31 protein-coding genes are annotated in these 40,567 nt (G+C 69.8%); 14 read left to right on the top strand and 17 right to left on the bottom strand.

What is annotated here, in order from left to right; genetic code table 11:
* The 4 genes from D7V77_RS12590 to D7V77_RS44260 form a co-directional block, all read right to left on the bottom strand.
* Positions 1-280: hypothetical protein (locus tag D7V77_RS12590; protein ID WP_199733773.1), on the bottom strand; the 280-nt coding region annotated here is incomplete at its 3' end.
* A gap of 7 nt (positions 281-287) precedes the next feature.
* Entirely contained in the window at positions 288-1,295 is a 1,008-nt protein-coding gene (gene cydB, locus D7V77_RS12585) for a cytochrome d ubiquinol oxidase subunit II (protein ID WP_120576519.1), read from the bottom strand.
* A gap of 36 nt (positions 1,296-1,331) precedes the next feature.
* Entirely contained in the window at positions 1,332-2,783 is a 1,452-nt protein-coding gene (locus D7V77_RS12580; RefSeq protein ID WP_120576518.1) for a cytochrome ubiquinol oxidase subunit I, read from the bottom strand.
* A 262-nt stretch (positions 2,784-3,045) separates the two neighbouring features.
* Complete coding sequence (locus D7V77_RS44260) at positions 3,046-4,560, bottom strand: Cof-type HAD-IIB family hydrolase (RefSeq protein WP_233596913.1); 1,515 nt, start codon at positions 4,558-4,560, stop codon at positions 3,046-3,048.
* A gap of 203 nt (positions 4,561-4,763) precedes the next feature.
* Between D7V77_RS44260 and D7V77_RS12565 the strand changes: the two genes are divergently transcribed.
* A complete protein-coding gene (locus D7V77_RS12565; protein WP_120576516.1) occupies positions 4,764-5,828 on the top strand; it encodes a class I fructose-bisphosphate aldolase in 1,065 nt (354 codons plus the stop codon).
* Between the two features lie 13 nt (positions 5,829-5,841).
* A complete protein-coding gene (locus D7V77_RS12560) occupies positions 5,842-8,310 on the top strand; it encodes a phosphoketolase (protein WP_172814491.1) in 2,469 nt (822 codons plus the stop codon).
* Positions 8,311-8,361: 51 nt separating this feature from the next.
* On the opposite strand, the gene D7V77_RS12555 is transcribed toward D7V77_RS12560, so the two are convergent.
* From D7V77_RS12555 to D7V77_RS12545, 3 genes are all read right to left on the bottom strand, one after another.
* Positions 8,362-10,200 carry a glycoside hydrolase family 15 protein gene (locus D7V77_RS12555; RefSeq protein WP_120576515.1) on the bottom strand — a complete coding sequence of 613 codons (1,839 nt, stop codon included), beginning with the start codon at positions 10,198-10,200 and terminating at the stop codon, positions 8,362-8,364.
* Positions 10,201-10,367: 167 nt separating this feature from the next.
* The gene (locus tag D7V77_RS12550; RefSeq protein WP_120576514.1) at positions 10,368-11,765 is read right to left on the bottom strand and encodes a hypothetical protein; all 1,398 of its coding nucleotides are present in this window, start codon (positions 11,763-11,765) and stop codon (positions 10,368-10,370) included.
* Between the two features lie 149 nt (positions 11,766-11,914).
* A complete protein-coding gene (locus D7V77_RS12545) occupies positions 11,915-12,247 on the bottom strand; it encodes a hypothetical protein (protein ID WP_147452057.1) in 333 nt (110 codons plus the stop codon).
* A gap of 9 nt (positions 12,248-12,256) precedes the next feature.
* On the opposite strand from D7V77_RS12545, the gene D7V77_RS12540 reads away from it, so the two are divergent.
* The 3 genes from D7V77_RS12540 to D7V77_RS12530 all read left to right on the top strand — a co-directional run bounded on the left by D7V77_RS12540 (position 12,257) and on the right by D7V77_RS12530 (position 15,380).
* Positions 12,257-13,093: a hypothetical protein gene (locus D7V77_RS12540; RefSeq protein ID WP_147452056.1), complete on the top strand. Its 837-nt coding sequence runs from the start codon at positions 12,257-12,259 to the stop codon at positions 13,091-13,093.
* Positions 13,094-13,195: 102 nt separating this feature from the next.
* The gene (locus tag D7V77_RS12535; RefSeq protein WP_120576511.1) at positions 13,196-14,437 is read left to right on the top strand and encodes a hypothetical protein; all 1,242 of its coding nucleotides are present in this window, start codon (positions 13,196-13,198) and stop codon (positions 14,435-14,437) included.
* 109 nt (positions 14,438-14,546) lie between these two features.
* Positions 14,547-15,380 carry a hypothetical protein gene (locus tag D7V77_RS12530; protein ID WP_126936248.1) on the top strand — a complete coding sequence of 278 codons (834 nt, stop codon included), beginning with the start codon at positions 14,547-14,549 and terminating at the stop codon, positions 15,378-15,380.
* Here the strand turns inward: D7V77_RS12530 and D7V77_RS12525 are convergent.
* From D7V77_RS12525 to D7V77_RS12505, 5 genes are read right to left on the bottom strand one after another with little or no spacing between them, the layout of a single operon-like run.
* Positions 15,352-16,332, bottom strand: a complete 981-nt coding sequence (locus D7V77_RS12525; protein WP_147452055.1) for an ABC transporter substrate-binding protein — start codon at positions 16,330-16,332, stop codon at positions 15,352-15,354. The two genes, D7V77_RS12530 and D7V77_RS12525, sit on opposite strands and share 29 nt — an antisense overlap.
* Positions 16,329-17,381, bottom strand: a complete 1,053-nt coding sequence (locus tag D7V77_RS12520; RefSeq protein ID WP_120576508.1) for a hypothetical protein — start codon at positions 17,379-17,381, stop codon at positions 16,329-16,331. The genes D7V77_RS12525 and D7V77_RS12520 overlap by 4 nt, the downstream gene beginning before the upstream one ends.
* Positions 17,378-19,441, bottom strand: coding sequence for an MFS transporter (locus D7V77_RS12515; protein ID WP_120576507.1), 2,064 nt, complete (start codon positions 19,439-19,441; stop codon positions 17,378-17,380). The genes D7V77_RS12520 and D7V77_RS12515 overlap by 4 nt, the downstream gene beginning before the upstream one ends.
* Positions 19,438-20,196 carry a cache domain-containing protein gene (locus D7V77_RS12510; RefSeq protein WP_120576506.1) on the bottom strand — a complete coding sequence of 253 codons (759 nt, stop codon included), beginning with the start codon at positions 20,194-20,196 and terminating at the stop codon, positions 19,438-19,440. The genes D7V77_RS12515 and D7V77_RS12510 overlap by 4 nt, the downstream gene beginning before the upstream one ends.
* 15 nt (positions 20,197-20,211) lie before the next feature.
* Complete coding sequence (locus tag D7V77_RS12505; protein ID WP_233596920.1) at positions 20,212-21,432, bottom strand: OprO/OprP family phosphate-selective porin; 1,221 nt, start codon at positions 21,430-21,432, stop codon at positions 20,212-20,214.
* 142 nt (positions 21,433-21,574) lie between these two features.
* On the opposite strand from D7V77_RS12505, the gene D7V77_RS12500 reads away from it, so the two are divergent.
* From D7V77_RS12500 to D7V77_RS12485, 4 genes are all read left to right on the top strand, one after another.
* Positions 21,575-23,890: an MFS transporter gene (locus D7V77_RS12500; RefSeq protein WP_158624390.1), complete on the top strand. Its 2,316-nt coding sequence runs from the start codon at positions 21,575-21,577 to the stop codon at positions 23,888-23,890.
* Positions 23,883-25,067 (top strand): ABC transporter substrate-binding protein, encoded by a 1,185-nt coding sequence (locus tag D7V77_RS12495; RefSeq protein ID WP_120576503.1) that lies wholly within the window; start codon positions 23,883-23,885, stop codon positions 25,065-25,067. Before D7V77_RS12500 ends, D7V77_RS12495 begins: the two co-directional genes overlap by 8 nt.
* Positions 25,064-29,800 (top strand): CHAT domain-containing protein, encoded by a 4,737-nt coding sequence (locus D7V77_RS12490; RefSeq protein ID WP_120576502.1) that lies wholly within the window; start codon positions 25,064-25,066, stop codon positions 29,798-29,800. Before D7V77_RS12495 ends, D7V77_RS12490 begins: the two co-directional genes overlap by 4 nt.
* 97 nt (positions 29,801-29,897) lie before the next feature.
* Positions 29,898-30,509 (top strand): glycoside hydrolase family 19 protein, encoded by a 612-nt coding sequence (locus D7V77_RS12485; RefSeq protein ID WP_120576501.1) that lies wholly within the window; start codon positions 29,898-29,900, stop codon positions 30,507-30,509.
* Between the two features lie 61 nt (positions 30,510-30,570).
* On the opposite strand, the gene D7V77_RS12480 is transcribed toward D7V77_RS12485, so the two are convergent.
* Positions 30,571-30,993, bottom strand: coding sequence for a hypothetical protein (locus tag D7V77_RS12480; protein ID WP_120576500.1), 423 nt, complete (start codon positions 30,991-30,993; stop codon positions 30,571-30,573).
* A 122-nt stretch (positions 30,994-31,115) separates the two neighbouring features.
* Positions 31,116-31,421 (bottom strand): hypothetical protein, encoded by a 306-nt coding sequence (locus D7V77_RS12475; RefSeq protein WP_120565777.1) that lies wholly within the window; start codon positions 31,419-31,421, stop codon positions 31,116-31,118.
* Positions 31,422-31,604: 183 nt separating this feature from the next.
* Here D7V77_RS12475 and D7V77_RS12470 point away from each other — a divergent pair, with 183 nt between their 5' ends.
* Entirely contained in the window at positions 31,605-33,056 is a 1,452-nt protein-coding gene (locus D7V77_RS12470; protein WP_120576499.1) for a hypothetical protein, read from the top strand.
* A gap of 73 nt (positions 33,057-33,129) precedes the next feature.
* Here the strand turns inward: D7V77_RS12470 and D7V77_RS12465 are convergent, their stop codons facing one another.
* Together D7V77_RS12465 and D7V77_RS12460 are read right to left on the bottom strand one after the other, a co-directional pair.
* On the bottom strand, positions 33,130-33,456 hold the full coding sequence (locus D7V77_RS12465) for a hypothetical protein (RefSeq protein WP_120576498.1): 327 nt from the start codon (positions 33,454-33,456) through the stop codon (positions 33,130-33,132).
* A gap of 36 nt (positions 33,457-33,492) precedes the next feature.
* Positions 33,493-34,635 carry a patatin-like phospholipase family protein gene (locus D7V77_RS12460; protein ID WP_158624389.1) on the bottom strand — a complete coding sequence of 381 codons (1,143 nt, stop codon included), beginning with the start codon at positions 34,633-34,635 and terminating at the stop codon, positions 33,493-33,495.
* Positions 34,636-34,856: 221 nt separating this feature from the next.
* Here D7V77_RS12460 and phbB point away from each other — a divergent pair, with 221 nt between their 5' ends.
* The gene (gene phbB, locus D7V77_RS12455) at positions 34,857-35,582 is read left to right on the top strand and encodes an acetoacetyl-CoA reductase (protein WP_120576496.1); all 726 of its coding nucleotides are present in this window, start codon (positions 34,857-34,859) and stop codon (positions 35,580-35,582) included.
* Positions 35,583-35,594: 12 nt separating this feature from the next.
* The gene (locus D7V77_RS12450) at positions 35,595-37,412 is read left to right on the top strand and encodes an alpha/beta hydrolase (protein ID WP_120576495.1); all 1,818 of its coding nucleotides are present in this window, start codon (positions 35,595-35,597) and stop codon (positions 37,410-37,412) included.
* Positions 37,413-37,464: 52 nt separating this feature from the next.
* Here the strand turns inward: D7V77_RS12450 and D7V77_RS12445 are convergent, their stop codons facing one another.
* On the bottom strand, positions 37,465-37,998 hold the full coding sequence (locus tag D7V77_RS12445; protein ID WP_158620752.1) for an RNA polymerase sigma factor: 534 nt from the start codon (positions 37,996-37,998) through the stop codon (positions 37,465-37,467).
* A 164-nt stretch (positions 37,999-38,162) separates the two neighbouring features.
* On the opposite strand from D7V77_RS12445, the gene D7V77_RS12440 reads away from it, so the two are divergent.
* Positions 38,163-39,449, top strand: a complete 1,287-nt coding sequence (locus tag D7V77_RS12440; protein ID WP_158624388.1) for an SET domain-containing histone-lysine N-methyltransferase — start codon at positions 38,163-38,165, stop codon at positions 39,447-39,449.
* Between the two features lie 35 nt (positions 39,450-39,484).
* The gene (locus D7V77_RS12435) at positions 39,485-40,444 is read left to right on the top strand and encodes an NmrA/HSCARG family protein (protein ID WP_199733771.1); all 960 of its coding nucleotides are present in this window, start codon (positions 39,485-39,487) and stop codon (positions 40,442-40,444) included.
* The last annotated feature ends 123 nt before the right edge of the window (positions 40,445-40,567 follow it).

Here is a 40,567-nt window from a genome sequence, read left to right as displayed (position 1 = left end):
GTCCTTCCCGCAGCTGCGCGATGACCCGGTGCGCGCTCCGCTTCCCCGTCCATTCCTGGAGCCCCGCCAGGGCCGCGCGCAGCAGCCACACGCCGCCGAGCCAGAGCAGGAGCCTTCCATGGCCCCCGGCCACCTCGCGTGCATGCCCCAGCAGCCGGGCCAGCCCCCGCGCTTGCAGGACCGTGAGCGCGACCATCCCGAGCCCCAGGCCCGCGGTGAGCAGCACGTAGCGCCGCGCGGCGCCCGCGTGCCGCAGGAGCTTCGGGTCGAGCGGCTTCATCGGTCGGTCAGCCCTCTCCCAGCGCCGGGTTGAGCTCGTCGACGGTGACGCGCTGGCGGAAGACCCAGTAGGTCCAGCCCTGGTAGGCCAGTACGAACGGCACCAGCGCGACGGCGACGTAGGTCATGATCCGCAGCGTGTAGGGCGTGCTCGAGGCGTTCTGGACGGTGAGCGAGTGCGCCGGCTCGAGCGCTGGCATCACGTCCGGAAAGAGCGAGCCGAAGAGCAGCACGACCACGCCCGCGATGGCCAGACAGCTGAAGGTGAAGGACCAGCCCTCCCGCTCCCGCCAGACGCTCAGCGCCGCCGCCCCCAGCGCCAGGGCCACGAACCCCAGCACCGGCCACGTCCAGGCCACCGAGTAACGCACCTGCGTCCACAGGCCGAAGGCACCGCTGACGCCGAGCGTGGGCAACGCCATCCGCCGGGCCCAGCCAAGCGCCCGCGTCCGCAGCGTGCCCTGGGTCTTCAGCGCGACGAAGACCGCGCCGTGGCTGAGAAAGAGCAAGGTGGTGGCCAGGCCGCCGAGCAGCGCGAACGGAGACAGGAGGCCGAGGAACGTCCCGGTGAACTGATGATTCGCGTCGAGTGGCACCCCGCGCACGATGTTCGCGAAGGCGACACCCCAGAGCAGCGCGGGGACCCACGACCCCACCTGGATCGCCTGCTCCCAGCGGCGCTGCCACCGGGGGCTCTCCAGCTTGGAGCGGAACTCCAGCCCGACGCCGCGGACGATCAACGCGACGAGAATCAGGAAGAGCGGCAGGTAGAAGCCGGAGAAGAGCGTCGCGTACCACTCCGGGAAGGCCGCGAACGTCGCGCCCCCGGCGGTGAGCAGCCACACCTCATTGCCATCCCAGACCGGGCCAATCGTGCGCAGCACCGCGCGGCGCTCCGCCGGGGTCTTGCCCAGGACGGAGAGCCACATCCCCACGCCGAAATCGAAACCTTCGAGCACGAGGTAGCCCGTCCAGAGGACCGCGATGAGACAGAACCAGAGTGTATTCAGTTCCATGATTGTTTATCGATGCCAGGAAAGAGGGCCGGGAGTTCAGTAGCCAAACGACAGCGGCGCGGTTTCAGGATGGCTGTCCTCGCTCGCGAGGGTCGCCGGATGTTTCAGACCCGCCCGGACGAAATGCCGCATCAGGTAGAACCAGACCGCCGCCAGCGCGCCGTAGACGCAGGTGAAGCCAATCAGCGTCGTCCAGACCATGGCGGGGGAAACGGCGGTGGACACGCCGCTGGCCGTCAGCAGGCGAAGCGCGTCCACCCCGGTGGGGTTGGGCGCCACCAGCCAGGGTTGCCGTCCCATCTCGGTGAAGATCCAGCCGAAGGAACACGCGAGGAACGGGGTGGGCAGCGCCGCGAGGCTGAGCCGGGCAAACCGCTCCGAGTTGCTCGCCACGCCTCCGCGCGTGAGCCAGAACCCGAACAGAGCCAGCGCCGCGCTTCCCACGCCCAGGCCAATCATCAAGCGGAAGGACCAGTAGGTGACGGCGAGGTTGGGCGCATAGTCCGGACCCGCCCCGTAGCGCTCCTCGTAGCGTTTCTGGACGTCATTGACGCCCTCGAGCGGTGCCTGGAAATCCGCGCGCGCGAGGTAGGACGTGAGGCCGGGAATCTCCAGCAGGTGGCGCACGCCCCGGCAGTCGTTGTTCAGGTCTCCCACCGCGAACAGGGAGAAGGGCGCCCCGGCGCGTCCGTCGCAGAGCGCTTCAGCCGCGGCCATCTTCATGGGCTGCTGCTCGAACATCAGCTTCGCCTGGGCATCCCCGCTCACCGCCACGCCGATACCGGACACGATGACGGTGACCAGGCCGAGCCTGAGCCCGCCGCGAAAGGTCTGGGCCGCCGCCGCTTCACCTGACTGGCTCGAGCGCACCATCAGCCAGCCGCAGACGCCCGCCACGAAGGTGCCCGCGACCAGGAAGGCGGAGGTCACCGTGTGGGGGAAGGCCACGAGCACCGTGTTGTTGGTCAACACCGCCAGGATGTCCGTCATCTCCGCGCGCCCGGTGGCGGGATTGAAACGCGCCCCGACGGGGTGCTGCATGAAGGAGTTGGCCGCGAGGATGAAATAGGCTGAGAGGTTCACGGCGAGCGCCACCAGCCAGATGGAGGCGAGGTGCAGCGCGCGCGGCAGCTGCTTCCAGCCGAAGATCCAGAGCCCCAGGAACGTGGATTCGATGAAGAAGGCCGCCAGCGCTTCCATCGCGAGCGGAGCGCCGAACACGTCCCCCACGAAGCGCGCGTACTCGCTCCAGTTCATTCCAAACTGGAACTCCTGGACGATGCCCGTCACCACGCCGAGCGCGAAGTTGATCAGGAAGAGCTTGCCGAAGAGCCGCGTCAGCCGGAGCCACCCCGGCTTCCGGGTCACGACCCAGAGCGTCTGGAGCAGCGCGACGAGCGGGGCGAGCCCGATGGTGAGGGGGACGAAGATGAAGTGATAGACCGTGGTGATTCCGAACTGCCACCGCGCGAGCTCTAGGCTGGTCATGACGGAAAAGGCGTCATTGCAATCCCCCAGCCGTTCACGCTGCCTCGGATGCCCTCTTCCACCCGCGCAACCCCTGCGCGGCGCCATGGGGCCCGCGCAGATTCTGCGTTCCAGCGCGGCGGTTCGAGGACCAACCGGCTCTCCCTGCGGCGCCGCGAACTTCACACCGTCCGGGAAAACAGGGCTTCGCGGCCCTGGCGAGATAGGCGTCGAACACCATCGCCACGTTGCGCACGAAGAGGCGGCCGAGCGAGGCGCGCCTTCAGGAGGCCTCGTCCTGCCCCAGAAGGACAGCGGGGTCCGCCACCACGAGGTCCGCGCCGTGGCGGCGCAGCTCGGCGGGCCGGCCCACCCTGTCGACGCCAATGACATAGGCGAAGTGGGCTGCCCGCGCGGCCGCGACGCCTTCGGGCGTGTCCTCGAAGATGACCGCTTCCTCGACGTCGGCCCCCAGGGCCCGGACGGCCGCGAGGTAGAGCGCGGGGGGCTGCGTGGCGTCCAGCCGCGCGTCGAAGAGGTCCGGGATGCCGGCTGACTGGAGCAGCTCCGCGCCGTGCCTGCTCGAGGAGACGGCCGCGGTCCGGAGTCCCGCGGCGCGCGCCGCCTGGACGTAGCGGACCGTCCCCTCATACGTCTCCACCCGCTCCTGTCGGAGCAGCTCCACCAGGAGCTCTCCCTTGCGGTCGTTCAGCGCGTGGACCGTGCTCTCCGGCAGTTCGATGCCGCGGGCGTCGAGAAACGCGTGGAGGCCTTCCAGGGGCGGCCTGGCGTCGAAGTAGCGGCTGTAGTCGCGCACCAGGTCGAAGGGGATGAAGGGCTGCCGCGAGGACCTCGCCCGCTGCCGCAGGTAGTAGTCGCACAGCTGCTTCCAGGCCCGGGCGTGGAGGCTGGCGGTCTGGGTGAGGACCCCGTCGAGGCCGAAGAGACAGACGCGCGCGCGCGGCGGAAGCCCCAGCTTCGTCCGTGCGAGGGGCGGCTGGCCCAGGATGAAGGTGTCCACCGCGTGGGCGAATCCCTCCTCGTCGTTGGTGCGCGTGACGTGGCGCGCGGGCCCTTGGACCTCCGGGCTGGCGTTGCCCATGGCGATGCCCATGCCGGCGATGCTCAACATGGGCAGGTCGTTGGCCATGTCCCCGATGGCCGCTATCTGCTCCAGGGGAAGCCCGAGCAGACGCGCGGCCTCTCGGACGACCATCCCCTTGTTCGCTTCAGGGTGCGTGACGTCGACGTAGTACGGCGTCGAACGTGCCGCCGACGCATCGGTGCCCAGCCGCAAGGCGAGCTCCGCCTCGCAGCGCGCGACCCGCGCCGTGTCCTCGCTCACCCCGACGAGCTTGATGACTGCATCGAGCACGCCGTACAGGTCAGCGATGACGACCGGGTCGAACCCGACGTTGCTCCGCTCGCGCGCCACGCGGAAGGCCTCGGGGGCGCGGAGGAACCACTCCACCCCCTGGTAGACCCAGACATCCAGGCCCGCCTGGAGCATGAAGTCGACGGCCTGTCTGGCAATGGCGGGCGACAGGGTCCGCTGCGCCAGCACTGTCGTGAGATCGGGTTTGACGTACACGCCGCCGTTGAAGGCCGCCAGGGGAGCGGTGAGCTTCAGTGGGGCCACCAGCCCTGCCATCCCACGCGGCGGCCGCCCGCTCGTCAGGGTGAACTGGATGCCGCTGGCGCGCAGCCGGGCGACGGCCTCGCAGGTTCGCGGGGTGAGGATCTTGTCCCGCGTCACCATGGTCCCGTCGACGTCCGCGATGAGCAACTTGATGGTCATGGCTGTCTCCGCCCGCCCGCTCGCCGCCTCCGCACACCAGGCGTCATCCGTGACAGTGGGGGCCTGCATCAAGATGGCATCGCGACGTGGGCCGCACCATCCAGCCCGGTGCTCAAAGGCAGACCCGTTGCCAAGCGCCCCACCGCCAGTTGTTGGCGCACCGGGACGCCCTCACGTTTCCCTCCGGGGGATGGGAGGAACACATGCCGACGAGGCCAGGGCTCGGTGAAACCGCGCGAGCCATCATTGCAGACGGAATGGGCATCCTGGCGGCGGATGAGACGGTCTCCACGATCACGAAGCGCCTGACCGCGCGCGCCATCGAGTCGACCGCGGACAGCCGCCGCGCCTACCGGGAGCTGCTCTTCAGTACGCCCGCCATCACCGGATTCATCGGCGGTGTCATCATGCAGGACGAGACGATTCGTCAGCGCAGCGCGGCTGGCATTCCGCTGGTCAAACTGCTGTCGGACCGCGGCATCATCCCCGGCATCAAGGTCGACGCCGGCGTCCACCCCCTGGCCGGCGCGCCCGGAGAGTCCGTCACGGAAGGGCTCGACGGGCTCCGCGAGCGGCTCGAGGAGTACCGCGAGCTGGGCGCGCGCTTCGCCAAGTGGCGCGCGGTCTTCGTCATCCGCGCCGGGATGCCCTCCGCGGCGTGCATCCACGCGAATGCGCACGCGCTCGCGCGCTACGCCGTCCTCTGCCAGGAGCAGGGCCTGGTGCCCATCGTGGAGCCCGAGGTCCTGATGGAGGGCGCGCACGCGCTCGAGCAATGCGAGGACGTGACGGGGCGCGTGCTGCAGGCGGTCTTCCATGAGCTCTTCGCCGCGGGGGCGTCCCTGGAAGGGATGCTGCTCAAGCCGAACATGGTCACCGCGGGCCACGGCTTCGCGAGGCACGTCCCGGTGGCGGAGGTGGCGGAGGCGACGTTGCGCGTCCTGACGCGCCACGTGCCGCCCGCGGTCCCCGGAATCGTCTTCCTGTCCGGCGGACAGGACGCGGTCCTGGCCACGGAGCACCTCAACGCCATCAACGCGCTGGAAGGCCCGAAGCCCTGGACGCTGAGCTTCTCCTACGGACGCGCGCTGCAGGACGAGGCGCTCGAAGCCTGGCGGGGCCAGAGCGCGCAGGTGCCCGCCGCCCAGCAGGCGTTCCGCCACCGCGCCTGGTGTGACAGCGCGGCTGCCCTTGGCGCGTACAGCGCGGACATGGAGGGCGAAGCGGGTTTCGCCCCCTCCGACTCCACACTCCACACCCACCACTGATGGAAGGCATGCCATGGCACACCCCGAAGGAACGGAAGCGTCGGAGTATGGGTCGCCGTTGTCCGCCAGGGAGCACGGCCAGGGGCCCTCCGCTCCAGGCCGCGAGCAGACCCGAGGCGGGGGACCGCTCACCGCCCGGGAAGTGGAGTTGATGAACGCGTACTGGCGGGCGTGCAACTACCTGGCGGTGGGGATGATCTACCTCCAGGACAACCCGCTGCTGCACCGGCCCCTGGTGCCGAAGGACGTGAAGCACCGGCTGCTCGGCCACTGGGGCGCGAGCCCGGCGCTCTCGTTCACCTGGGTCCACCTGAACCGGCTCATCGTCGAGCAGAACCTCGACGTCATCTTCGTGGCCGGGCCGGGCCACGGCGCCCCGGGCGTGCTCGGGCCGGCGTACCTGGAGGGCACCTACTCGGAGGTCTATCCAGACAAGAGCATGGACGCGGAGGGGATGCGGAAGTTCTTCAAGCAGTTCTCCTTCCCCGGGCACATTGGCAGCCACGTCACCCCGGAGACGCCAGGCTCCATCCACGAAGGCGGCGAGCTGGGCTACAGCCTCTCCCACGCGTACGGCATGGCCTTCGACAACCCGGACCTCATCGTCGCCTGCGTCGTGGGTGACGGCGAGGCCGAGACAGGGCCGCTCGCGACGGCCTGGCACTCGAACAAGTTCCTCAACCCCGTGCGGGACGGCGCCGTGCTGCCCATCCTGAACCTCAACGGGTACAAGATCGCCAACCCGACCATCCTCGCCCGCATCAGCCCGGAGGAGTTGGAGGCGCTGTTCGTCGGCTACGGCTACAAGCCCTACTTCGTCGAGGGCAGCGACCCGGCCCAGATGCACCAGAAGATGGCGCAGACCCTGGAGCAGGCCGTCGAGGAGATCCGCGCCCTGCAGAAGACGGCACGGCTGACGGACACCCCGACGCGTCCGCGCTGGCCCATGATCATCCTGCGCTCGCCCAAGGGCTGGACCGGTCCGAAGGAACTGGACGGCCACAAGCTGGAGGGAACCTGGCGCTCACACCAGGTGCCCTTCGGCGACGTGCGAGGCAACCCGGCGCACCTGAAGGCGCTCGAGGACTGGATGCGCAGCTACCGGCCCGAGGAGCTGTTCGACGCGGAGGGACGGCTGATGCCAGAGCTCCGGTCGCTCGCGCCCAAGGGGGCCCGGCGGATGAGCGCGAACCCCCACGCCAACGGCGGCCTGCTCCGCAAGGCGCTCAGGCTGCCTGACTTCCGCGACTACGCGGTCAAGGTCGGCTCGCGCGGCACCTCGCTGCATGAGAACACGAAGCCGCTCGGCGAGTTCCTGCGCGACATCATGCGCGACAACCCGACGAGCTTCCGCGTCTTCGGTCCGGACGAGACCGCCTCCAACCGGCTCCAGGCCCTCTACGAGGTGAGCGGGAAGACGTGGATGGCCAACCTGGTGCCGGAGGATGCCGACGGGGGCTACCTCGCCCGGGACGGCCGCGTCATGGAGATGCTGTCGGAGCACACGCTGCTGGGCTGGCTGGAGGGGTACCTGCTCACGGGGCGCCACGGCCTCTTCCACACCTACGAGGCGTTCGCCCACGTCGTGGACTCCATGTTCAACCAGCACGCCAAGTGGTTGGACATCAGCAAGAACCATGTGAGCTGGCGGGCACCCGTTGCCTCGGAGAACATCCTGCTGTCCTCGACCGTGTGGCGTCAGGACCACAACGGGTTCTCACATCAAGACCCGGGCTTCATCGACCTGGTGACGAACAAGTCCGGCTCGGTCACGCGCATCTACCTGCCGCCGGATGCCAACACGCTGCTGGTGGTGGCGGACCAGTGCCTGCGCAGCACCGACTGCGTCAACGTCATCGTCGCGGACAAGCAGAAGCACCTGCAGTTCACCAGCATCGACGAGGCCGTCGCCCACTGCGCCAAGGGGTTCGGCATCTGGAAGCGGGCCAGCACGGACGAGGACGCGGAGCCGGATGTCATCATGGCCTGCTGCGGTGACGTCGCGACGCAGGAGGCCCTGGCCGCCGCCTCCATCCTGCGCGCGCGCGCACCGAACCTGAAGCTGCGCTTCGTCAACATCGTCGACCTGTTCAAGCTCCAGTCGTCGGCGGATCACCCGCACGGGTCCACGCAACGCGAGCTCCAGAGCCTGTTCCCGCCGGGCAAGCCCATCATCTTCAGCTTCCACGGCTATGCGTCACTCATCCACAAGCTGGCCTATCGCTTCATCGACCACGAAGACCTGCACGTGCATGGCTACCGGGAGAAGGGCAACATCAACACGCCCTTCGAGCTGGCAATCCTCAACGAGACGTCCCGCTACCACCTGGTCATCGACGTCATCGACCGCGTGCCGGAGCTGCACGCGAAGGCGGGGCACCTGAAGGAGGAGATGAAGAACGCCATCCTCGACAACCTGGCCTACGCGCACGAGCACGGCCGGGACCGGCCTGAGATCGCGGACTGGACCTGGCCGGACTGAGGTTCGCGCCCTGGAGCTCCCGGGCCTTCCGAAGAAGGCCCGGGAGCCGCGTCAGGCGCGGGGCTCGGTGAGGGTGTAGGCCGCGTTGACGAGCGAGAAGTGGCTGAACGCCTGCGGGAAGTTGCCCAGCTGCGCGTGCAGCTTCGGCATGTACTCCTCGGCGAGCAGGCCCAGGTCGTTGCTCAAGGACAGCAGGTGTTCGAACAGCCGCCGGGCATCCTCGAAGCGCCCCATCATCTGGTACGTGTCGGCGAGCCAGAACGAGCACGCGAGGAAGGTGCCCTCCTCTCCACTGAGCCCGTCCACGGAGCCGGTAGCGTCCGGCTTGAAGCGGAGCACCAGCCCGTCCTGGAGCAGTTCGCGCTCGATGCTCTCCACCGTGCCCACCACCCGTGGGTCCGTTGCCGGAAGGAAGCCGGTCAGCGGGATGTAGAGCAGGCTCGCGTCCATGTCCTTGCCGCCGTAGTACTGCGTGAAGCTGTTCAGCTCGCGATTGAACCCCTGCGCGCAGACCTCCTCGAAGATGGTCTCCCGGGCTTCCAGCAGCCGCTCCATCGGGGCCGCCATCTTCGTCTCATCCGAGGCCTTGATGGCCCGGTCGAGCGCCGCCCACGCGGCCACCTTGGAGGCGGTGAAGTGGCGATTGGGTCCGCGCATCTCCCAGATGCCCTTGTCGGGACTCTGCCAGACCTTCATCGCGTGCTCGGCGACGTTGAGCAGCGCGCGCTGCGCGACGGGGCCGACCTCGCCGAAGTATTTCGCGCCCGCGTAGAGCACCGCGGCCACCTCGCCGAGCACGTCGAGCTGGAACTGGTTGTAGGCCCCGTTGCCGATGCGCACGGGCTTCGCGCCACCGTAACCATCGAGCCAGTCCAGCGTGGACTCCGTGAGGCGGCGCTCGCCTCGGATTCCGTACATGATCTGCATCTGGGCGGGGTCTCCCGCGATGGCGCGCATCACCCACTTCCAGAACGAGGATGCCTCGTCGCGCAAGCCCGCGCGCGACAGGGCGTTGTGCGCGAGCGCGGCGTCGCGCAGCCACGTGAAGCGGTAGTCCCAGTTGCGTTCGCCTCCCGGCGTCTCCGGGAGCGACGTGGTGGGCGCGGCCACGATTCCGCCCGTGCTCTCGTAGCTGCAGGCCTTGATGGTGATGAGGGAGCGGACGACCTCGTCGCGGTACCTCGGCGGCGGGACGATTTTCGACGCCCACTGGGTCCAGTAGCGGTCGGTCTCCTGTTCGGACTGGTCCGCATCCAGGTTCGGCGGGACCTGATCCAACCACGAGTAGTTCCAGCTCATCACCCAGGAGAACCGCTGGCCCTCGGTCACCTCGAAGTTCGAGACCAGTGGGGACGCCGTATCCCTGTCCGTGCGCCGGAGGAAGATGGCGTCCGGGCCGGCGAACGCACGGAGCGAGCCGCCCACGCTTTCTACCTTGGGGATGGAGCGGCCAAAGGCGAAGCGTGGCGTCAGCTTCGAGTGCATCGCCACCGTCCCCTTCACCCCCACGACGGTCCGGACGATCCTGGGGAACTCCTGGCCGACAGGCATGAAGTCGATCAACCGGACGGAGCCCGAGGCGCAGGTGAACTCCGTCTCGAGGATCAGGGTGTCCTTCCGATAGCGGCGGGTGATCTTCTGGATGGACTCCCTCGGTGCGAGCGCCCACTCACCGTTCTCCTCCGTCCCGAGCAGGCTCGCGAAGCAGGCGTCCGAGTCGAAGTCTGGCAGGCACAACCAGTCGATGGTCCCGTCCCGGGCGACCAATGCCGCCGAGCGCATGTTTCCGATGAGCGCGTGGTCCTCGATCTTGCGGTTCGTCTGGACCCCCAGCTGAGCTGGGATGACAGGCTCCTGGGCCTTCTGTTTCTGCGTGATTTGTTCCGCCATTGCGTTGGCTCCCGTATGCCTCATGATCAAGCCTTGACGCTGGCGCCCGGGGCGCGGAGGCGCAACCGCCGCGGCGGAGGGAGAGCGACCGCTTGGTGCTCCGGGGGCGAGCAGCTCCCCGAAGCTCATGGCCCCCGTGATGGCGGCTGGGAGAAGATCGAATCAACCTACTTCCAGGTGAGCATCGGCAAGGTCGGGATCTTCAGGAAGTCTTCGGGAAGGGGATTGTCCCGCGTCTTGCTGACCGTGACGAAAATCCACGGATGATCGCTGTAGTAACCGCTTTCGAGCGACTGGTCGCCGATCACGGGGCGCGCGATACCGGAGAAGCGGGTGGGCTCGATCTGGGTCGAGTCGTTGGTCACCACCGCGTTCATGAACCGCTGTGGCGCGTCCTGGCTGGTATTCGACGCGCGCGTCGACACCACCTGCTCGATCCGGTCTCCGACGGAGATGTATTGCGGACCCGACGCATACTCGGGCATGAACTGCGGATTGAAGGAGCAATCGAAGTTGAAGTCGCCGATCAGCAGGTCGGCGCCGCTGAGCTTGCTCCACGCGATCTTCTCCTCAAGCACCGCGCGCGCTTTCTCATCGTTGTTCTTGCACGCACTGACGTACTTGGACGAGAAGTGCACGCCACACGCGACCAGCTTGATACCCGCCAGCTCCTTGGTGACCAACAAGACATTCTCATTGTTGTTGGTGACGGCTCTCTTGGCTGAAAACCGGGCTTGCTTCTCCTCACTGTCGCGGTGGGCGGAGCGGACGTAGCCAGCGATCTGCTGCTTCCAGTCCTTGACCCCGCCTTGGTCGTTGTAGGGGAGCGCCGACTCGTCCATTCGCAGGTACTTGACGTCATGAACGGTCAATTCGTCGGGGAACTTGTTGTAGTTCAGTTCCTCCGACAGAAAAATCAACTCTGGAAACACCTTCGGAACCAGCGAGGGGGGCGTCAAGTGCTGGGTGCAGCCACATTTGACACGGGATTGACGAGACCCAACCGCCACGTGAGTGAAGAGCAACTTCTCCCAGTCGCGATCGTGCTCCGAACCGAGCTTGTCGACGGCCGCGCACGCGATGACGTCGTAGTTGATGTCCCATCTGACCTTGTTCTCCACGGTCTTCGACAGCAACGGATTGGCTCCTTCCGGTCGAAACGCCAAGGTCACATTGGAGTTGGTCGACATGCTCACCAGCTCCTTCGGTGTCATCGGAGGCATGAGGTCGAGATTGCGCTTCTCCAAGAATGCCTGGTCGAATGGCATGCGCCGGAACGAGTCCTTTTCCGACAAGAAGATCTCGCCGCGCGTGCCGGAGTCCGAGAGGCCCTTTTGCGTCCGGGAGGTGCCGCCCGCGTCGAACGGAATGAACAGCACGGACAGCGCGCTGTGCTGGCGCTTGCGCTTCTTGAGAATCGCGGAATCGTTCGAGCCCGAGGGCTGATTCGTCGCTTCGTACTCCGCCCGGCTGCGCTTCTTGGAGCTCGTGCCCGGTTGTTTGGAACAGTCGCAGCGTCCGAACGAGAAGGGCGGGAGCGGGGCACCACAGTTCGTGCAGTTCATGGCGAGAACTCCAATCGACCTCGAGGAATGGGCAGCTCGTACCCGGTGTCCCCCAACGGCCCCCAGCGCGTCTGGGAATGCGCCGAGGTCCGCCAGGGGATGTCCCCAGCAGGCGCGTCGCGGAGACGGACCGCGACGTGCCCCGGAGCTCAGTCGATGATGGGCCCCGGCGACCCGCCGCCGCAGCCCCGGCTCATCTCGCAGAAATTGAGGGGGGCATACCCGATGCAACACTCGTCGGCGCTGGTTCCACACGCGACGCCACACTTCGGGCGGCAGTCCGCGTTGCGGCTGCTCGCCGAAGGATAAACGCAGACACCGTTGCCCCCATTGCAGAGGGAATAGGGCGCGGCCCCCACGTTGCAGACGTTGATGGCGTCCTCCCGGGAGGCGAGCTCGGCCGGCGAATCCACATCCGCCTCCGTGCCACCACAGCCCACCAGCAGGACCGCCGCCAACAATCCCTTCAGCATCTTTGACATGATTCCTCCATGAATCGCCGCCACCGACGAGGCTTCCATCCTACGGGGCGTCCGCCCCAGCTCAAATCCGGAGTTCCAGGCCCAGGAGCGCCTCCGCGCCCCAAGCCCCTTCCCCACCGTGCCGCCCTCCTCTCCTGCCTGCTGCTCGCGGCGGCGTGTGGCCGGCGCCTGGAGTCCGACCGCACCGAAGCCGTGGGCTCCGCCACCGTCCGCCACGTGAGGACCTGCAAGTGGCTGGACTGGGAGAACAACTCCTGCCGGGTGGACTCCGTGATGACGGCGGGCTCCCGGCGCATCGAGGGCGTCTATTTCACTTCGGCGAGCCCTCACGGGGAGCTGGCCCTCGTGAACCTGATGCAGGGGGACAGCCTGCTCGTCGACACGCGCTCCGGAGCGATCCGCGCGACGCTGCCCGCCCAGACCAGCGTCAAGGAGTGGTGCGGCGACGCGGAGCTCGTCGTCTCCCCGCTCGTGAAGGACACGGACGCCACCGGGGAGTTCGGGGGCTCCCACCTGGTGCACGTGTGGATTGAGCACGACACGGAGGTCCATCGCTCCACCATCTACCAGGGCCCGCGCCACGTGCCCCGGGTCCTCTGTGGCCCCGAGCACACGGTGGCGCTCGCGCTCTCCACCATCCGCGAAGGACCGCCCATCGATCTGTTCCGCTGGAGCGCGGACCAGGGCCTCCAACTCGTGGAGACATGGCCCGGGGAGATCCAGGGAGGAAGTGCCTCCGACCTCGTCCTCTCGTGGACCGGCGCGGGCCGGCCGGACTGGTGCGCGCGCAGCCGCCCCTACTCGCTCGACACCTGCGTGCCACCTCCCCGGCCCTCTGTCCCCTGAGCCCCCGAGGTCCCCTCTCCTTCACAACGGGCTCCTGCTTCGCGTCCTGGCTCCAACGCCTATCGGAGCGGGCGCTCAAAGCTCCAGAGGGAGAGGTCTTCGATGAGCCTGGTGAAACAGCAGGGCATCCTGAGCCCGGGTACGCAATACGCCAAGGACGCGGATGTCATCATGACGGCGGCGGTCCTCGGGTGGGCCTGGAGCCGTCTCACGAACGCGGACGTGAACAAGCGGCACGCGCGGGTCGACTTCGAGGTGGAGGACGGCCACAAGCTGTCCGAGCAGGAGCTGCGGGAGAAGCCGCTGGACCCCACCCACCTCTCCGCCATCCAGAAGCTCAACCAGCTGCTGCAGGCGTCAGGACTCAAGCCCGACCAGAAGGTGGTGCTGGGCAAGACGCCCATCTGGACCACCGGCGGCCGCATCACCGGCGGCTCCGGCGACAAGAACCCCGCCGACGCCTACCGCTACGACCCGCCGCTGCCGGACGGCACCGCCGCCAGGCTGTTCCTGCTGGCCACCCAGGCGGACACCGCGGACAAGCTGGGCTACCAGGGCCGCGGCGCCTACACGGGGTTCATCGATGGCCGGACGGATGGGCAGACCGGCTTGATGAGCACCTTCCGGCACAACGTGCCGTTCGACATCACCTACGGGCGGCGGTGGCATCCCCCGGAGGCGCTCCCGGACAAGCCCTGGGGGATGATCGGCGCCGCCAATGAGCAGGACAACAATGACCCGGCGAAGCCCGGGCTCAAGCAGCAGGGCATGCACTTCGAGGGCCCGGCGCCCCAGCGCAACCGCGACATCTGCGCGTACACGCACGGGATGATCCAGGCCATCTACGACGTGCGCGTCAACAAGCTGGCCAACGACCTCAGCCCGAACAAGAAGACGCCCTACAACCCCGGCACGCCGTATGAAATCGCCGTGGGCAAGAAGACGACGAAGCTGGCCTCGTGCTTCCCCTGCAGCATCTTCATGGAGGCCACCGGCCACCCGGCCTCCTCCACGCACCTGGGCCGTGGCGAGTCCTGGAGCCCGATGTATCCGCCCCCCAACTCCACCACCACGCAGCACAAGGCCTGGCAGGCGTGCAACACGCAGTGGCAGGACTACTGCAAGACCATCATCGACGCCGGGCTCCAGTGCCTGAAGAAGGCCCCGGCCCAACTGAAGGACGAGTGGAAGCTCAGCGTGGGCGCGCTCGACCTCTACCTCAATGGTCCGAACGGGGTGAACAAGACGCCGGCCACCGCGGCCCAGGCCTACGCCAACCTCATCCTCGATGCCGTGACGGTCCACGACTCCGAGGTGAGTCGCATCAACCGGACCCTCAAGTAATCACACGCATGCGGTGACTTCAGACAGGCCTCACGGGGTAAGCGCCCCGTGGGGCTTCTTTTATTTCCGCTGGGAATCACAGCCTCGCCGCCGGTGCCGTCCTGGCGGCATGATCCGAACGCACATCGCAGAGGCTTGTGAAACAAGGGACCTGGCGCTGTTGGACGCGGTGGTCTTCGTCATCCGGACGCAGGGCCCCCTCACCCGGGCGAATCACCTGGAGGCCTGGCGCGGCGTGCTGGGCGACCCGGAGGTCATCGATCCACGGCGCGAGTTGCTCGCGGATCGCCTGGCGCGCCGGACCGCCGCCCCGCTGGAGGGCGACGCCTTCTTCGCGTCGCTGCGCGTGCGACTGCCGGACGGCCCCAACCGCCTGCTGGCCTACGGACTGGCGCTGCGGGCCGCGACCGCGCACGGCGGCCACCCGGGTCCGGCGCAGCTGCCGCTGGCCCAGCTGTGCCGCGAACTGGGACTGACACAGGCCCAGGCCCGCGACATGCGCCTGGGCATCATGGATGGCATGTCCCCCGTCGCGCTGGCGGCGGAGCCCGCCCACCCGCGGCACGCTCGCGTGCTGGAGGCGGTGCTGCTGGCGGCGGGGATGGAGGCCCACCTGACGGAGGCGGAGACGTTGGCGCTGGAGGCGTCACGGGAGGATGCGTCCTTCCTCCAGGAGCTCACCGGCCAGCTGCTGCATCGCATCGCCTTCGGTTCCCAGGTGGCTTCGCCGTTGGAGGCGCTGTGCCAGCGGCTGACGGACATCGCGCTCGCACCCGCGACCCTCGCGCAGCGCTGGGGCACCCTGCGGCTGGCGTACTGCTTCTCTCACGCGGTGGGCCACGACCTGGGCCAGCAGCTCATGCTCGACCTGCTGCAGGAGCTGCTGCACCTGGGGACCGTGGAGGCGGCCCGCGCTACCGCTCGCGAATCCGCGCGTACCTGAGGATGTGCATGGGCGGGTACAGCCCCAGCGCGTGCGCGGCCGGCATGTTCACCTCGAAGGAGAAGCGGGACAGCGTCTCCACGGGCAGCTCCGCCGGTGAGCGGTGCTCACGCAGTATCTGCGTGGCCTTGAAGCCCGCCAGGCCCCCGACGTTGTAGAAGGGCGCCACCAGGCCCATCATGCCGCCCGCCTCCAGCTGCACCTCGATGGCGCAGAAGGTGGGCAGGCCCAGGCGGATCGCTTCGTCCATCAGCAGCTGGCTGTGCGGCGCGAAGAAGTTCACCGGAGGCAGGTACACCAGGTCCGGCCTCCGGGCCGCCAACGCCTGCATCATCGCCGGCAGGCGCGCCGCGTCCGGCTTCCCGTCCTTGCCGAGCGGATGCACCGCCACCAGTTCGATGCCCGCCTGCGCGGTGAGCTGCGTGAGCTTGTCGAACATGTTGCGCTGGGACGGCTCGGACGGGTTGTAGGCGACGCCCAGCCGCTTGAGCGGCATGAACGACTGCATCGCCTTGAGTTGCACCGGCAATGAGGCCACGTGGATGGCGCCGGTGAGGTTGCGCCCGGAGCCCTCCAGTCGCGTCACCAGCCCCGAGGCGATGGGGTCCGACACCATGGCGAAGACCACCGGGACGTCGGTGATGTGCCGCGCGGGATCCACCTCGCCCAACCGGCCCACGAGCCCCTCCGTCACCAGCGTGCTCTGGGCGTAGATGAGGTCCGGACGCCGCGCGCGAATCTCCTGGATGACCGCCGGCAGCCGGTTCGCGTCGCCTTCGATGTTGCGGACGGTGAACTCCACCTCCAGCCCCGCGCTGAGCAGGTAGTCCCGGAAGCCCTGGTCCGCCTCCGCACCGGTGCGGTGGATGACCATGAAGACGCGGTACGGCGCGGCGGAGGCGGAGGCCGCCGACAGCAGGACGAGCGCGGAGAGGAAGGCGCGGGCCGTCATCGCCCCGCCTCCGTCCGGGCGGACGCGCTCCGCCACATCCGGCCCTGGCGGTCCAGGCTGTGCCGCAGGATGTGCTCGATGACATCCGCCTGCCGGAACCCCGCGTTGCGCGCGGTGAACATCACCGCCGCGTGGCTGCCCAGGTTGCAGCCGATGTTGAACTCCAGGAGGAACAGCTCGCCGGTGTCGCGGTGCTGGCGGAAGTCGACGCGCAGGTAGTCGAAGTCCCGCACCGCGGCGCACAGCCGGAGCGCGTACGTCCGCAGGGTCTCCGCCAGCGGCCCCTCAGGCGCCATGCGGCGTTCACGCCCGCCGTCCAGCATCCGCTTCTGCCGGTGGGTGACGATGCCGTGCGGCAGCGAGGAGGTCTCCTCCGCGACGCCCAGCACGATGGGCTCCTCACCGCCCAGCACCGGCACCGTCAGGTCCAGGCCGGGCACCAGCTGCTCCACGAGGCAGGCCTGGCCCAGGTCCTGGAACAGGCGCAGGCGCTCGTGCAGCCCGGCCTCCGTCTCCTGGATGCTGTCCTCGGAGATGCCCACGGACGCGGCGCCAAAACGCGGCTTGATGATCCACGGCCCCCGGAAGTCCGGCGCGGGCGGCAGCTTCCCCTCCGCCGGGCACGTCACCCAGGGCGCCGTCGGGATGCCCAGCGAGCGCGCCATCAGCTTGGTGAGGTGCTTGTCCTCCGCCAGCGCGCGGATGTTGGGCGGCGCGCCCAGGTAGGGGACCTGCAACCATTCACAGAACGCCGACGTGAAGACCTCCGAGTTGCGGACCGGCGCGCGGTTGAGGAGCGTGAAGACGTAGTTGGGTTCGCTGCGGATGTGGACCAGGTCCTCCAGCGAACGGCACGGCGAGCACCGCAGGCCCAGTCCGGTCAGCGTGTGGAACAGCTCGTGGTTGTAGCGCGGGAGCACGCCGTGCTCCGGGTGCAGTTCCGGCCACGGGGCTCCGGGGTCCGGCGCGTACTGCGCGAGGAACAACACGTCCAGGTGCTCGCGCTGCGTGGGCGTCAGCTTCAACAGGTTCTGGGTGATGGCGGTCATGGAGCTTTCGGAGTGGGAGTGGTGGGTGGAAGGGAACGCAGGAAGAGGTAGGCGGCGAGGCCCGCGGTGAGCGCGAGCATCCCGACGCCGATGACGTGGGTGCTGCGCACGAAGCCGCTGGCGCCCAGCAGCGCGGCGGCGAGCAGCGGGCCGACGAGGCTGCCCACCCGCTCGATCATCCGGAAGACAGACAGGAGCGAGTCCAGGCCGAACCCGGCGCACTCCTCGGCGAAGAGCGGCGGGATGCTGGCGAGCAGCGGCGTGGCCGCCAACGCCTGTCCCAGGCCCACCAGCAGCACCGCGGCCAACAACTGCCACGAGCCACCGGCCGACGCGAACAGCAGCACGCCCAGCCCGGAGAGCCCGCCGCCCACGAGCATCATCCCCCGGTGCCAGCCATGGCGGTCCGCCAGCAGCGACACCACCGGCGTGGCGAACACCGTGACGATGAAGTAGCCCATCATCAACCGGCCGATGGCGGCTTCCGTGAAGCCCATCGCATGCAGGCGCAGGGGCGTCAGGTAGAAGAGGAAGCCCGTCAGCACCAGGCGCGCCGGCATGGCCGCCAGCAGGATGAAGAGCAGCACGCGCCCGCGCTTGATGATGCCCAGGTAGGCCGCCATCGCGCGGGGCTCTCCCTCCTCCCTCGCCCGGACAGGCCCCAGGTCCGGAGCCAGCAGCAGCACCAGCGCCATGGCCAGGCCCACCAGCGCCGAGGCCACCCCGAACGTCGCCGCGTAGCCGATGCGGTCCGCGAGGATGCCGCCGATGGCGGTGCCACAGACGCTGGCCGCCGTGGACGCGCCCACGAAGACGCCCATGCTCCGCGCGCCGTGGCTCTGCTTCGACGTGCGCGCCACGTGCAAGAGCGCCGTGGTCGTCACGATGCCGTAGCCGCCCGCGGTGACGACACGCCAGAAGAAGAGCTCCGTGAGGCTCGACGCGAGGCCTGTCATGAACAGGCCCAGGCCGGCGGGCACCATGCCCACCAGCATCGCCACGCGGCTGCTCCGGGTGTTGAGCAGGCGCCCCGCCAGCGGCGTGCACACCACCATCGCGGTGACCCACAGCGACATGGGCAGCGCCACCATGAAGCTCTCGGAGAAGTACGGGCTGGGGTGGTACAGCCGCTTGACGAAGAGCGGCCAGAACGAGCGCGACAGCTCCGAGCCGAAGAGGAAGACGAACAGCGGCAGCCGCAGGTCGCTCGTCCCGGGCTCCTCCAGCGCGGCGGGGGCCTTCGGGTCTCCGAAGCGGAAGCGCTCGCGCAGCGTCGCCAGCTCCGGCGCCGCGCGTTCGTCCAGCGCCGCGTGGCGGCGGTTGAGGCCGCGCACCAGCCTGCCCGCGGAGGCCAGCGCCCGGGTGGCCTCGTCGTGCAGCCGCACCCGGGCCTGCCGCGTGAAGTCCCCCGCGCCGCCCAGCTCCAGCAGGCGCCGCAACAGCCGCAGCGGCCGGATGACCAGCAGGCCCATCAGCGCCATGAGCACCTCCACGGTGACCAGCGCCGTCACGAACAGGGTGATGAGGACGTCGGTGTGGATCTCCTGGAGCCGCTGCTCGGCGTACGTCGCGTCGATGCCCAGGTGCAGCTGGCCGATGACGCGCCCCCGCGACACCACGGGGTGGACCAGGTCCAGGTCTCCGTCCAGGCGCGCCAGACCGCGCGCCTCCTCGATCGCGTGGGCCTTGAGCACCTTGTCGAAGAAGGACGCGGGCTTCGCCTTCAGGTCCCTGGACGCGTACAGCAGGTGGCCGTCCGGCGAGGCGAAGCCGATGTAGCGGATCTCCTCGTGGCCCAGGGCCGCGTCATCCAGGTAGGCATCCGCCGCGCCCAGCCGGTTCACCGGGATGCCCAGGTCCGCGGCGCGGTGGAACTGGAGCGCCACGGTCTGGGCCAGCGTCTCCGCCTTGGCGCGCAGGTCCGGCCGCAATGACTGCTCGAACAGGCGCGAGGCCTGGATGGACGCCGCCACCAGCGTCGCCACGATGAGCAGCGTGGGCAGCAGGCTCACCTTCCAGATGCGGCTCCGGGACAGACTTCCGTCGTTCGTGGAGCTCATGCCGGGCCCTCCAGCGAGCGCTCCGCGCGGGCCAGGGCCAGCGAGGCCTCCTGGTAGCGCGCGTCGAAGGCACGCAGCGCCTCGTCGGCCGGGGGCGTGTGCGCCGGACCGTCCATGTTCCGGAAGGCCTGCTCCATCGCCTGGAAGCGCTGGCCCAGCGGACGCAGCAACATCCACATCAGGGCGCAGACGAGCGAGAAGCCGATGGCCAGGGGCCACAGCGCCTGGCGGGCGAAGGTGTGGAGAAAGGCGCTCGCGCGCGCATCCAGCGCCTTGCGGTCATAGGCGATGAGCACCAGCCCCACGGGCTGGCTGAAGGGGTTGAGGATGGGCGCGCCCACCAGCAGGGCCTCGCGGTCCGAATGGCTCCAGGTGCCGCCGTGCGCGGCGGCGGCGGCCTCGAACCAGGCGGCCCGCTCCCGGGCTGAGCCAGGCAGGTGGGTGGTGGCGTGCAGCCCGCTCTGGAACAGCACCGTGCCCCGGCGGTCGAGGATGGCCACGCCCCGGATGTCCGGGTCCATGCCGGACACGCGGGTGAGGATCTGCTGCGCGTCGCGGACGGCGGGCAGGGCCAGCCCCAGGTCGATGGCCGCCTCGGTGGAGGCCTTCGCGTCCAGCGCCAGCACGCGCAGCCGTGACTGCTGGAGTTCCCCGAGCGTCGTCTCGAACTTGGCGAAGTTGAGCAGGACGACCAGCGCGATGGAGAAGCACAGGATGGCCGCCGTCGCGGCCCCCAGCTTGAAGAACAGACTCATGGCCCCGGCTCCCCTCTAGAAGAACCACTGGATGCGCATGAGGAACTCGTCGTAGGGCGCGCGCCCTCCGTCGAAGACGTACCGGCTGGCGTTGAACATCCAGCGGGTGTTGGTGTTGAGGTACCAGTTGAGGCCGGCGGTCACCTCCTGGAGGCGCTCCTCGGAGGGCCCGTCGTGGCCAGGCAGTCCCTCGAAGCGCAGCCGCGCGAAGCCGTAGCGCAGCCCCAGCTCCCAGGCGCCCGCGCCGTACTTGTCCGCGCCCGGATCAAACGGCCGCTCCGGATCCACGCCCCGCTCCTGTTTCTTCTCGCCCGTCAGCACCCACGTGCTGGACACGTAGAAGGCCTGCGAGCGCAGCCCCGCCAGGTGCACGCGCCGGTCCTCCTTGCCCAGATCCGCGGCGGTGAGCCAGCCCTCGCGCGAAGGAGAGAAGAGGCGGGCGTACTCCACCTTCAGCGACGTGGGCCCCTGGAAGGAGACGAAGTCCGCGCCCAGGCGCCATTCGGGTGGAACGACGAACAGGCCCGTGGCGCCCGTGGCGTACGTCAGCTTGTACTGGGGCGCCGTCAGGAAGGAGAAGCCCGTGGGCAGCTTGCCGCGCGCCTCCTCCGGCAGGTTGTCGCCCAGCGCGCGGGTGGCGCTCACCGCGACGGAGACGCCCTCCGCCGGCACCACGGCGATCCGGCCCGCCAGCATCTTCCCGCGATCCTCGTCACGCGCCTTGCTGCTCGCCTCGTTGAAGAGGCCCAGCCAGTACTCCACGCGGTTGCCGGCCAGCTCTCCGTGGAGCGCCATGCCCTGGTCGTACCGGGGCAGCACCAGGGAGAAGAGGAGGGATTGTTCGACGAAGTCCAGGAAGGTGGAGGAGGTCTCCAGCCACTCGTAGCCGAAGGGGACCTTGAGCCGGCCCGCGCGCAGCCGCAGCCAGGGCGTGGCGCGCAATTCCAACCATGCGTCCTGGTAGAGGGGCGTGTCACGCAGGCCCACGTCGGTGATGAGCCGCACGTCCGCGAAGGGCGCCAGCGTGCCGGACAGGTTGATGCGCGCGCGGCGGACGTAGAAGGTGCTCGCGAGCCCATCGTCGGTGGGCGTCAGCCGCAGGTCCGTCTGCAGACCCATGCCCACGCGCAGCGCGGACCGGCCGTCGCGGCTCTGGAGGACGGTGGCCCCCGTCGGCGGCGGGGCTTCCGCGCGGGACTGGGTGGCCAGCAGGAATATTGATACAAAAACAGACATCAAGATAAAGGCACGCATTGGGGGTGTGGGCATGCCCGTGGGACGGCACATGAATGCCTTTGTGAACCGTTCACACCGGCAGGGGCCAGGCCGTCCTTGGAGACAGGGCGCGGCACACGAAGCCGCCTTTCGCGAGTGAACCATGTCTGTCCATTCCCTCCGGCACGGGCGCGGGTTGCGCCGGGCCCGGCTTGGCGCCCTCCTCCTGGTGCTGGCCGCCTCGCTCGGAGGGGTCGTCGCCCTGGGACTGGGCGAGGCGTGGCGCGGGGATGCCCGCCTCCAGTTCGAGCGGCTCGCGGCGCAGGGCGCGATCCTCCAGGGGCCGGTGGAGATGTTCCTGCGCGTGGGCATGGCGCTGGAGCAGTTCACCGGCTTCACCCAGCTGGCGCGCACGCTGCGCCAGGCGGACCCCACGCTGGAGGCGGTCCGCGTCCTGGACGACCAGGGCCGGCTGCTCTTCTCCGAGCCCCCTGGCCCGGAGGTTCCTGCCACCGCGGCCCACCGCGTGCCTCCCCTGCCCCACCAGCGCTTCGCGGTGACGGAGGACGCGCACTCCTTCCGCGTGTCACTGCCGCTGTCGGACCGCTTCGGGGAGGTGGGCCGCCTGGAGCTGGTGATGTCCCGGGAGGCGGTGTCCCAACGGGTGCTGCGACGCTTCCAGCCCCTCTTCACGCTGCTGGGGGGATGTCTGCTGTTCCTGGGGGCCTTCGTGTCGGGCGCGCAGCGACTGTGGATGCGGCATCCCCGGCGCTGGCTGGGCGCGGCGTTCTCCTTGTGCTTCCTGGCCCTGACGCTGGCCACGTCCCTGGCGCTGGCGGACCTCTATTCGGACGGGCTGCACCAGCGCACCAGCAGCCTGGCGCATTCGCTGGCGCGGCGGTTGAACGAGGCGGCGCGGCTGGGCCTGACGCTCTCCCATCTGCGGGGCCTGGACACCCTTCTGGAGGAGTACCAGCGCACCAACGCGGACCTGGGCTCACTGGCGCTCATCGCGGATGAGCGGGTGCTCGTGCAGGTGGACGCAGGCGCTGGGCGCACGGGAGACGAGCGCTTCGAGTACACCATCGACCTGGAGCTCACGGAGGGCCCGTGGAACCTCCCCGTGCGTCTGGAGGTGGACGCCGCGAAGGGCGCGCTCCAGGCGCGGCTGTGGCGCACCGTCCCCGGCTTCCTCTTCCTCTTCGCCGCCTCGAGCCTGTTGGGCCTGCTGGTGCTCGGAGCACTGTCGCCCCTGCCCCGGCGTGGCTCTGGCTCGCGCGTCTTCGAGCAGCGGACGGTGGGCCGGCTCCAGCCCCTCGCCTTCCTCGGGGGCTTCCTGGAGGGGCTCACGTTCGCATTCCTCCCCGTCGCCGCGGATGCCATCCTCCCGGGCGGCGGCGCTGCGCTGCTCGCCGTCGTATTCCAGGGGGCCTGCGCGCTCGCGCTCGTCCCCTCCGAGCGTTACGCGCGACAGGGTCACCTCGGGCGCTGGCTCGTGGTGGCCCTGGGAGTGTCCACCGCGGCCTTCGCGTTGATGGCGTTCACCTCGGACCTGCGCGCGTGGCTGGTGTTGCGCGGGCTCTGCGGGTTCGGCTTGGGGGCGCTGGCCGCCGGGACGCGGGCGTATCTGCTCGCCGCGCTTCCTCCGGGACAGCCGCCCCGGCGCATGGCGCGGCTCACCCTGGCCCGAGGTGGCGGCCTGCTCGCCGGCACGGTGCTGGGCGCGCTCGTGGCGGCCCACCAGGGACCGTCCCCGGTGTTCCTGTTCGCGGCCCTCTGTGGCCTGGGCGCGCTCGCGTATTCGCGGCACTGGCTGCCCCCCGTGGAAGCTCGGGACCGGTCCGCCGGGCCGCGTGCCTTCCGCGCATCCCTCACGCATCCGCCCCTGCCTCCGGGGGCGTGGAGTCCGCGCGATCACCGCTGGGCGCTGCTGTTCGTCGGGCTGCCGTCGTGGCTTTCGCGCGGGGGAGTGCTCGGACTCGTGTTGCCCCTATGGCTCGTGGGCGAGGGTCAGGACACGGACCGCATCGGGCAGCTGCTCGCCCTCGTCGCGCTGGGCGCGTTGCTTCCCCATGCCGTACCGGCGCGCCTCGACGGGAGCAGGAGGCTGCTTCAGGGGGGCGTGCTGGGCACCGGGCTGTCACTGCTCGCGCTCGCGGCCTTCGGCTCGTTGGAGCCCGTCCGCGCGCTGGCGCTCTGCCTTCTGGGAATGTCCCTCGGGCTCGTTCACGTCCCGCTCGACCACCACGTCGAAAGCCAGCCGGCGGAGAGCACGCGCAGGCGCTCCTGGGCCTCCATCACGCCGCTGCTCGGCGCGCTCGCGCAATGCGTGGGGCCGCTCCTCGTCAGCGCCTTCTGGAGGCCCTCGGAGGATCCGCTCCCCGTGCTCGGAGGGCTGGGCGTCGGGGTGCTGCTGCTGGGGGCCGCCCATTCCTGGATGACCCGGGCCTCGCCCGGTCGCGAGGTGCGCCATGCGTGACTGGCTGCTGGGCCTGCTGTTGCTGCTGTGCGTGCCCTGTCCGGTCCAGGCACAGCCGGACGACATCTCCACCTGGGTGGCCCTGCCTCCGGAGACGCTTCGCGGCTGGCGGGTGGAGGCGACCGCGCAGCGGATCCTCATCACCCCTGAACAGCCACCCACGCCCCAGCTCCAGGTGCGCGAGGTGCTGGTGTTGCTCACCGTGGCCCAGAGCAGCCTCAACTGGATCCTGGAGGGCATGCTGCCCGTGCTGCGCAATCAGCGCGTGCGGGTGGGCCTCACGCTCTACAAGCTCGGCACGGGCCGCGAGGAACAGGAGCGGATGCTGGCGCTGGCGGACTCCGGCCAGTTCGACCTCATCGTCGCCATGGGCTCGGACGCGACGCGCTTTCTCTACAACCGCTTCGGCAACCAGCCCACGCCGGTGGTGGCGCTGTGCAAGGCGCCGGAGCTGTGGCTGGGCTTCGAGGAAGGCGCTTCACAGCAGGCCAAGCCGGACAACATGGCCTTCGTCTCGCTGTCGCTCTCTCCCGACGTGCAGCTGCACTACCTCCAGGAGCTGCTGGGCCCGTTGAAGGCGCTGACGGTGGTGTACGACCGCCGCAACCAGAGCACGGTGGAGGTGGAGGCGGAGGCCATGCGGCGGCTGTCCGCGCGGGATGGCTTCCAGCTGCTGGAGCTGGCGGTGGAGGGCAAGCGTGGCGCGGAGGAGACGCTCTCCGAACAGCTCCCGCGCATGGCCCGCGCGATGCGGCAGATAGACCCCGACGGCCGACACAGCCTCTTCTGGGTCACCACCTCCTCCGCGGTGTACGACGAACTGGAGCGCATCGACCGGTACTCCGAAGGCATTCCGGTGCTGGGCTCCGTGCGCGAGGCCGTGCGCGAGGGCAACTCCAGCGCGGTCATGTCCATTGGCGTGCCCTTCAAGAGCGCCGGCCAGCTGAGCGCGCGCTACATGCTGGAGGTGCTGGGCTCGCGCCTCCCGGCGTCGCGGCTGCCCATGGGGGTCATCTCCCCGCCGGACCTGGCCATCCACCTGAGGCGGGCGCGGCAGCTGGACATCAAGCTGCCCTTCCATTTCCTGGAGCAGGCCAGCTCCCTCTATGACCTGGATGGACGGCTGGTGCGCCAGGACGGACAGCCCGCCGTGTCCGCCCCCGCGGCCTCGCCATGAGCGCCGCTGTCGCGAGGCCCGCGCCACTGGAGCTGCTGCTGGAGCTGGTCCGCGCGCAGGAGGCGGGCGACCCCTTCCACTTCCGGATGGAGCCGCAGGAGTACCTCTTGCGGCGCGCCCGGGGCAGCTACGCGCGCGCGGCGCTCGACTGGGAGCCGGCGCTCCTGTCGGACCTCGCGGAGCTGGAGAAGCCCCAGCCGGACCGCAACGTGATGCAGCGTCTGGGGGAACGGCTGCGCGCGTTCCTGGAAGGCGTGGGCTGGGACGCGCAGGCCAATGACATCGCCGCCGCCGTCAAGGTGGGGCGCCCGGTGCACCTCACCTTCCGCTTCGCCGCGGCGGAGCTCTTCGCGTTGCCCTGGGAGCTGCTCACGCTGGGCACTTCCGGGCGCACCGTGGCGGAGCTGCCCGGCGTCTTCATCCGCTACGAATGGCCCGCGTCCGGAGACCTGCCCACGCAGGGCACCTCCCAGCAGGGCCGCGTCCTCTTCGCCTGGTCCGCCGCCGGAGGCCAGGTGCCGGCCCGTGCGCATCAGCGGGAGTTGAGCGAAGCCTGTCGAAAGGGCGCGTACCCATTCGAGCCGGACCGGGACGTCCTGCCGCACGTCTCGCTGGCGTCGCTGTCGGAGGCGCTCAACCGGCCCGGCGAACCCGTGTCCGTGCTCCACCTGCTGTGCCACGGCGGCCGGCGCGGGCAGACGTATGGATTGCTCTGGGACGCGTCATGGGAGGGCGGCGAACCGGAGCTGGTGGATGGCGCGACTCTGCGTCAGCTGCTCATGCCCCACGCGGCGACGTTGCGGCTGGTGGTGCTGTGCGCGTGCCAGAGTGGCGCGGGCGCGACGGACAACCACCTGGGCAGCGTGGCCCAGGCGCTCCATCGCGCGGGACTGCCCGCGGTGGTGGCCTCGCGCCTGCTGCTCTCCGTGCCGGGCTCCGTGGTGCTCACGCGCGCCCTCTACCGCGCGCTGCTGGTGACGCCCGCGTCGCTGGAGGAGGCAGTGGGGCACGCCCGCCGACTGCTGGCGCTGGACACCACCGCGGTGGATCACGTCTCGCTCCAGCTCTACGCGCGCGCGGAGCACGGCGGAGACACGCGCCCGGTGGCGCTCCGGCCCTACCGGGGCCTGCTGCCCTTCCAGCAGGAGGACCGCCGCTTCTTCTTCGGCCGCGAGTCGCTCCAGCAGGAGCTGCTCCAGCGCGTCCACGAAGCCGTGGAGGGCCAGCGTCCCCGCTTCCAGGTGCTGGCCGGCGTCTCCGGCAGCGGCAAGTCCTCGCTCGCCCTCGCGGGTCTGCCCCAGGAGCTTCGGGCCGCGGACTGGGAGGTGCGGCTGCTCAAGCCCGGACAAGGCGCGGCGGAGGCGCTCCACGAGGTGCGCCAGGTCCCACCCGAGCGCTGGCAGCTCTTGCTGGTGGACCCCTTCGAGGACCTCTTCACCGCGATGGAGTCCCCGGCGCGCCGCGACCTGGCCACCGCGCTGTGGCGCCTCGCGAAAGACCCCGAGCGCCGGGTGGTGGTGCTGGCCACGCTCCAGGTGGACTACCTGGGACGCTGCGGCGACCTGGTGGTGGACGCGGAGGGCACGCGCCTGGACGCAGCCGTGTATTCGGACGCCCACCGCCTCTTCGTCACGGAGCTCCAGGGCGATGCGCTGCGAGCGGCCATCGAGGGCCCCGCGCACAAAGTGGGCCTGCGCTTCGAGGCCGGGCTGGTGGACCGGCTCCTCCAGGAGGTGGGGCAGGAGCCCGGGTCGCTGCCGCTGCTGCAGTACGCGTTGGATCAACTCTGGGAGGAACGCGAGGGACAGCAACTCACCCACCGCGCCTACGCGGCCCTGGGCGGCGTCGCGGGGGCGCTGAAGCGGGCGGCGAACCGGCTCTATGGATCATTGCCCCCGAGCGCGCAGGAGCAGGCGCGCCGGCTGCTGGTGGAGCTGGTGGACTTCCAGGGCGGGCCCTCGCATGGCAGGCGTCGGCGGGTGCGCTCGCAGCAGCTGCGCCCCACTCCACCGGAGCCCCGCGCCGACTTCGACCGGGTGCTGGGCGTACTGCTCACCGCGCGGCTGCTGACCCGTGAAGAGGACGCGTCGGGCGTGGAGTGGTTGCAGCTGTCGCACGAGTCTCTGCTGCGCACCTGGCCGGAGCTCGCGGAGTGGGCCCGCGCGGACCGCGAGCGCATCCAACACTTCCGCGAGCTGGAGTCCTGGGCCCGGGACTGGATCGCGCACCGGAGCGCTCCCGACGGCGGCGCGCCCTATCTCCTGTCCGGAAGCCGGCTGGGCTACGCGCAGGACATCCTGCGGCGCTACAGCGAGGAACCGGGCGAGGACGTCCTCCAACTGCTGGACGCCAGCGAGGCCTCCGCCGAAGCCCAGGACGCGTCAGCGCGCCAGCGCCTGGTGAGGCTGCTGGTGGCCGCGCTGGTGGTGGCGGGGGGGATGGCGGCGCTCGCATGGAACGCGCGCCAGTTGGAGGCCCAGGCCCAGAGTGAGCGGCAGGAGGCGCAGCACCACGCGCAGCGCGCCCGGGACCTGGTGCTGCTGGACGTCGCCCGGAAGCTGCGGCGGGACAATCCCACGCTGGCCCTGCTCATGCTTCGCGAGGTCCAAGAGCCCGGCCGGCTCCGGGGCTGGGCCCAGGACGTGTCCGGGGTCCTCCAGGAGCCGCTGAGCCGCGCGGTGCTGCGCGGCCATGCCCAGGCCGTGGTCCACGTGGAGGTCAGCTCGGACGGGCAGCGCGTGGTGACGGCGTCGAAGGACGGCACCGCGCGGCTGTGGCGGACCAGTGGCGAGGGCGCGCCGGTGGTGCTCACGGGCCACGCGGGGCCCGTCTACCACGCCACCTTCAGCCCGGCGGGAGGGCAGCGCGTGCTCACCTCCTCGCACGACGGCACGGCGCGGCTGTGGAACACGGCGGACGGCGCGTTGCTGCACACGTTCCGGCACCGCGGCGTCGTGCAGTGGGGCGCCTTCAGCCCGGACGGCCAGCGCGTGGCCACGGCCTCGCGAGACGGGCTGGCGCGGCTGTGGCGGGTGGACGGCACCGGCGAGCCGCGCGAGGTGCGGCACCGGGGCGCGGTGCAGACCGTGGCCTTCAGCCCGGATGGGCGGTGGCTGCTGACGGCTTCGCTGGACGGCACCGCGCGCCTGGTTCCCGTGGACGGAAAGGAAGGCCCGCGCGAGCTGCCCCACCCCGCCCCTGTCACCTCCGCCACGTTCGACCCGGAAGGCACCCACGTGCTGACAGTGTCCCGGGACGGCGTCGCGCGCGTCTGGCCCGTCAACGGCGCCACCGCCCCCGTGGCGCTGAAGGGACACCAGGGCGAGCTGACCACCGCGCGCTTCAGCCCCGACGGGCAATGGGTGGTGACCGCGTCGGTGGACACCACCGCGCGCCTCTTCCGGGCCGACGGGCGAGGCGAGCCCCGCGTGCTGCGCGGCCACCAGGGCGCCGTGCGCCTGGCCACCTTCGGGGGACCGCTGGGCGAGTGGATCCTCACCGTCTCCTCGGACACCACGGCGCGGCTGTGGTCCGCGCGCGAGGACACGCCGCCCCGGCTGCTGCTCGGCCACCGGTCCACCCTGCTGTGGGGCGGCTTCGGTCCGGACGGCAAGCAGGTCGTCACCGCCTCCGTCGACGCCACCGCGCGAGTGTGGCGGCTGGATGCGCCCCAGGACTCGCTCCCGCTGCAGACGTCCGCGGGGTTCCTCTGGTCGGTGGCCTTCAGCCCGGACGGCACGCAGGTGGCCACGGCGTCGCAGGACGGGGCGGTGCGCCTCTGGTCGGAGGACGGCCGGGCCACGCATGTCCTCAGGGGCCATGCGCAGGACGTGCGCTCCGTGGTCTTCAGTCCAGATGGCCGGTGGCTGCTGACGGCCTCGCTGGATGGCACCGCGCGCCTGTGGCCGACGGACGGAAGCACGGCGGGCCGGCGCGTGCTGGCGTCCCAGCGTGAGCCCTTCTTCGGCGCCGCCTTCAGCCCCGATGGACAGCGCGTGGCGCTCGCCTCCAGCCCGCGTGCCACCCGCATCGTGAGCGTGGCTGGGACGCAGCCGCCCGTCGCGCTGGAGGGCCACGGCGACCAGGTCCGCTCCGTGGCCTTCAGCCCGGACGGCCAGCGCCTCATCACCGCATCTCAAGATGGCACCGCCCGCATCTGGAGCGCGGAGGGGCGCCTCACCGCCACGCTCTACAGCCACGACGACTGGGTCCTCTCCGCCGCCTTCCATCCAAAGGATCCCACCCAGGTACTCACCTCCTCCCAGGACGGCACGGCGCGCCTCTGGACCGTGGAGAACGGCCGCGTGCGAGGCGTGCGCGCGCTCCTGCGCCACGACGCGCCGGTGCCCTGGGCCGCCTGGAGCCCGGATGGCGGCCGCGTCGTCACCGCGTGCGCGGACGGCCGTGCTCGCGTCTGGCTCACGGACGCACCCGGTGAGCCGTACCTCGTCCTCTCCGCGCACGAGGGCGAGGTGACCTCGGCCGTGTTCAGCCCCCGCGCGGAGGAGCCCCGGCTTGTCACCGGCTCCACGGACGGCAGTGCCCGGGTGTGGCGTCCGCGCGAGCCGCTCCCCATCGAACGGCTTCAGGAGAAGCTCCAGGCGACCAGCTCCGCGTGCCTGACGCCTGGCGAGCGGCGCGGCCTGCTGGGCGACCTGCCCGCGAAGGCCCTGGAGGCCAACGCCGCGTGTGAGCAGCGGCACGGACGCGCACCGCTCCCGGACGAGCCCTGAAGCCTCACAGCGGCGCTCACAAATCCCAGACACCCGGCGTCTTCCAGGCACCCACGGCCCGGCCTCCGCCGGGGCCGGCAACCCGGGAGTCCACCCGATGGCCCTCTTTGGCTTTGGTTCCAAGTCCCCCAAACCCTCGCAGTCCGACGAGTCCACCGAGCCGAAAGGCGAAACATTCCAGGCGCTGACGCTGGAGCAGCTGCGTTCGTTCCTGACCCGACTGCCCAAGGCGCGCGCGCAAGAAGTGCTGCCGCACCTGAACGACGCCATGTCCGAGGCGGGCATCAACACCCCGCGCCGCCAGGCCGCGTTCCTGGCGCAGCTGGCGCACGAGAGCGCCGAGTTCCGCTACTTCGAGGAGCTGGCGACCGGACGCGCCTACGAGCGGCGCAAGGACCTGGGCAACGTCAAGCCGGGCGACGGCGCGCGCTACAAGGGCCGCGGGCCCATCCAAATCACCGGCCGCACCAACTACCGCGCCGCGGGCAAGGCGCTGGAGCTGGACTTGGAGGAGAACCCCGCCCGCGCGGCCGACCTGGACGTGGGCTTCCGCACCGCCGCCTGGTTCTGGAACAGCCGCAACCTCAACAAGCACGCCGACAAGGGCGAGTTCGACGCCATCACCCGGCGCATCAACGGCGGCTACAACGGCAAGGCCTCGCGCGAGGCCTACTACCAGCGCGCGCTGCGGCTGCTGGACAAGAAGTGATCTGAAACACGAAGAGCCCGCGACCTGAAGAAGGCCGCGGGCTCCGTTGTCGTCATGGCGTCTACTTGCGCTTGGACGGAGTGGACGCGGGCTCGGTCGTCGCTTCCTCCTCCGTGGAGGCGCTGCCGTCGGAGGACTCGACGGTGCCGCCCGCCAGGTGCTTGCCTCCGGGACGGAACAGCATGCGCACCGTGAGCTTGCTGGAGTCCTTTTCGTTGAGGTCGTGCAGGCGCGTGTGTTCCTTCTTGGTGCCGCCGCCGAAGAGGGAGAACCAGCGCTTGGGCTGCGGCTTGTCCTCGGGGATGTCGCTGTCCTGCTCCGTCATCTCGAACTCGAAGCTGGCGGAGACCTCCAGCTCCGCCACGGAGAAGGAATAGTGCTTTCGGGCCGTCTCCTCCGCGATGTCCAGCGAGGACTGGACGGCCAGGATGAGGTCGTGGATGAGGACTTGCGCGTGGTCAGGCGTGGGATTGGGCTTTGCCATGGGATGGGATTGAGGAAGGAAGGGTGGATGGCGAGCCGCCACCGCCGGTGCTCCAGAACGAAGCACCGGCGGCGACGGATGTGTCTTGCTTCAGCGTGTTCCGGTCAGACAGACGGCTGGCCTCAGGCGCCGCCGCCGGTGCTGCCACCCTGGGCCGCGAGCAACGCCGCGGGCTTGATGGTGCACTTCACGGTGAGCCCCATGTGTTCCTTGTAGTCGAGCGTGAGCTTCTCCTTGATGCTCATGCGCCAGACGTTGAGGGCAACGTCCGTCTCGCTCTTGATCTCGAAGTCGCTCGTGAGGTTCACCTCGAAGTAGTACTCGGCGATCGTCATCGGATCCATGCCCGACGACATGAGGCGCTGCGCGGTGCGGGCGGCACCCGCGAAGGCGATGATGTAAGCGGACAGCTGGGCGGCGGACTGCATGGGCGTGCTCCTGGGATTGGGTTGACGGCGGATGTGCCGGGCACTGCGTCCACAGGACGTCGCACGCCATTTGTGTGTGAATGCCAACGCCAGACATCCACGGCTCACACGGCCGCCCTCCGCCGCGTCCTGCCGTCACGCGCACGACTTCCCGGGCGCGCACGCCAGGAGCCATCCCAAAAGATGAGCACGCAGAACGTCGAGCTGTTGTTGTCCCACGCCGATTCACACGAGCCGGTGGCCCCCGACGGCCTGCCCGCCGATGCCGCGGCGCGGTTCCCTCGCGACGACGACGCGCAGGGGCGCGAGGAGAGCCACCTGTGGGACGACGGGGAAGACCCCAACTCCCTGCCCGCGCAGCGCTGGGGGCTGGTCGCGCCGGAGGGGCCTGAAGGCGACCGGCTGCTCGCGCTGATGGAGCCCCTGCGCCGGCACCGGCAGGAACAGCAGGACGGCCACCCGGTGCGCGTGTACCGGGTGAGCCCGGAGCTGGCGGCGGAGGGGCGGAACCTGGAGGACTTCACCCGCTGGGTGCGCGTCGTGCTGGACGACGAAGCGGTGCCCGTGGCGGACCGGCCCCGCTACCTGCTCTTCCTGGGGGACTTCCACCAGGTGCCCTTCGAGCTGCAGCAGGCCGCGGCCCACGACGCCTACGTGGGGCGGCTGGCCTTCCGGCGCGACGAGGACTACGCGGCCTACGTGGACAAGGTGCTGCGCTGGGAGAACGCGCCCTCCGCCGAGCGCCAGCCCCGCTCGCTCTTCTTCACCGTCCACGACGGCACCGCCGCGACGCGGACGGGCTACCAGTCATTGGTGGCCCCGGCCATCGCGTCGGCCCGGCAGGCACGGGAGCTGGGCCGCTTCCCCGCGCGGGACGTGCTGGAGCTGGGCATGCCGGGAGAGCCCGGCGCCAACGCACTGCTGGAGCAGGCCGCGCACCAAGACCCCACTCTGCTCTTCTCCATGAGCCACGGCCTGGGCAGTCCCCGCGCGGGCTGGCGGAGCACCGACGCGAAGCTCGCGCTCCAGGGGGCGCTCAACCTGGGCGAAGGCCAGCACCTGGATGGCGCGGCGCTGGCCCAGCGGCCCTTCCTGCCCGGCGGCATCTGGTTCCTCTTCGCGTGCTTCGGCGCGGGCACGCCGTCGCGCAGCGCCTTCCATCACTGGCTGAAGCAGTTGCAGGCGGGAGGCCAGTTCAGCGGGAGGCTGGAGTCACTCACCGCGGCGCTGCCCCGGCCCGGGGAGCGCCCCTTCGTCGCCGCGCTGCCGCAGGCCGCGCTGGCCAACCCCCAGGGACCTCTGGCGGTCATCGGCCACGTGGACCTGGCGTGGACGTATGGCTTCCAGGACCGCGACCACCGCCAGGGCAAGGTGTCCCGCTTCATGGAGCCGCTCCAGCAGCTGGCGCGGGGCCGGCGCGTGGGCCTGGGCCTGAGCTGGCTGCTGCGCGGGGGCCACCAGGCCAACCTGGAGCTGACCACGCTGTATGACCAGGAGGAGGCGGCCCGGAGCACCGGGAAGCCCTCCACGGTGGATCCGCTGCGGCGCTCGCACCTGTGGATGCTCCGTCAGGACCTGGGCGGATACGTGCTCCTGGGCGACCCGGCCGTGCGTCTGCCATTGGCTCCGCGCTGACGGTTTGAAACAACAAGAACCCCGGGCGGCGCGCAAGGGCCCCCCGGGGTTCGAGCTTCGCGACGCCCAGGGCTCAGGTCGAGCGGTGCCCGCGGCGCTCCACACCGTGCAGCGTGAGGTTGCGCAGGGTGTCGTCGGCCAGCTCGAAGATGCTGGCCTGCGCCTTCAGCAGTTGGTCGTGCACCAGCTGCTCCAGCGCGTAGAACGGCGCCAGGGTCTCCAGCGCCTTGCGCGCCCACTCCTCGTGCTGCGAGCGCAGCGGCCGCGCGGCGGCGTCCCCCTCCACGAACTGGCGGGAGTATTCGAGCGCGGAGCGCTGGGCGGCGATGGCCTGGTGCAGGGCGCCCCGCCCCAGGTCCATCAGGTGGGCGTACGGATCGACTCTCTTCGCTTCGGTCATGGCATTGCTCCTTCGGGTCAAGACAGGTGGGTTCTTCTAGAGGCGGTGGACGACGGCGCCCCCTTCGGCCGGCGCCAGGTCCTCGTCACCGAACGCCTGGGGCCCGTTCGCCACGGGCTGCGTCCACGGCGAGGTCGCCAGGGCACGCTTCATGTCCCGGTAGCCGTCCGCCTGGCGCTCCGCGATGGAGGCGCGGGAGAACTCCGCATCGCTGCTGGAGATCTGGTGCTCACCGCGCTGGTACGTCAGGTGGATGATGTCCAGCCGGGGCGCGGGCTTCGCCAGGGGCTCGTCGCTGAACGCGAGCGGCGAGGACGCTGACATATGCCGCGTCACCCGGCTCGAGGTCTGGCGCAGGTTCCACACGGTCGCGAACTGGTCCACCTGCTGCGACGTGCGGCCCGCGAACTGGATGGACTTCATGCGCCAGCTCGCCTCGTCCATGTTCTGGGGCAGCGGCGCGCGCGCCTCGAACAAATCAATCATGAAGACCAGGGAGTGCCGCTGGGGCGGGTCGTCCAGGATGGCGTTGAGCGGCGTGTTCGTGACGCAGCCGCCGTCCCAGTACAGCTCCCCGTCGATGAGGCTGGGCGGAAAGGCGGGCGGCAGCGCGCCGCTGGCGAGCACATGGTCCGGCCCCAGGGCGCTTCGCGTGTTGTCGAAGAACACCAGGTGGCCGTCGCTCACGCGGGTGGCCCCCAGGCTCAGCCGCGTCGCACGGGAGTTGATGTATTCGAAGTCCACCAGCCGCCGCAGCGTCGAGCGCATGGGCCGGGTGGAATAGAAGCTCAGCGCCTCCGGAGAGCCCGGCGGCGCGAGCAGCGGGGACAGCGCGCGGGGCGCGTAGAAGCCGGGCTGGCCGAAGAGCAGGCTGGTCATGTGGCTGCCCAGGTTGAAGAGCTGGCGCAGGCGGCCCTTGAAGAGCGAGCCCCACTCACTGCCCGGCCAGGACACCTCGCGCCAGAACGCCTCCAGCCGCTCGAGCCGCTGCTCCGGGCGGTTGCCCGCGACCAGCGCGGCGGTGAAGGCGCCAATGGAGATGCCGGAGACCCAGTCCGGATGCAGGCCAGCCTCCTCCAGGGCCTGATAGGCCCCCACGTGGTAGGCGCCCAGGGCCCCGCCGCCTTGAAAGACGACGATGACCTGCGGGCGCTCCTGGGGTGCTTGCGGCTGTGTCATGGATGTCCTCTCGCGAATGCTGCGGTGGAGTGCCGCCCCGGAGGAGCGGGGGGCTGATGGATCCCAATCCACCCTTCCCAGTCCCCCGCTCCCCGAGGCAGCGCTCCAGGGACGGCCGCGGCCACGCGGTTGTGAATCCACGCCGGCCTCCGAGGTCATGAATTTCACACCCGGCGGGCGTCCGCGTCCTTCAGGCGCAACTTTCAACCCTGGAGACAGACATGAGTGGACGCGTGGCAGTGGTGACAGGAGGAACGCGCGGCATTGGCGCGGCGAGCGCCGACGCCCTGCGGCAGCAGGGTTACCGCGTGGCGGTCACCTATTATGCGAATGAGCAGGCGGCGCAGAACTTCACGGGGCGCACCGGCATCCCGGCGTTCCGCTTCGACGCCGCCAACACCGCCCAGTGTGTCGCGGGCGTGAAGAAGATCGTCGAAGCGCTGGGTCCCATCGAGGTGCTGGTGAACAACGCCGGCATCACCCGGGACGCCATGCTGCACAAGATGACGTCCGAGCAGTGGAACGAGGTCATCCAGACGAACCTCACCTCGTGCTTCAACCTGTGCAACGTCGTGGTGGGCCCGATGCGCGAGCGTGGCTTCGGCCGCATCATCAACATCGGGTCCATCAACGGGCAGACGGGCCAACTGGGACAGACGGCCTACGCGGCGGCCAAGGCGGGCATGCATGGCTTCACCGTGGCGCTGGCGCGCGAGGGCGCCGCCCGCGGCGTCACCGCCAACCTCATCGCGCCGGGCTACATCGACACGGACCTGGTGCGCACCGTGCCTCCGGAGGAACTGGTGCGCATTCGCACGCGCATCCCCGTGGGCCGCCTGGGGCGCGCCGACGAAATCGCCCGCGCCGTGACGTTCCTCGCCTCCGACAAGGCCGGCTTCATCACCGGCTCCACGCTCACCATCAATGGTGGGCAGCACATGTACTGAAGGAGGCCGCGAATGAACGCATCCCTGGAGCCCATGCGGCGCGCCTTCCTGGAAGTCCTCCTCCGGCTGGCGATGGACCCCCAGCGGATGCTCGCGGCGGGAATCGACCTGTGGGGACGCTCCCTGCGCGGGGGCGTCCCACCGGAGCCCGCCCCTTCCGCGCCGGACCGCCGCTTCCGAGACCCGGCGTGGAGGGAGCAGCCCTTCTTCGACGGCCTGCGCCGCGCGTACCTCACCGGCGCGGACTGGCTGGAGCACCTGGTGGCCCAAGCGCCGGGCGTGGACAAGCACACGGCGCACCAGGCGCGCTTCTACGCGCGCCAGCTCACCGACGCGCTGTCTCCGTCCAACTTCCCCGCGCTCAACCCAGAGGTGCTCCGCGCCGCGCGCGAGTCCCACGGCATGAGCCTGATCAAGGGACTGGAGGCGCTGTGCGAGGACCTGGCGCGGGGCCAGGGCCAGTTGGCGACGCGCATGACGGACCGGCGGACGTTCCGGCTGGGGGAGAACCTGGCCACCACGCCGGGCGACGTGGTCCATGAGGAGCGCCTGTTCCAGCTCATCCAGTACCGGCCCACTACGCCCACCGTCTACCGCCAGCCGCTGCTGGTGGTGCCGCCGTGGATCAACAAGTTCTACATCCTGGACCTGCGCCCGGAGAACTCGTTCGTCCGCTGGGCAGTGGACCGCGGGTACACGGTGTTCCTCATCTCCTGGGTGAACCCCGACGAAACGCACGCGGACGTGGATTGGGAGGACTACCTCGTGCACGGACTGATTGCCGCGCTGGAGGCCGTCTGCCGCGCCACCGGCGAGGAGCGGGTCTCCACGCTGGGCTACTGCATCGGAGGAACGCTGCTGGCGTCGGGGCTCGCGTGGCTCGCCGCCCAGAATGATTCGCTCATCGCCAGCGCGACGCTGCTCACCACTCAGGTGGACTTCAGCGAACCGGGGGACCTGGGGGCCTTCATCGACGCGCCGCGGTTGGAGCGGCTGGAGGCCCACATGCGCGAGCGCGGCTATCTGGAGGGGCTGGAGATGATGACCACCTTCAACCTGCTCCGAGCGAAGGACCTGGTCTGGCCCTTCGTGGTGAACAACTACCTGCTCGGCCGGGAGCCGGCCCCCAGTGACTTCCTCGCGTGGAGCACCGACCCCACGCGCATGCCCGCGCGCGCGCACGCGACGTACCTGCGGGAGCTGTACCTGCACAACCGCCTGGTCCAGCCGGGCGCGCTGTCGCTCGCTGGCGTCCCCCTGGACCTGGGCCGCGTGAAGACGCCCCTCTACGTGCAAGCCTGCCGGGAGGACCACATCGCGCCCTTCCGCTCGGTGTACCGGGGAGCGAGGAACTACCGGGGTCCCGTGCGGTTCGTGCTCGCGGGCTCGGGCCATGTCGCCGGCGTCATCAACCCGCCGTCCGCGAACCGGTATCGCTATTGGGTCCCGAAGCCCCGTCCGGGCGCGTCACCTGGAAACGCGCCTGCGTCCATCCCAAACGCGGATGTATTTGCGTCGCATTCAAACGCAGTCGCGTCACTCCAGGACGCGGATGAGATTGCGCTCCGCGGCAAGACGGATGTGATTGCGTCGACACCGGACGCATCGGCGTCCTTCATGGACGCGGATGGAATTGCGTCGCACGCGGACGCCGATGCGTGGCTTCAGGACGCAAAAGAACACCCAGGGTCCTGGTGGACGGACTGGGAGTATTGGCAATCCGAGCGTTCGGGAGAACGCGTCCCAGCCCGGATCCCCGGCGAGGGAGGGCTTCGCGTCATTGAAGCGGCTCCGGGGCGCTACGTGCGCTCGCGCATTCTCCCGGAATGAGTCGCGCGAGCCGTGCTCCGCCGGCCTGCCCGGACGGAGCACGGACTTGCGCTCAGCGGGGGCACGGCTCTTGCGAAAGGGTGGTCCGAAGGATTCCGTACGCGAGCTGGATGCGCTTTCTCACGTTGCAACTGGTCAACCGGAGCTGTTCAGCAATGTCGGCATAGGACATGTCCTGGAGGTAGCGCATCACCAGGGGCACCCTCAGATTGGGGGGCAGCGCCTCGATGCATTCCCGGACCGCCGCGGCGCTCTCGCGCTGGAGCAGGCCCGCGTCGGGCAGCTGCTCCTGGGACTGAGGCTCCGCGGACTCCAGGTCTTCCATCCACTCCTCGGTGTCGCCCCAGCGCTGGCGCTCGCGGTGGATGTCCATGCAGACGTTGTGGAGGATGCGTCCCAGCCACGCCCTCGGGTTGAGGATCTTCCCGGGCGACACGTAGTTCTGGTGGGCCCGGAGCATCGCGGTGTCCACCGCGTCCTCCGCGTCCACCACGTTCCCGCCCATCAGCCGCAGCGCCTGCTGCAACAACGGCTCCTTGTGCTGCTCCCATACACGCCAGAAAGAGGGATTGGTGTTTTCGCTCACGGTTTCCAGGGCTCCAAAAGTGCATCTGGAAACGGAGCAGCGAGATGTCTGTGAACAACCCTTGATCATCTCCAAAAAGGGCAGCCCGGAAATCCACGGGAAATCACAAGCCGTAGCGACCAGCGTCTTCCTGGCGTTCACCCCCCGAACGCATGGCGGAGCCAATGAGCGCGCGACAGGAAGCGGAGCAGGACACCCTCGAGGAAGCGAACCCCCTGAAGGAACACCTCGCACTCCAGTGGAGCAGGCAGGCGGGCGCGAGCTTCCCGAAGTTGTGGGTGGGTCATCTGGAGGGCGACGAGCGTGGCGTCTTCGCCAAGGTGCCCATCGCGGCGGGAGAAGAGGTGCTGCGGGTGCCGCGCGCGTGCCTGGTGACGCTGGACGTCGCGAGAGCGTCGGACATCGGCCGGCTCATCGACGCGCACGCACCGGACACGAGCGAGGAGTGCTACCTGGCGGCATTCCTGCTCCAGGAGAAGGAGCGCGAGGACTCGGCCTGGAAGCCGTACCTGGACGTGCTGCCCCAGTCCTTCCCGCACCTGCCGCTGTTCTTCGACGCGCAGGAACTGTCGCTCCTCCAGGGCTCCTCCGCGCTGCGCGAGGTGGCGCGGTGGAAGGAGATGCTGCTCGCTCGCTACGCCATGCTGGCGCAGCGGGTGCCGGGCTTCGAGCGCTTCACGCCCGACGCGTACCTCTGGGCGCAGCACGTGTTGATCAGCCGCAGCTTCGGCCTGACGGTGGCGGGCAAGCTCACGCGGTGCTTCGTGCCGGTGGCGGACATGCTCAACCACCGGGCCTCGCCGCGCCTGGTATGGGGCAACACGGAGGACGGTGAGGCCTTCGTGCTGGTGGCGCACGAGCCCGTGGCCGCGCGCGAGGAACTGCACATCAGCTATGGCATCAAGTCCAGCTGCCGGTTCCTGCTGAGCTACGGCTTCGTGCCGGAGGACAACCCGGACGACACGCTGGTGCTCTACCTGGGCGTGCCCGAGGACGCGGTGGAAGCGGAGGGAAAGCGGGAGCTGCTCGCGCTGGCGACTCCGCCGTCGCGGCGCCGCTTCGAGGTGCCGCTGCACTACGGGCACGCCTCCACGGTGGCGATGTTCTCCTTCCTGCGCGTGGCGTGCGCGAACGCGCGGGAGCTGGCCCGGCTCGCCGAGGAGGCCCGCGAGGAGCAGGGCCTGGGCGAAGTGCCACCGCTGAGCGCGGAGACGGAGGAGCGCGTCTTCCGCTACCTCCACGACGCGTGCGAGGCACGGCTCGCGGGCTTCGAGACGACGCTGGAGGAGGACGAGCAATTGCTCCAGGAGGCGGACCTGTCGCGCAACGCGCGCAACTGCCTGCTCTTGCGGCGCGGTGAGAAGCGGCTGCTGCGGGCCTACGCGGGCCTGGCGCTCGCCTTCCTCCCCGCGCTGAGCCCCACCCCGCCCGCCCCCGCCGTGGGCGGATGAGCCGGCTTCATTCCCAGACTTCAGGACGACAGGACATGACCATGGACAAGAAGATCATCGCGGTGGTGGGAGCAACGGGCGAAGAGGGAGGCGGCCTCGCGCGCGCCATCCTCGCGGACACGCAGAGCGGCTTCATGGTGCGCGCGCTCACGCGCAAGCCAGGCTCGGAGCTGGCGCGCCGGCTGGCGAAGCTGGGCGCGGAGGTCGTCGCGGCGGACGTGAGCGACGCGAAGAGCCTGAAGGCCGCGTTCACCGGAGCGCACGGCGCCTTCTGCGTCACCAGCTATTGGGAGAAGCCCGACCCGGAGCGCGAGCTGGCACAGGCGCGGACGATGGCGCACGCCGCGAAGGAGGCGGGGGTAGCGCACGTCATCTGGTCCACCCAGGAAGACACCCGGCGCCTCATCCCTTTGGAAGACACGCGGATGCCCATGCTCAAGAGGCACTACCGCGTGCCGCAGTTCGACGTGAAGGGCGCGAGCGATGCGTACTTCAGCGGCCTGGACCTGCCGGTGACGTTCGTGCGCACCTCGTTCTCGTGGGAGAACCTGCTGTCGTTCGGATTGGGAGGAAAGCGCAACGCCGACGGCACGTTCGACTTCGTGCTGCCCACGGAGGACCAGAAGCTGCCCGGCATCGCCACGGAGGACGTGGGCGGATGCGTCCACACCCTCTTCCAGCGCGGGCCGGAGGCATGGGCGGGCCGGACGGTGGGGCTGGCCAGCGAGCACCTGACGGGCCAGGAGATCGCCCAGACGCTGCAGCAGGTGCTGGGACAGGAGGTGCGCTTCCACTCCATGGAGCCGGAGGTCTACCGGACGTTCAACTTCCCCGGCGCGTCGGAGCTCGCGAACATGTTCCAGTTCATGCGGGACTTTTCAGAGGAGTACTGCGCCGCCAGGGACCCCGAGTTCACGCGCGAACTGAATCCCCAGGTGCAGTCGCTGGCCCGGTGGATTGAACGCAACAAGGCCCGCTTCGTGCGCGCGGCGTGAAGGGCGCCAGGCCCTGCCTCCCGGTCCACGGAAGGCAGGGCCTGTTTTTCAGACTGAGATCTCCCGGCCTCCCCCACCCCTGTCCCTTATACACATCTGACGCTGCCGACGATCTTACGCGTG

Source organism: Corallococcus sp. CA041A (genome assembly GCF_003612075.1).
GTDB lineage: Bacteria > Myxococcota > Myxococcia > Myxococcales > Myxococcaceae > Corallococcus > Corallococcus exiguus.
Note: the sequence above shows the minus strand (reverse complement) of the source record. Positions and strands in the feature narration are given on the sequence as shown.

Excerpts from the sequence above, each read along its gene's own strand:
- cydB (WP_120576519.1), bottom strand. The coding sequence starts at position 1,295 with ATGGAACTGAATACACTCTGGTTCTGTCTCATCGCGGTCCTCTGGACG.
- D7V77_RS12580 (WP_120576518.1), bottom strand. The coding sequence starts at position 2,783 with ATGACCAGCCTAGAGCTCGCGCGGTGGCAGTTCGGAATCACCACGGTC.
- D7V77_RS44260 (WP_233596913.1), bottom strand. The coding sequence starts at position 4,560 with ATGACCATCAAGTTGCTCATCGCGGACGTCGACGGGACCATGGTGACG.
- D7V77_RS12565 (WP_120576516.1), top strand. The coding sequence starts at position 4,764 with ATGCCGACGAGGCCAGGGCTCGGTGAAACCGCGCGAGCCATCATTGCA.
- D7V77_RS12560 (WP_172814491.1), top strand. The coding sequence starts at position 5,842 with ATGGCACACCCCGAAGGAACGGAAGCGTCGGAGTATGGGTCGCCGTTG.
- D7V77_RS12555 (WP_120576515.1), bottom strand. The coding sequence starts at position 10,200 with ATGGCGGAACAAATCACGCAGAAACAGAAGGCCCAGGAGCCTGTCATC.
- D7V77_RS12550 (WP_120576514.1), bottom strand. The coding sequence starts at position 11,765 with ATGAACTGCACGAACTGTGGTGCCCCGCTCCCGCCCTTCTCGTTCGGA.
- D7V77_RS12545 (WP_147452057.1), bottom strand. The coding sequence starts at position 12,247 with ATGTCAAAGATGCTGAAGGGATTGTTGGCGGCGGTCCTGCTGGTGGGC.
- D7V77_RS12540 (WP_147452056.1), top strand. The coding sequence starts at position 12,257 with ATGAATCGCCGCCACCGACGAGGCTTCCATCCTACGGGGCGTCCGCCC.
- D7V77_RS12535 (WP_120576511.1), top strand. The coding sequence starts at position 13,196 with ATGAGCCTGGTGAAACAGCAGGGCATCCTGAGCCCGGGTACGCAATAC.
- D7V77_RS12530 (WP_126936248.1), top strand. The coding sequence starts at position 14,547 with ATGATCCGAACGCACATCGCAGAGGCTTGTGAAACAAGGGACCTGGCG.
- D7V77_RS12525 (WP_147452055.1), bottom strand. The coding sequence starts at position 16,332 with ATGACGGCCCGCGCCTTCCTCTCCGCGCTCGTCCTGCTGTCGGCGGCC.
- D7V77_RS12520 (WP_120576508.1), bottom strand. The coding sequence starts at position 17,381 with ATGACCGCCATCACCCAGAACCTGTTGAAGCTGACGCCCACGCAGCGC.
- D7V77_RS12515 (WP_120576507.1), bottom strand. The coding sequence starts at position 19,441 with ATGAGCTCCACGAACGACGGAAGTCTGTCCCGGAGCCGCATCTGGAAG.
- D7V77_RS12510 (WP_120576506.1), bottom strand. The coding sequence starts at position 20,196 with ATGAGTCTGTTCTTCAAGCTGGGGGCCGCGACGGCGGCCATCCTGTGC.
- D7V77_RS12505 (WP_233596920.1), bottom strand. The coding sequence starts at position 21,432 with ATGTCTGTTTTTGTATCAATATTCCTGCTGGCCACCCAGTCCCGCGCG.
- D7V77_RS12500 (WP_158624390.1), top strand. The coding sequence starts at position 21,575 with ATGTCTGTCCATTCCCTCCGGCACGGGCGCGGGTTGCGCCGGGCCCGG.
- D7V77_RS12495 (WP_120576503.1), top strand. The coding sequence starts at position 23,883 with ATGCGTGACTGGCTGCTGGGCCTGCTGTTGCTGCTGTGCGTGCCCTGT.
- D7V77_RS12490 (WP_120576502.1), top strand. The coding sequence starts at position 25,064 with ATGAGCGCCGCTGTCGCGAGGCCCGCGCCACTGGAGCTGCTGCTGGAG.
- D7V77_RS12485 (WP_120576501.1), top strand. The coding sequence starts at position 29,898 with ATGGCCCTCTTTGGCTTTGGTTCCAAGTCCCCCAAACCCTCGCAGTCC.
- D7V77_RS12480 (WP_120576500.1), bottom strand. The coding sequence starts at position 30,993 with ATGGCAAAGCCCAATCCCACGCCTGACCACGCGCAAGTCCTCATCCAC.
- D7V77_RS12475 (WP_120565777.1), bottom strand. The coding sequence starts at position 31,421 with ATGCAGTCCGCCGCCCAGCTGTCCGCTTACATCATCGCCTTCGCGGGT.
- D7V77_RS12470 (WP_120576499.1), top strand. The coding sequence starts at position 31,605 with ATGAGCACGCAGAACGTCGAGCTGTTGTTGTCCCACGCCGATTCACAC.
- D7V77_RS12465 (WP_120576498.1), bottom strand. The coding sequence starts at position 33,456 with ATGACCGAAGCGAAGAGAGTCGATCCGTACGCCCACCTGATGGACCTG.
- D7V77_RS12460 (WP_158624389.1), bottom strand. The coding sequence starts at position 34,635 with ATGACACAGCCGCAAGCACCCCAGGAGCGCCCGCAGGTCATCGTCGTC.
- phbB (WP_120576496.1), top strand. The coding sequence starts at position 34,857 with ATGAGTGGACGCGTGGCAGTGGTGACAGGAGGAACGCGCGGCATTGGC.
- D7V77_RS12450 (WP_120576495.1), top strand. The coding sequence starts at position 35,595 with ATGAACGCATCCCTGGAGCCCATGCGGCGCGCCTTCCTGGAAGTCCTC.
- D7V77_RS12440 (WP_158624388.1), top strand. The coding sequence starts at position 38,163 with ATGAGCGCGCGACAGGAAGCGGAGCAGGACACCCTCGAGGAAGCGAAC.
- D7V77_RS12435 (WP_199733771.1), top strand. The coding sequence starts at position 39,485 with ATGACCATGGACAAGAAGATCATCGCGGTGGTGGGAGCAACGGGCGAA.